The sequence below is a fragment of the Pedobacter aquatilis genome, assembly GCF_032678405.1.
Taxonomy (GTDB): domain Bacteria; phylum Bacteroidota; class Bacteroidia; order Sphingobacteriales; family Sphingobacteriaceae; genus Pedobacter; species Pedobacter aquatilis_A.
In genome coordinates this window covers 57,672-115,342 of record NZ_JAVTSJ010000002.1, presented here as the reverse complement: position 1 = coordinate 115,342, position 57,671 = coordinate 57,672, and the positions used below count along the sequence as shown (strand labels likewise).

The window sequence follows — 57,671 nt, the reverse complement described above, 5'->3', positions numbered from 1 at the left end:
ATTTTAGAAAGCGGAGCCGGTACTGCGGCAAATTTTTCGGATGCAGAATATGCCGAACAGGGCGCTAAAATCGCCTACGATAAGAAGGAAGTTTTCGACTCTGATATTCTGGTGAAAATTGCCCCGCCAATGCTCGAGGAAATTGCGATGATGCACAAAGGACAAACGCTCATTTCATCGTTACAAACCGGAACACTAAAACAGGAATATTTAAAAGCCTTAATGCATAAAAAGATTAATGCTTTATGCTTTGAACATTTACGCGATGAAGGAAATGTACTAAGCGTAGTGAGGGCGATGAGCGAAATCGTAGGTTCTACATCGATTTTAATTGCTGCAGAATACCTAAGTAACGTAACCGGAGGAAAAGGCTTAATGCTTGGCGGTTTTACGGGGGTTCCACCAACAGAAATTGTAATTTTAGGTGCAGGAACCGTAGGTGAGTACGCGGCAAGAACGGCATTGGCTTTAGGCGCAGAAGTAAAGGTTTTTGACAGTTCAATTTACCGTTTACGCCGGCTTCAGAATAATTTAGGTAACAGCCGTGTTTTTACTTCGGTTATGCAACCTATCGTTTTAAATAAGGCCATTGTAACCTGCGATGTGGTTATTGGTGCAATCAGGGCCAGCCATGGCCGAAGTCCTTGCATTGTTATGGAAGAAACCGTTGCCCGTATGAAACCCCATTCTGTTGTTATTGATGTAAGTATCGATCAAGGGGGCTGTTTCGAAACTTCGGAAGTTACCAATCATGCCAATCCGGTATTTAGAAAATATGATGTAATCCATTATTGTGTGCCGAATATTGCTTCAAGAGTGCCGAGAACGGCATCATATGCACTCACTAATATTTTTGCCCCAATATTGCTTGATATTGGCGAATTTGGTGGGCTAATGAACATGGTTTGGAATAACCCCGGAATCCGTGAAGCATTATATATTTACCAGGGAAATGTAACCAATAAGGATTTGGCAGATATGTTTAACCTGCCTTTTAAAAATTTGGAATTACTGGTGGTTTCTAACCAATAATCAGATGGCTTTTAGCAAAAATTCTATGAAATTAATCTTTCTATTTTTCCTGATTTCCTTTTCAGTATTTGCGCAAACGAAACCCGAAGCACCTAAAAAACTGTTTATTATAAATTCCTACCAGCAATATCTGGCTTCAGTAAAGGTAAATCCGAATAATCAGCTGGTTGAGATAAAAAAGGCTATCCCGAATATTAGTTTAGATATCAGGTACGCGACCAAAAATAACTTCATGAAACAGGTTATGTATGGACAGGCGAGAGCATTTGCCCGCAAGCCTGTTGTGGAGGCGTTGAAAAAAGTTCAGGCTGAACTGAATAAACAGGTTTTGGGATTAAAAATTTTTGATGGCTACAGACCTTATGCAATAACTGTGGCATTTTATAAGAAAGCAAGCGATAAAAACTTTGTTGCAAATCCGGCAAAAGGTTCGAAACACAATCGTGGTTGTGCAGTTGATTTAACGATTATTAATTTAAAATCGGGAAAAGAACTTGCCATGCCAACACCTTATGATAGCTTCTCAGCTGCTGCCGCTGCAAATTATCCGAAAGTTTCTCCAGAAGTTAAGAAGAACCGTGATTTTTTCATCGGTATAATGAAAAAGTATAAACTTAAGGTGCTCGAAAACGAATGGTGGCATTACGATTTTCAAGGCTGGGAAAGCTATGCGCTAATGGATATCCCTTTTGAAAAACTTTAATTGCTTAGGTTTTAATGCTAATAAAATTAAAGGTGATGCGGAACACCATATTGATCCATTTTTACTTTTGCCTTATCACCTTTAACCGTTAAACGGAAAATAAAATCGTAGTCGTCGTCAGTTAATTCTTCTCTCGGGCGTTTTGCGCCAAAAGCTTCAATAATTTCTAAAACGGTATTTGAGTGCCCGGCGATAATAACTTTTTTCCCAGGGTAATTTGTTTTAACACTATCAACCAAAGCCTTAATGTCAGTATAGTTGATAACTTTCGAAATCACCAGCGAATCTAATGTCTGGTGTGTTCTTTTGTAGGGTGTACTAAAAGCAACATCGATATTTTCCTTTCTCAGGTACTTTGCCAAATCTCCAGCTCTGTTTCTTCCTTCATCTGATAAATCTGGGTTTTTATCCTGAGGATCTGTTTTTTCTTTTTCAGCATGACGAACTACCCAGATTTCGGTTGTTTGTGCTTTTGCAGTTTGAAGAAGTAAGAATATAGTACAAAAGATAATGAGCAGTTTTTTCATCCGGAATCGTTTTAAGGTATAAATATTGAAAAAATTATTGGCAAGAAGAAATCGGTTTAAAAACGGGAAATCAGGTTTTCTAATCATCATATCCAATAGCTGAAACCAGTTGTTCAATATCTTTTTTGGTATGCCAGCTACTTAAAACTATTCGGTTAACTGGTCTGTCGGTAGTACCCGGATATGGAAAGGAGGAAATTAAGATTTTATGTTTTAATAATTTTTCAGCAAGTGTTGGGTCATTAATTTGAAATACAGGAAATCCGGGTTCAAATAATCCGGAAAAACTAAATTTCGAAGAAAACAGGTTAATATTTTCCTGCAATTTTTGCCAGCCTTGTTTATAGAGGTTTTCGCTATGCATAAATGCAAATAAGCCTGCCGCCGCTGGTGGTGAGGCGCCAATAAAAATATTTGATGCTTTTAGTTGCTGAATAATTGTCTTTGAGCCAAGCACGATTCCAGCATCTGTACCCAGTGCTTTAGCCATTGATGCGACAACTATAGGCCTTATGTTTTCTTTCTTTGGCAATCGGTCAAAACTGCCTAAACCCTGGTTATTCACACCAATTCCATGAGAATCATCAACGATAAGAATAATTTTTTTCTCCGGTTTTATCTGATCAAGAAAGTTGAAGTCGTAAATTTCAGGGAAAAGATTATTCATCGAGTTACTTATCAAAACCCAGTTTTGTTTGGCAGAATTGTTAATGATTTCAACTGTTTCTTCTTGCCAGCTTTCGAATGAGTCTGGATTCATCTTTTGATTTTCGAGCCAAAGTGCCGGATGCGTTGAAGGGGCATAGCGTAGCTCGCCGAAATCTGAAAATGCTTTTACAGTAAGCTGGGCTGCTAAATAGCCGCTCGATGTAATCAGCGCATCTTCAGCTTTAAACCTTTTTGCGGCAATTATTTCTGCTTCGTTATAAATACCAAGCTGAATATTGTTTGTACGGCTTGTTCCATTATTTAAACCAAACCTTTTAATGCCTTCGGTATATAAATTTATAAATTCCTCATTTTGCGGAATACCCAGATAAGCTGTTCCTCCAAAATACAGGTAATCGTTGCCATTAATGTTTATGGTATTTGAAAAGGGTTGCGATATCGATTTAAAATCAAGATGCATGCTATCTATTTGGAAACTTGCTTGCTAAAAAATTCAAACTGTTGCCTTATAGACTTTTTCCAATAAGCGGAATTGTGCGTACCAGGCTGCGAAATATAAGTTGCATTTATTTTAAGGCTATCGCATTTCTTTTTCATCGCATTGTTCGAGTCGTAGAAAAAGTCATCGGCACCACAGTCAAAAATAATTTCCTTTTTGCTGCCTGCAAGCTTATCTATATTTTGAATTACTGCGTATTTGAGCCAGATATCGCTGTCTTTGTCTGGGTTTCCTAAAAGCTCCGGAACACCAAATTTTCCTATCGCATCGCGAAGGTTTATGCCTCCACTGGTACTTCCTGCACTTTTAAATTCTTCAGGATGTTTCAAAAATAGCCATAACGCACCGTGACCCCCCATGCTTAAGCCTGTGATGAAAAGATTTGAAGTATCGATAGGGTAGTCTTTCTTGATTTTTGGGAGAAATTCATCAAAGAAGAAACTTTCAAATTGCCAATCGGTTTTCGCCGGGCTGTTTAAATACCAGGATTTAACCAAACCATCAGGACAAATAATAATGTAACCATATTCATCAGCATATTTCTGCGCATCCATAATGTTATTCCATTGCTTGTAGTTTCCGCCAAAACCATGGAGTAGAATTATCGCAGGAACTCTATCTGTTTTGGCGATTTTTTTAGGTGTAAAAATCCATGTGGTATCGGGTAAGGGCAGATTTTTTGATTTAAAAACCAATTGCTCCTGAGCCGAGGAAATAAAAAATGTTAATGTAAAAAGTGTTGCTAAAATAATTTTAATACGGGTCATAATAAAAGTTAAAAATTATCATGTATATAAGTTACAACCCTAACCATTTCATTTCTCACTGCTGCGGTTGGATTAACAAAGTTGTTGTTCATAAAAGAATAAATAAATGTTTTACCTTTTTTGGTTAAAATATAGCCACTCTGGTTATGAACACCGGTTAATGAGCCTGTTTTCCCGAACACAAAAGGCGAATCGGTTTTTGGATAGGCATTTTTTAATGTTCCCGTTTTGCCTCCGGCGGGCAGCATATCAAATAATTTTGAGGGATTATTCACCTCTTTATAAATCAGATTTAAAACGGTTACCATGTCGTTTGGAGAAAATAAATTCATGCGAGAAAGCCCTGATCCATCAACCCATCGGGGCTTTTGAGGTAACTGGGCTAAATAATTTTTCAAAACATACTGGATTGTTTTTTCTGTACTTAAAGTATCACTCAGTTTATCTCCGCTAACGAGTAATAGTTGCTCTGCAATAAAATTATCGCTTGGTAACATCATGGCTTTTAATACCGAATCGCGATTGGAGCCATATAAGGTTTTTGCATCAGCAGGCATTTTCAGGTTTATTAATTCAACCGGTTTATGCAATGTGTCGGCGAGCAATTCCAAGGTTGTCGCTGCACTTAATTTGAAAGGAATTTGTTGTGTGTAATTTGCTTTAGGCGTAACTGCATTATAGTCAAACTCATTGGCGTTGAATTTCCTTTTTACAAAAAAATCGCCTGTGGTTTTAGTATTGTCTTTTACAAAGCAGGCTGTAAAACTTTTAGGTGTTATCGAAAAGCTGCCATTCTGATTGCCGCTAACCCAAACCGTATTATCAAGCAAAGGCAAATCATTAATTTCTGCCTGGTAGTAGTCGTTGTAATCATCCCATGCCCAGCCTGAGCCGAAGAAATTTCCCGTATATCTACCCGGAGCAAAGAATAGCTTTTTATTGCTTGATGATAGAAAATTATAAGCTGATTTGTCTTTCAACTGCGATTGAAGAAAAGAAGGATCGCCTGTTCCCCAAAAAATTAACGAATCATTTCTTTCGATATACCTTAAGGCAGGCATTTTCTCCGGAATCATTTTTAAAGCCGTGTAAAAAGTGTAAAGTTTGGTATTTGATGCCGGCGTAAACTGTTTGTTTGCATCTTTCTCGAAAACCATTTTTTCTGCTTCCGGATTATATAAGGCAAAACCAACCATATACTGCTTTATGATAGTAGCGCTTTTAAATTCCCTTGAAACTTTCTTAGTCATTATTTTTTCTGAAGAACAGCCTGATAATAAGTAAATTGATGTAAAAGCGAATGAGGAAAGTAGTTTTGCTAAATGTCGGGAAATCATCTTTTAAAGTTATAGGAAATATTACAAACTAAATTATTAAATTTAATTAAATGTTAACCAAATATAAGTTTGCAATGTTTGCTATGTTTCGCAAATTGCTTATTTGCGTGGGCATTTTTTTGCATTTTTCTAATGCTGTGGTTGCACAGGATTTTCATTTTACTGATAAACAGACAAGACAATCATTACATTTTAATCAGATAAAAAATCTGATTATTATCCCGGTTTACATTAACGGAAAAGGTCCTTTCGATTTTGTTTTAGATACCGGCGTAGGCCCATTAATTATTACCGAACCCTCAATAATTGATTCGTTAAATTTTGCTAAAATGCGTAAAATAAAGGTTTCGGGTTTAGGCCTGGAGCCTGTTGAGGCTTTCGTTTCCCAAAATATTACCGCTACAATAGGAAAGGCTGAAGCAAATCATGTTCCGACGGCTATTTTGAAAGAAGATTTATTTAACCTCTCCGGGCATTTAGGCATAAAGATTTATGGATTGATTGGTTTTAACTTTTTCAACAGCTTGGTTGTTGATATCAGGTATGTAGAAAGCCGGATTATTTTTACTGATCCTGATGAGAAAATAAAATATAAAGGCAGCAAAATTCCTATCGTAATCGAAAATCTTAAGCCGTATATCTATGCCGATTTGGACGCACCCGATAGTGGCAAAATAAAAGCCAAGTTATTGATGGACACTGGAGCCAGCCATGCTCTATCGATGGAAATGTTTAATGGAGCGATGTTCCCTTTACCATATTCAAAAATAAAGGCCAATTTAGGCATGAGCATAAGCGGGCAGATTAAAGGCTACGTGGGGCGGATTAAAGAAATATCTATCGGTAATTTTGATTTTAAGGATGTAATCTCCGGTTTCCCGGATTACGAAGCGATTTCGCAGAAAATAGACCTGAAAACACGTAATGGAAATATTGGTGCCGACTTACTAAGGAAGTTTAACCTACAATTTAATTATCGAGATGGTTTTATGTATGTTAAGCCAAACAGTAATTTTAAAACGCCATTTGAACACGATATGATAGGTATGGTTGTTTATCTCGATCAAAAAGAATATAAACGGTTTTTAATAGGAGATGTGGATGAAAACTCTCCGGCAGAGAAATCGGGGCTTTGCCCTGACGATGAAATAATTGGTGTAAATTTCAGGCCTATGGAGGTATATTCCCTCAATGATCTTACTGAGCTTTTTAAATCCGGAGCAAATAAAAGTGTTATCCTCGAAATTTATCGAGATAAAAAAACCTTTTTTAAGGTTATCCATCTGGAACGGAGAATTTAAACCGTATCGCTACAGGTAATTTTTGGGTTACAAGTTGATAAACAATTTGATAGAACTTTAAATTCGTGTGCACTAAGGCTTATTCCAATGTTTAAGAAAACCATTACATTATTTCTGTTTTTATCAATTCCATTTCTTGGATTTGCACAACAAAAAGACTCTTTAACTTTTGTTAAAACCCGTTGGCAAAAAACCCGGATAGCAAAACAAGTCAGACTTTTTAATTACCACTTCGATCAGAAAAACCTCTTTGCTGCAAACGAGAACATATCCTTCCTTGAAATAAAAAACACAGGTAATAAGGCTGTTTTTAAATTTGCTGCGGAAGAAAAGGAACTGATTACTGCAAGTAGTTTTGGAAGCAGGGATACTGCCATAGCCGCTGTAAATGGTAATTTTTTTGATGTAAAAAACGGCGGATCAGTTGATTTTGTAAAGGTTGATGGAAAAGTAATTAACCAAAACCGGTTAGAAAAAAACAATGAACGGGCTTTTCATCAAAGGGCAGCAGTGTTAATAGATAATGGAAAAGTATCGGTTAAAAAATGGGATGGAAGTACTGATTGGGAAAAAAATCTGACAACGAAAAATATATTGCTCAACGGACCACTTTTGGCAATTGATGGTGTAAATGAAAAATTGGATACTGTTGCCTTTAATCGTTTGAGACACCCAAGAACCTGTTTAGGAATAAAACCAAATGGGCGTGTAATCCTGTTAACAGTTGATGGTAGAAACGATAACTCAGCCGGAATGAGTTTGTTTGAACTTACTAAAATTATGCGGTGGCTGGGCTGTACAACAGCTATTAATTTCGATGGAGGTGGTTCTACAACACTTTGGTTGAAAGATTACCCTGGCAATGGAGTTGTTAACTATCCAACTGATAATAAGAAATGGGATCATGAAGGGCAGCGAAAAGTGGCTAACGTAATTCTGGTTAAGAAAAAATAAATTATTTTAGTCGAAATTTTTGCCAGCTGCGTTATAATAAGTTATGATTAGAAATTTGTGCTTCCTGTTTTATATTATCGTTTTGTGCTCATCGTGCGATTTTGCTTCTGATCAAACTAATCCGCGATTAAGAGATTATTCATGGGAATCGGTTAAAGGCATACGCTATCAGGAAGTTCGCAGAAGATTTAAAGACGGGTTATCTTTTAACCAGGAAGGCTTTATGCAGAAACCATCGTGGATTATTGAAGTTGCAGCAGAAGATACAATGATGGCCTGGAGTCCTCAGAAAAAGATTATGCAAAAATTCTTTCTCCAGTATGACCATGGAAATATGTATAATTTTGCTGAAGAATGGTTTAAGGTTAAAAGCATGACTGCAGATAGCCTTGTTTTGCAACGTGTGCAGGTTAACGGAAAACTTGTAATAGCTGATTTCCGTTCGGATGTGAATATGACCTTTTATGCACAGCGTTACATTAAAAATAAGCTGAAAACAACAGCAGAAAAGCTGCAAAGACCGACCCGTTTGGATACCGCTTTTATCAATAAAAGAGCTGCACAGGTTAACTCAAATACCGATAGCGCGTTCGCCGCAACCGAACCGGTTCAATTTATCCCTAAAAGTAAAATCGTGAGTGTAGAAAAGCTGGTTACGGCAAATAAACTCGAAGGTCGTACGGTATCTTACGACTACATGTTTCCTCAATACAAAATTATTATTGACAGGGCTTATAAAGATTTTGCTTACCAGATTTCTGCCGTTGTTGATTTTCAGGGAGGCATACATGTTAAGGATGTTTACGGTGTACTGCCAGGAACTGTAGAGGCTAAGAAAAAAAACATGCAGGCGGTTTCCGACATCTATTTACGGAACCTTTTTAACGTACTTCCAGGCACAACATTAGGGATTCCGCATAACAGCCGGATTACAATCATGGTGGTAGGTAAGGCAATTAAAAAGCCTTAATAATCTGATGTTTACAGAATTTTAACGTTAAAAAAATGTTAAAATTTTATTTTGATTTTAAAAATTAAAACTTACCTTGCATTCTTAATTTTAATATTTAATACAATGCAAGAAGGCACAGTAAAATTCTTCAATGTAACTAAAGGTTTTGGCTTTATTATCCCTGCAAATGGCGATAGCGAAATTTTTGTTCATTCAACAGGTCTTATCGACGAAATCCGTGAAAACGACAAAGTTCAGTACGAAGTTGCTAACGGTAAAAAAGGCTTAAATGCCGTTAATGTGAAAGTAATTTAATTAACTATCATATTTACAAAGGAGCCTCGATTTTGTCGGGGCTTTTTTTATTCTAAAACCTGCAATACTAAATTAAACCTCCGCTATATGACTAATTATTTCATCGTGCCAGGCCTTGGAAATTCAGGGGCAGAACATTGGCAAACTTATTTCGAAAAATCGGGCACAAACTTTACGCGGATAGGACAGAATGACTGGGATACGCCCACCTGTGCAGACTGGGTTGAAAACATTAGCAAGGCCATTATCAACCATGAGCCTGGAAACATTGTATTAATTGGTCATAGTTTAGGCTGCATGGCCATTGCTAACTGGGCAAAAAGTGCTAAAATTACAATAAAAGGCGCTTTAATGGTTGCCCCGAGTGATGTCGAAGCCCCGAAATATAATTTCGAAACACTTGGATTTGAAAGTGTTCCATTAGATAAGATTAACTTTAAAACGATTATTGTTGCCAGTACAAATGATGAATGGATCAGCATAAACCGGGCGAGGTTTTTTGCCGATAGCTGGGGTAGCGAATTTATAAATATTGGCGAAGCAGGTCACATTAATGCTGCTTCGGGCTATGGAGAATGGAAAGAAGGTTTGGAGATTTTAGAGCGTTTTGGGTAAAAATTGCTACCGGTTCGTTAAAAAAATTAATCTTTATGCGCTAACTTTTTTCTTAAAATATAGTCGATAAATATTAGGCCTAAAACTAAATCTGCACCTAAAAATATATACAATGATGTAGGTGTTAACAACTCGTTGATATTTAATTTAACCGAAAAATATTTGCCAAAATCGGGCATACTGAAAGTAGTTTTGTATAGAATATAACCCAATATTGCGGTGATAGAGAGCACAAAAAAAGCAGTAATACTAAATACAATGCGGTTATCAACCTTTATTTTCAATGAAACAGGAACAGGTTGAAGCGCAATATTATCCATAACTTTTCGGGTGAACGACATAGAAGGTTCATCTAAACCCATTTCGGAGAAAACCAGGTTAACGCTTAGTAGTTCCTCGTACTGTAGCTTTACCGAAACATCGTTTTCAATTTTTTCTTCGATGCTTTTTCTCTGGGTTTCATCCAGGTTCCCATCAATATAATCCCAAAGTTGTTGTTCTATTGTGTTCATAATAACTCCTTTACTTCGTCCTTTAACAAATGTTGTAATTTCTCTTTAAGCCTTTGCCTGGCTCGGTGTAGCTTAACTTTTATGGTATTCGGCTCCATATTCAATGTTTCGCCAATTTCTTCCAAACTTTGCTCGCCTTTGTAAAATAGCGTAATTATTGCTGCATCATCAGGTAGCAATTCACCAATGGCCTCATTTAAAAAAGCATAACTGTTTTGTTTTTCGTAAGTATTTGCACTAAAAGCTGAGGTATGATTTTCGAGTTGTAAAAATGTTTCTTCGTCATTTATCGAAGCCATATCTAAACGTTTTTTGCGCAAAAACGTCATTGCGGTAGTATAGGTTATGGTGTACAGCCACGTACTGAATTTAGCAGAATGTTTAAAGGAACCCAGTGCTTTGTACGCTTTAATAAAACAGTCTTGGGCTATTTCTTCGGCATCTTCCCGGTTTTTTGCAAACCTTAAAGCAAGTGTAAAAACAAATCGCTGGTGACGTTTTACCAACAAGGCATATTGTCCGGTTTCGCCAGCCAATATTTCCTGAATCAGCGTTAAATCTGTAACCTCTTGCTTCATACTTGCTGGTATGACTACATGAAATAGCTTTAGGTTACAGCTAACTTAATTTGTTATTTAATATTTGAAAATTACCGGCTGGTTTTATTGGCGGCCTGCAGTCCTGCTTTTCATTTCAAGTCCGCTCCCGGAGAAAAACCGGGATTGCGGGCTTTCCATTACAATCAGGTTTATTAACAATTGGTTCTGCACCCTGTAAATCGCGTAAATTGAATGGCGAATATTGCATTTTAGCCTAATGTGCAGCAAAGAATTTTAATCCGGCAATCGACCCGATTAAGGTGCATATAAAAAATATCCGCCAGAAGGTTGCCGGCTCATTAAAATATACAATACCTATAATTACTGTTCCTACGGCACCAATGCCGGTCCAAACAGCATATGCGGTGCCCATTGGTAAAGTTTGCGAGGCTTTATTAAGCAGCAGAAAGCTTAGCGCTATACAAATAAAGAAACCAATGCTCCATTTTATATTGCTGAAATTGTTCGATAGTTTTAGGCAGGTGGTAAAGCCGACTTCGAACAGGCCGGCGATAATTAAAATAATCCAGTTCATGCGGCAAAGTTAGGTTTGTAATTTTATGCCACCTTTTACAAATGTTAAAAAATTACTTGTTAGCTGCCCTTATTCTGCTTAACGTAACCTGAGTTACACCAAGGTAAGACGCAATGTGTTTTAAAGCCACTTTCTTTAAAATATCGGGCGATTGTGTCGCGAAGTCCTGATAGCGTTCAGCGGCTGTTCTAAAGAGCCTGTCGATTAATCTTTTTTCAGTTTTTATTAATTCAGCTTCTGCAATTTTCCTTCCCCAATTGGCCAGCTCGGTATTATTCGAATATAAATTATGCAGGTCGGCTATTTTTATTCTGTAGAGCAAGGCATCCTCAAGTAGTTCGATGCTTTCGTATCCAGGCTTGTTATTGATGTAGCTATTGTAAGAGAACAAAATGTCGCCAGTTTGGCCGAACCAAAAAGTAATTTGCTGGTTTAGCCCTTCCGAATAAGCTCTGGCAATGCCTTTTTCAATAATATAAAAAAAAGGTTCTGTTTTTTCCGCTTCGATTAAAACAGTTCCTTTTAAATAATTTTGTGCGGTAAATCTTTCTTCCAGGAGCTTTAAAGCCTCATTGCTTAGTGAAGATAAAATGCTGATATGTTTTAGCGAGCTGTTCAAGTAATTATAAAACTATAAATTTTTTAGTTGGAAGGTGTAACCTGATTTAAAACCATGTTGTCATAAAACACAGAACACGGTTCAAATATTAGAAAACAAAATATTTATACACAATAAAAATTACAGTCATGGAAGGTATTTTAGTTCCAATTTCACTTTTTTTAGGCGCATTCGCAATGGTATTTGGAATACGCTATTTATCGAATAAAGAAAAAATGGCAATGATCGAACGCGGTATTGATCCGGGTATCGGTAAATCAATGCCTCGTCCGTACCTGAGCTTAAAATTTGGCTTGCTATTAGTTGGTTTAGGTGTTGGCTTATTGGTGGCCTTATTTACGGTTAGAGGGGTTTTCGGCCCGGATATGACACACTCGGAAGAAGGCCAGTCGGTAGCAATTTACTTCGGTTGCCTGGGCATTTTCGGAGGTTTAGGTTTAATTACCTCATTCTTAATTGAAAAGAAAGCAATTGATCAGTAAAAACTTTGAGCAACCAGTTTTGTATGTTGGCAAAACCGGTTGCTTTTTTATTGCGGTTTATTTATGATGGCAACCGTTAGGCGGCTAATGCAATTCATTTTACCACGCTCATCGTAAATTTTTATTTCCCAAACCTGGGTTTTAGCTCCAATATGAAGTGGTTTGCAAATCCCTTTAACCAAACCCATTTTTACCGGCCTGAGGTGATTGGCATTTACTTCCAAACCAACAGCAACGTACTTTTCAGGGTCGATGCACATGTAAGAGGCTATGCTGCCCAAAGTTTCGGCTAAAACTACCGATGCGCCACCGTGCAATATACCTGCGGGCTGGTGCGTACGCTCATCTACAGGCATGGTGCCGATAAGAAAATCATCACCAATTTCAGTGAATTTAATATCCAGTAATGCGCCCAAATGATTTTTTGGACGATTATTTAAATCATCGATTGTAAAATCTTTAAACCACATGGTAACGTTCTTTTAACACGCCAACATGATGAATAATGTGTCCGGCGGCGATAAACAAAATAGATTTTACACTTATTTCTCTGGTCGAAGCGACACCTTTCCGGTCTAATTCTTCTTCATTAAGGCTTTTAAAGAAATAAAGATTCGCTTTTCTCAAGGCAGCAAATTCCTCGATCATGTCTTCATAATTACGCTCGTAAAAACGGGCATTGGCTACATAATCATCTTCTTCAAAGCCTGGTAAATGTTGTTGCTCATTTCTGGCAAAACAAGTCATACGGTAAACAAAAATACGTTCGCAATCTATTATATGCCCAAGCATTTCCTTAAGCGTCCATTTTCCTTCCGCATAAGCATAGTTTTCTTTTTCCTTGTTCGATTCGAATAGAGCAGGAATACTGAAAACCTGTTCTTCGAGGGTTTCAATAATATCTCCGCTAACCTTGCTGATGTAGGTTTCGCCCCAAGCAGGATATTCGTTAGGCTGTGGTCGGTTCATATTTTAAGCTGCTTTTTAATATTATTCTAAAAGTTGTTCCTTTGCCAATTTCAGAGTCTTTAACAAAAATTTCTCCGCTATGGTAGTTTTCAACAATACGCTTGGTTAACGATAAGCCCAATCCCCAGCCACGTTTTCTTGTGGTGTAACCAGGTTGAAAAACAGCATCGAATTTTGATCTCGGAATGCCTTTACCAGTGTCGGTTATATCAATAAAAACCTGCTCCTTTGCTAAATTTTCAATAATATTAACGGAAATCGAGCCTTCATTTTCAATGGCATTGGCTGCGTTTTTAAGTAGGTTTTCGATTACCCAGTCGAATAAAGGAACATTTAGCATTGCCCTAACCTGCTCATCGCCGGTAAGGGTAAACTTAACCTTGTCAGATGTTCGTACCTTAAAATAATCGATAAAATTATTAATCACCAGATAAACCACGTGATCTTCAAGAATAGGTTTCGAACCAATTTTAGAAAACCGGTCGGTAATAATTTCGAGCCGCCTGATATCATTTTCCATTTCAGCAATAAGCGGGTCTTCCTCGGCATCAAACTTCGATTTCATGAGCTCGACCCAAGCCATTAATGATGAAATTGGCGTTCCCAGCTGGTGAGCCGTTTCCTTAGCTAAACCCACCCAAACATGATCCTGTTCATCTCGTCTTGCCGAACTAAATGCGGCATAAGCTGTTAAAAGAAAAAGAAAGATAACCCCCATCTGGATATAAGGAAAATATCGGAGCTGGGTTAGAATAAATGAATCCCGGTAATAAGCCTTAAACTCATCACCAAAAACATTCATGGTTGCAGGTTTGTGCTGCATTTTCATGGTGGCTAGTTGGTTTACGAAATACAAGCTATCGTACACAAGCTTCTCGTTATCAGGATACCATGTCTTGGTGCTGTCAAGACCGGTTGATGAAATAATCAATCCTTCCTTATTGGTAAGGATAACGGGCATTTTGGTGTTCTGCCGAACGGTTTCTACCAAACCAACAAGCAGGTCGTTATCCATTAAAAGCATGGAACGTTCTTGCACTTTTACCCAAAGCTGAAACTGGTTCGCTTCTTCACGCTCCATTTTCTTAACGAAAGAGTCGGTGTAAAATACTGAAGCAATGCCAATTAGGATTGCAAAAATGAGAAGGAAAAATTTCCAGCGGCGTTTCTTTTCGTATGGATTCATGCTTTGGATAGCCAAATTACAATAACAAAACGAAAAAAACATAAAACCATTATCCTTTTTCAAAAAGGACAAAACATCAATATAAAAGCATTATTGCTTCATTAATGGCATAACGGATGAAAAACATATCTTTGCATCGAGCATAGTACAAGGTAAAGTGAGCATGGATTGCACCATGGCACTAAGCCAATAACTCTCTGCTCTTTGCTTAATCATGGATAAAAAAGTTAGAGTACGATTTGCGCCAAGTCCAACCGGAGGCTTGCATTTAGGAGGTGTCCGCACAGCCTTGTTTAATTATTTATTTGCAAAAAAACACAATGGAACTTTTGTTTTACGTGTAGAAGATACCGATCAAAACCGCTTTGTTGAAGGTGCTGAGGAATACATTGTTAACTGTTTAGACTGGTGCGGCATTACACCTGATGAAAGCCCAAGCAAGCCTGGTGCTTACGGGCCGTATCGCCAGAGTGAGCGCAAACCGAGTTATGGAAAATTTGCTGAGCAATTAATTAGCGATGGTTATGCTTATTATGCTTTTGATACCCCCGAGGAATTAGACGCAAAAAGAAAGGAAATCCCGAACTTTCAATACGGGCAGGCAACACGTATGCAAATGCGTAACTCTTTAACCTTAACCGTTAGCGAAGTTGAAGAATTATTAGCTTCAAAATCGCCATATGTTGTCCGGATTAAAGTTCCTGAAAACGAAGTTGTACATTTTAATGATTTAATAAGGGGCGATGTTAGTTTCGATACTTCGATTGTTGATGATAAGGTGTTATTAAAAGCTGATGGCATGCCAACTTATCATTTGGCGGTTGTTGTGGATGACAAGGCTATGGAAATTTCACACGCTTTCCGTGGAGAAGAGTGGCTACCGTCTGCACCCATCCATATCTTACTTTGGAAATACTTAGGCTGGGAAGCCGATATGCCGCAGTGGGCGCACTTGCCTTTAATTTTAAAGCCTGATGGACACGGAAAACTCAGCAAACGCGATGGCGATCGTTTAGGTTTTCCGGTGTATGCCATGAACTGGACCGATCCAAAAACAGGCGATATTACAAAAGGATTTAAAGAAATGGGCTTCGTTCCTGAAGCTTTCATTAATATGCTTGCACTTTTGGGCTGGAACGACGGAACGGAACAGGAAGTTTTTTCGCTTGCCGAATTGGAAGAAAAATTCGTGGTTGAAAGAATAAGCAAGGCGGGAGCAAAATTCGATTTTGAGAAAGCTAAATGGTATAACCACGAATGGATTAAGCAGTTTCCGGTTGCCAGTTTACAGTTGGCTGTTAAAGCGGAATTGCAAAAAGCAGGAATAGAAGTTAATGATGATGTGTTTTTAAATACGGTAATTGATTTGATAAAAGATAGGTGTACATTATTACCTGATTTTGCTACACAAAGCAGTTACTTCTTTGCAACTCCAAAAGAATATGATGTTGCCTCAGTTAAACCAAAATGGACGGCAGAAAAGGCTGCATTTTTTAACACTTTTGCAGAAAGTTTAGAATTAAAAGATGCTATTTCAGCCGAAGCGGCTTTTAAAGCATTGGCAGAAGATAAAGGATTTAAGCCGGGAGAATTAATGTTGCCATTCAGAATTATGTTAGTTGGCGGAAAGTTTGGCCCAGGCGTTTTCGATATCGCTATTTTACTAGGGGCAGAGGAAACAAAATCGAGGGTTTTAAAAGCGATAACCATTTTCAATAATTAAATAATCCGAAAAAGTATAGCTAAAAAGCCTGAAATCCATTATTTCGGGCTTTTTTGGTTAAAAATTAAAACCATTAGAGCATAAATTAATCAGCAAAAAAATTTATACTTTAGTACAACTATTTTAATTAACGGCGGTTAAAACAATAAAGAAAAATTAAAGCTATGCAATGGTTTGGTAAAGGAAGCGATAACATTGAAGATCAAAGGGGTAGTGGTGGCGGAGGAAGAACTGCTCTTGGAGGCGGTATCGGTATTATAATTGTTGTTTTAGGTTTAATTTTCGGTAAGGATTTAACCGGCCTGGTAAACCAGCTGCCTCAAGGAGCGCCAACCGAAGTTAAGGAAGGTGTACCTGCGAATGATGCACAGGGGAAGTTTGTTTCCGGTGTTTTAGAATCGACTGAGCAGGTTTGGGATAAGGAGTTTGAGGCTATGGGTAGAACTTATGAGCATCCTAAGATGGTTCTTTTTAGTAATGGTGTTCAAACCGCTTGTGGAAGTGCAAGTTCGGCTGTTGGCCCTTTTTATTGCCCAGGTGATCACAAAGTATATATCGATTTAACGTTTTATGATGAGCTTAAAAACCGTTTCGGTGCTGCCGGCGATTTTGCCCAGGCTTACGTTATAGCTCACGAGGTTGGACACCATGTCCAAAACCTTTTAGGTATTTCCGATAAATTACAGGAAGCCCGTGGTCGTGTTAGCGAAAAGGAATACAATCGCTTATCAGTTAAGCTGGAACTTCAGGCCGACTTTTTTGCTGGTTTATGGGCGCACAACGCACAAAACCTAAAAGATTTTAAGCTTGATGAGGGTGATATTGAGGAAGCTTTAACTGCGGCAAATGCCATTGGCGACGATAAGCTGCAAAAAAAGGCAACCGGTGAGGTAACTCCCGATTCTTTTACTCATGGTACTTCGCAGCAACGGATGTATTGGTTTAAAAAAGGATTCGAAACTGGGGATATTAAAAAAGGTGATACCTTTAATTCGACCGAATTATAAAAAATAAAAGTTTTTAAAACATTTTTAAAACAACGCTGTTTGTTTACAGTTACAGGAATTTTTCACCTAAAATAAACCAAACACTTGAATCAGGCATCCCTAATGTTTTATAAAAGATGATCCTTATTGTTGACGACAGGCCTGAAAACCTAGTATCTTTACAGAAAGTATTGCAGGCGCACAATTTTGAGGTTGATACTGCACCTTCAGGAGAGGAAGCGTTAAAAAAGGTTTTAAAAAATAACTACGTCCTGATTATTCTCGACGTTCAAATGCCCGAAATGGACGGCTTTGAAGTTGCTGAGGCTATTTCCGGGTTTAGTAAGGCAAAAGATACAGCAATTATTTTTCTATCGGCTGTAAATACCGAATTACGTTTTATAACCAAAGGTTACGAAAGCGGCGGTTTAGATTATATAACCAAACCGGTTGATATTAATATTCTGTTGCTTAAAATAAAAACTTTTTATCGCATTTATGAGCAAAACCGTAAGCTTACCGAAATGCAGGAAAAGCTTTTGGAAGAAATTGAATTCAGGAAACAGGCCGAACACAAAAAAGATGAGTTTATCAGTATTGCGAGCCACGAGCTAAAAACACCGTTAACGAGTGTTAAAGGTTATATGCAGTTGTTGCAGCGGAGCCTTAACAAGGAAGATAAGGCAATGGCTCAAAATCACCTGGAAAAGGCTAGTGTTCAGCTCGAAAAGCTCAATGAGTTAATTGTTGATTTGCTGGATATTTCAAAAATTGAAAGCGGAAAGCTTAAGTTTAACATGAAGTCTTTCTGTGCAGATAACATGGTTAATAATGCCATAGAAATGATGCAGCAATCTAATCCTGATTTTAAGATCACTAAACTCGGGCAAACCAACGAAATGATTTTTGGCGATGAAATGCGTTTAGAGCAGGTGCTCATCAATTTTATGAGCAACGCTATTAAATATGCTCCCGGTACAAATCAGGTTAATGTTACCATTAATATTAAAGATGGAAAGCTTTATCTGGCGGTGAAAGATTTTGGCATTGGAATACCTGCAGATCAGCAACATAAGATATTCGATAAATTCTATCGCGTAGAAGAAAACAGCAACCGTTTTAATGGTTTGGGTATTGGTTTGTACATTTGCTCGGAAATTATTAAACGACATGGCGGCACGGTTGGGGTAAATAGTGTTCCTGAGGAAGGATCGGAATTTTACTTTATCATTCCGATTGATGAAGACGTGGTGTTGAAATCGCAGGATGAAATACCCGAAACCATTAACTAAGCCAGAATACAACACATAAAACCAACAAACAACTATAATATTTTAATGAAAACAACTCTTAAAAATAATTTACGGTTAGGCCTCGGCTTATCGCTTATTATTCTTTTTATCAGTTCACTTGCTTCGTACGTAAGTATTAGCAACCTGATTAAAAGTGCCGAACTAGTTAAACATAGCGACGAAGTAATTTTAAATGTTGAAGGCGTTATTTCAACTTTAAAAGATGCCGAAACAGGCCAGAGAGGTTATCTTCTAACCGGAAATAAAGTTTTTTTAGATCCTTATAACGGCGCTGCCGACACTGCACTGGCCACACTGAATAAAATTGCGGCGAACACAAAAGATAATCCCGCACAGCAAAAAAGTGTAGCTGAATTAAAAGATATTTTGCTTCGCAGGTTAGATATCATCAAATCTACTATCGAAATAAAATCATTGGGTGGAAAAGTAGATCCAACAGTTTTATTTCAAGGTAAAGTTTACATGGATCAGGCCCGGGCAACGGTTGGTAAAATGATAAAAGAAGAAAAGCGTTTGCTCGAAAATAGAACTGCTGATCTTAATAAGCTTACTTCTTACACACCAATACTGATTTTGATTGCGGCATTACTGGCTGTTTTAATAACATTGTTCTTTTACCGAAAAGTATCCATTGATTTTGATGAACGTGTTAAACTGCAGAAGGAAATTGAGGATAAAAAATATGAGATGGAAAAACGCATTGCTGCCATTAAAGAAATCGCCCATCAGATTTCTATCGGTAACTATGGCGTTAAGCTCGATAGCCAAACCCAGGATGATATCGGCGAACTATCTGATTCATTAAATACCATGTCCGGCTCGTTAAAAAAATCTTTTGATACATTAGCCGAAAACGAGTGGTTGCAAACTGGTGTTGCAAATTTAAATGTGAAAATGGTTGGCGAGAAAGACGTTTTCCATTTAGCTGATGATATTATAGAATTTTTGGCCACATATACAAAAAGCCAGGTTGGAGCAATTTATCTTTTTAAGGATGACGGTTATTTACATTTAAAGGGACAGTTTGCTTTAAAGGGACACGATTTAGCACCAATACTCGAAATCGGGCAAGGGTTAATCGGTCAGGCCGTAAAATCCGGAAAATCAATTTTATTGGATGAAGTTCCTCAAGGAGAACTAACCGTTTCTTACGCAACCGGCAATATTAAACCAGCACAATTATTGGTTTTACCAATTATCAGGAATGGAATTACAACCGGCGGTTTAGAGCTTGGTACAATAAATGCTTTTAGCGATTTAGAATTACACTTCCTTAATCTTGTGCTTTCTGATGTTGGTACGGCGCTTCTGGGTGCCCAAAACCGCCAGAAACTGCAGTTGCTTTTGGAAGAAACACAGGCGCAATCTGAAGAATTACAGGTTCAGCATAATGAACTCGAAGGCATGAATGCTGAGTTGGAAGCACAGGCACAAAAACTTCAGGCTTCTGAAGAGGAACTTCGCGTACAGCAGGAAGAATTATTACAAAGTAACCAGGAGCTGGAAGAACGAAGCAGCCTCCTTGAAGAGAAAAATGAGCTCATTGAAGAACGGAATATCGAAATTCAACAAAAGGCTGAGGCTTTAGAGTTGAGTACAAGATATAAGTCGGAATTCCTGGCAAACATGTCGCATGAGTTGCGTACGCCATTAAACTCTATTTTATTGTTATCGAGATTGATGGCCGAAAACGAGGAGATGGACCGCGAGCATCAGGAATATGCAGAGGTTATTCAGAGCTCCGGACAAGGTCTTTTGAGTTTGATCGATGAGATTCTCGACTTATCAAAAATTGAAGCAGGTAAGATGGAGTTGGATAGGGCAAATATCAAAATTGATGATATTGTGCTGAACATGCGTTCGCTGTTTAATCCTTTAGCTAACGAGAAAGATTTAAAACTGGCCGTTAATAAATCGGCCGATGTGCCAGAGTTTTTTCATACCGATAAAATGCGACTGGAGCAGATTTTAAAAAATCTTTTATCCAACGCGATTAAATTTACCACAGAAGGTTCTGTTACGCTGGATATCAAAAAGGACGAAAAACAAAACGCCCTGGTTTTTAAAGTTACAGATACCGGTGTTGGTATTGCTCCTGAGAAACAAGGGATGGTGTTCGAAGCTTTCCAGCAGGCTGATGGTTCTACAAGACGTAAATTCGGAGGAACTGGATTGGGCCTCTCAATCAGTCGCGAACTGGCAAAACTTTTAGGTGGTTATATCGATTTAAAAAGTAAGGAAAATGAAGGAAGTATCTTTACATTAACCTTGCCTGTCGACAAAAACAAAGGCCTTGAAGATGTTAAAGAATCTTTTGAAAAACCTGTTGTCATTTCAGAGCCTGCGGCGAAAATAAGCCATTTAACCGTTGACAATATTCCGCAGGAAATAGAAGATGACCGCGATAATATTCAGCCGGATGATAAGGTAATTCTTATCGTTGAAGATGATACGCCTTTTGCGAAAACATTACTCGATTTTACCCGTAAAAGAGATTACAAAGGATTGGTTGCCGTTCGTGGTGATGTCGGAATTGAAATGGCTAAAGCTTACAAGCCGTTGGCCATTCTCTTGGATATTCAGCTACCGGTTAAAGATGGTTGGCAAGTTATGGAGGAATTGAAATCTGATCCAGGTACACGTCCGATTCCGGTTCACATCATGTCTTCGTTGCAGGTTAAAAAGGAAAGTTTATTAAAAGGAGCGGTTGACTTTATCAATAAACCTTTTGCTTTTGAGCACATGCAGGAAATTTTCCAAAAGTTGGAACATGCCTTAAGTCGTCACCCTAAAAAAGTATTAATTGTAGAGGAGAATGAGCAGCACGCCAAAGCGTTAAGTTATTTTTTAAGCAACTTCAATATCCAGACCGAAATTGTAAACCAGGTTGGGCAAAGTGTTTCTGCTTTACACAAACCGGAAATAAATTGCGTAATCCTGGATATGGGAATTCCGGATAAACATGCTTACGAAACCCTTGAAGTAGTGAAGAAAACACCAGGACTGGAAAACCTTCCGATTATTATTTTTACAGGAAAAAACCTGTCGAAGGGTGAGGAGAACAGGATTAAGCAATATGCTGATTCTATCGTTGTGAAAACGGCACATTCTTACCAGCGTATTTTGGATGAGGCGGGGTTATTCCTTCATTTGGTTGAAGAAAAAAATAAAGGAAAGAACAAGTCGGCTCAAAAGTTTTCAGAGTTACAGGATGTTTTAAAAGGTAAAACCGTTCTGGTTGCTGATGATGATGTTCGAAATATCTTCTCATTAACTAAAATGCTGGAGCAGCATCAAATGAAAGTGCTTGCGGCAACTGATGGTAAAGAAGCTTTAAAACTATTGAATGAAAACCCTTCGGTTGATGTGGTTTTAATGGATATGATGATGCCTGAGCTTGATGGGTATGAAACCACAACGGCAATCAGGCAGGATATTAAATACCGGAACCTGCCGATTCTGGCTGTTACGGCAAAAGCCATGATGGGTGACCGTGAAAAGTGTATTTCTGCAGGTGCATCCGATTACATCAGTAAGCCTGTAGATATGGATCAGCTGGTTTCGCTGTTAAGGGTTTGGTTATACGAAAATCATCATAAATCTTAATTTTTATTAACGAATATGTCTCAAAAATTAATACTCATTATTGACGATGATAATCGAAACATTTTTGCCCTTAAAGCTGTTCTAAGAGCCAAAGGATATGGAACACTATCAGCACCAAGCGCTCAGGAAGGATTTGATATTATTGCTGAAAACGATAAAATAGCTGTTGTTTTAATGGACATGATGATGCCGGATATGGACGGTTATCAAGCAATTGCAGCAATGAAAAAATCGGAAAGAATGCGTGATATTCCTGTGCTGGCAGTAACGGCGCAAGCCATGGTGGGCGATAGGGAGCGTTGCTTAAGGGCCGGTGCTTCGGGTTATGTTTCTAAGCCAATAAATGTTGATGAATTGATTATACAAATACAGGAAGTTACAAAATAAAGGGTGATTAGCGAAGCGATAGATAATGAGCAAATAGAAATGTTGCTTAATGATGTTTTGGAAACTCACGGCTACGATTTTCTGGAGTATTCTCATGCATCAATTAAAAGGAGAATTATTCGTTTATATGCGCTCGATAATTTTGTGAGCTTTGCCGAGTTCAGGTATACGGTAAAAACTGATAAACAATATTTTAAAAGATTTCTTGAAGAAATTACCGTAAATGTTACGGAAATGTTCCGCGATCCGGGCTTTTATAAAGCCTTGCGAAATGATGTTTTACCCAATCTGGGTACTTATCCTTTTATCCGGATTTGGGTGGCTGGTTGTTCAACCGGTGAAGAGGCTTACTCATTGGCTATTGTATTAAAGGAATTGAATTTGCTTCATAAATCGCTCATTTATGCCACCGATATTAATCCTTCGGTTTTGGATAAGGCCAAAAAAGGCATGTTCCCGTTAAATTATTTGAAAAGCTATTCAGAAAATTATGTCCAGTCGGGTGGGGTAAAGGATTTTTCATCATACTACACGGCAAATTATTCGCTGGCCAAGTTCGATGATACCTTAAGCAGTAAAATGATCTTTTCTACTCATAACCTGGTTTCCGACCATTCTTTCAATGAATTTCAGCTTATTTTATGTAGAAATGTATTGATTTATTTCGATAAGGATTTACAACATAAAGTTTTTCAGTTGTTTGATAATAGTCTTGAAAAATTGGGTTATCTGGCATTGGGAAGCAAAGAAAGCCTTGATTTCTGGACAAGAGCGAGAGAGTATAAACGCATTAGAACTGAAAAAATATGGCGGAAGCTTTAAGCTCAGCGAAATGCAAAGCGCTGATTATTGGAGGTTCGGCGGGAAGCCTGGATGTTTTACTCGAAATATTTCCATTATTAAGTGATGCCATTAACTTTCCTATAATTCTGGTTACGCACCGTAAATCGGGAAATGATGCCCTGCTGAGTGATTTGCTCAAAAGCCGTACTAACCTTATGGTACAGGAAGCTGAAGAGAAGGAAAAGATAATGCCAGGTAATGTTTATATCGCTCCGGCCGATTACCATTTACTGATTGAAGAAGATGAAACTTTATCCTTAGATTATTCAGAGAAGGTAAACTATTCAAGGCCTTCTATTGATGTAACCTTTCAATCTGCATCGGATGTTTTTAAAGATAAACTGGTTTGTATTTTACTTTCAGGCTCTAATGCCGATGGGGTGGAAGGATTAAAAACCGTAAACAATTATGGCGGTTTGGTGGTTATACAGAATCCAAATACAGCAATAATGCCATATATGCCTCAACAAGCGGTAAATGAGCTTAAGAAAAGCATTATTCTGGATGCAGGAGATATGGCAGGATTTATTAATGAATTAATTAACTAATATTAAGTTACCCTCGAAAGATAAAATTTATGGCAGATACAAAGAAAATTTTTGTTTTTGATGATAACAGAGATATTTTAGATTTATGTACCTTCATTTTAGAAGATGCCGGTTATGAAATAAAAACCTCCGAAACGGCGAATGATATTCAAACCCAGGTGGCCGCTTATATGCCCGATATTATTTTTATGGATAACTGGTTGCCTGATCTGGGAGGAATACAAGCTACAAGAGCCATTAAAAGCCACCCCGATTTAAAACATATTCCGGTGATTTATTTTTCAGCAAACAACGATATTTCTGCGCTGGCTGACGAAGCCGGGGCCGATAGCTACTTATCAAAACCATTTGATATTGCTGCACTTGAAGAAATTGTGAGAAAACATTTAAGTTAATTTTTTCCCCAGATTCTGGTATTTAAATCCAGCTCCCGCACAATATCATACATGAAATTGATAACAGCAATATCCTGGTTAAGTAAATCAGGATTAAGCAGTGTTTTGAAAACCGGTGCCTCAAAATAATTTCTGCTTAGCGGAAAAGCGATATACATTTTACTGCTTATAAAGGATAAGGAAACTGTGCTGCTCGTGTTCCTGTTTAGGGTTAAAATCCGCTCCATCATCGCCGGAGTAAGAATATACCTTGCCTCAACCTGGTCGGTAGAATGGGTGATAAAGGTTTTGCTAAATTCGCTGTTTTCCAACGTTACAACATCTTTATTGCCAAAAGAAAATACATTTTTCGAAAACCATGCCGTCATCGTACTGAATAAATTTTTGGGTTTTAATATGGTTACACCATTAAAGTTTTTGTTAAAATCTGCTGCAAAAATTATCCCTTTAAAGATATCATGCCATTCTGTGCGGGTTCCGTTTTTGGTTTGAACCTGTGTTTTATATTCGGCATGTACTTCAGCAAAATAAAAACCTGTTTTGCCTGCATTTCCAATTACCAAATCTTCGGTTTTATAACGATCGGGTCTTTCTGAGAAAATCTGTGTCCCCTCAAACTCATAGGCCATAATGCCTTTGTAAGGCTCAATTACAAGACTTTGGTCGAGCGATTTTAACGCCGTACCAATTACATCGATTTTAAATGCTTCTTTATAAGCCTTTAATTCATCAGAAATTTTATACAAGATAACACCGCCATATATTAACGAGGCGAGTCCGGCTATAGCCCCCGGCACAGGGAGCCCGAGCGTAAATCCGGCTATGGCTAAAATAATACCCAAGGCAATAAAAAAATAGCCTTTCTTTTGCGTTGAGGCTATTTTTTGCCGCTCAATTTCCAATGTGGCAAGTACATTTTGTAAGGCCACATTTCCATCAACGTTAATCATTAACTATTGAAAAGTTCTTTAGCGCTGATGTTTTTGCGTTCTTCTTCTGCCGTGGCTAAAACAGCCATCGGTTGAAAGTTTAAGATGCCGGCCAACATACTTCCCGGAAACATCATAATCGCATTATTGTAATCTGTAACTGCTGCGTTGTAGGTTCTTCTTGCTGCGGCAATTTGCTCTTCGCTTTCAGTCCAGGTATTTTGCAGGTTGTTAAAGTTCGAATTCGCCTTTAAATCCGGATAGTTTTCGATATTAACCATCAGGCCTTTAACACTGCTGCTTAGTTGCGCATCTATTGAGGCTTTTTCGGCATCGCTGATGTTTCCGGAAACGGCTTTCGAACGAAGTTCAACAATTTTTGTAAGCGTTCCCTGTTCGTAATTTGTATATTGTTTTACAACTTCTACGAGGTTTGGAATTAAATCGAAACGTTTTTTAAGCATTACATCAATGGCAGAAAAAGCATTTGTAACCTGGTTTTTTTTGCCAATAAGTGAGTTGTAAAAGAAAATTCCGATTAAGAGCAGTACGCCAACGATAATAAGTGCTATCATAATTTTAGATTTTTAATTTAGAGCATAAATATATTAAAAGGTTACAAGGTTTGGGTTAACGGCCTTCGTTTTTCAGTTCAAGCTCTCTTTGCCTGCGCCGCTCTAATCTTTTTTGTTTCCGTAAATTATGGCTTTCACGCATGGCTTTGAATTTGGCAATATGTTCTTTTATTTCATTTTGCTTTTCTTCGGTAATACCAACGCTATATTTAACACCAATGAAAAGCGTTTTCCAAATCATATTAAAAAATGATGTGTTCTCTGGCCTAACGTAATTTACTTTTACGGGAATTAGCTTGCCATCAGGGCCGGGATTTTCAGATTTTATGATTAAGGCATTGGCGAGGAATGAAATCAGGCCTCGCTTTACTAAATGGTCTTTAGTAGGGTCGTTTTTCATTAAGGCGACCGATAAATCGAAGTAAGAAAAACCAACAGTTCCTTTTGAGCCAAAGTCATCAGCCTTAAAATCGAATCTCAGCTTATCTACGTTTCCGCGGTTAATTCTAACCAGCCCGAGTGGTTTGGTAATCTGGTTTAAAACCCTGGCATTAAAATTCTGTAAAACCCCATTGTAAGAAAAATCGCCGGTATTTGCAGCAAGGTTAAATTTAAAGTCGACATCTAATTTGCCTTGTCCCATTAAATAAGAGTTTAAACTCGCCTGCATTATGGGCTTTACGGCCTTCACCTTGTCGATATTTGTTACATTACTGATTGTTCCGGAAGTATGCTCAAAAGAAATCCTCCCTCTTTGTTCACTTTCCTTGTTGTAAACAGCATAGCTGATATCAACATCTTTCAACTGTATTTTATCAACCCGAACAGGTGCACCTATTTTCTGCAAAAGCTGATGTGGATACTTGCCGATTCTACTCTCGCTTTGCTGTTTTGGTAAGTTATTGTTGTTAAATACGGCAACAAAACCGTTGGCAATTGCCATTTCTTTTGCCCGTAATTCCTGTTTGGAAATATATAACGGCAGGTTAATCCCACTTAGTGAAATATCATTCATCGAGATGTTAAAACGGTCTTTAGCATAACCGGCAACCTGACCGAATTTCATTTCGTCATAACGTGGCTCTAAACCAAACTTGTTTATATTTAATAATCCCGTTGATGCCTTAAAATCGAGCTGATCGAGCTTAATTTTGTACATGCTGTCGGGCGTTTTATATTCATAGTTTTTCAGGTTTAATAAAACATCCTTTAATAAATATAAGCGGGTTGAATCTTCAAAAGAGGTCGAATCAACGAGTAAATCCACTAAAGTAATGTTCAAATCATCGATAGAAAATACATCGAACTGGTTTACATTTTTATTTACGTAGTTAAAAGTGGCGTCTCTAAAAAAAATCTTTTCAATACTAAACTCTTTTAAACTTTTAGCGATAAATGCGTAAGGTGATTTGATAGGTTTTGGTGCCCGGTTTTCATTAAAGCTTAGCTGACGATTAACCATAAAAACCTCCGGTTTATCAAATAAAACTTCCTCAATCTGAAGCTTTTTTTCGCGATAAAGTGTTAGTGGGTGAAAATGCTGAACAGCAAGCTTCTTTAAAGTAATAGTATAAAGGTTGTTAGGCGCTCTTTTCAATGCCACCAATTCCTTATAACGGTTGGTATCGGGCGAGATTTTTACATTTTGTAATGCAGCGCTTCCCGTAAAAATGTTTGTGCTTACTTTGCTGAAACTGATGGTATAGAGGCTATCGGTTGATTTGTAGAGCAATGTTTTTATTTGCTCGGTTAACAACGGACGAGACTTAACATTTAAAAACCATGCAATACCAGAAAGCAAGAAAAAGGGAAGGAGTAAAACACCCGTAATCCATTTAAAAATTTTGTATCGTCGTTTTTTCGTTTCTGGCATTTAACAGACAGGGCTGGTTTTATCAGCAATATACATTTAAAAGAGATTTGTTGAAAGCCTCAGTCAGTTTTTCTCCTTTTTTGCTTTCCTGGCCTCACGGCGGTCGGCCCGTTTTTGTTCCCTTATCTTTTTGGTGATGACTTTTTGCTGTTTTACTGGGTTCTTCTCCGGAACAATACCTACACCAACAATATCTTTTATGCCCACGAAAACGGTTTTCCACATCAGGTTAAAAAATGAAGCGGAATTAATCCTGCTGTTATTCATGGTGGCAGTTCTGGGCGCTTCGCCCTTTTTAGGGTTTTCATCCTTAACCAGTATTGTGTTTGCCAAAAAGGAGAGAAATCCCTTTTTCCTGGTGCCTTCACCGTCGATATTATCAGAAAGCAATTTCACTTTCAGGTTGTTGTAAAGCATATTCATTGAGCCCGAAGCGGAGCGTAAATTTCCATTTGCTTTAAAATCGATGTGTTGTACATTCCCGCTTTCAATCTCAATTAAGCCGAGATTTTTAGAAAGCGCATTCAGGTTTTTAAAATCAAACTTGCCCAGGCTTCCACTGTAAGCAAAAGCACCATTTTTATCAGTCAGGTTGAAATCAATTTTAACATTAAGCTTTCCTGAGCCCATTAGCAATGTATATAAATCGGCTACAGCGTGATTGTTTTTTGCCAGTTGCAGGCTATCGTTGGTTACATTCAGGATATTTCCATGTAAGGATTTAAACTCAACGGCGCCAATTTTCTTGCTAGCCGGATTATATTCTGAATATTTTAAATCAACATTTTTTAACTGAACGGTATCAATAATGGCAGGTATATTCAATCGTTTTAGCGCCATGTGCGGATAGTTTCGGCCTTTATCAAATCCCGGCGGCGGAGGAGATTCCCTGCTCATAAAAACTTCTACGTTTGCAGGGCCAATCTTCAACGATTTTGCGTAAAGTTTCTGCTCGGTATTTAAGCCAATAAAATCTACCCCATTAAATTCTATTTTATTGAAAGTAAAATTATAACGGTCTTTCTGAACTTTGTACTTTCTTGCAAAGGTTAATTCAGGGTAAAGCGGGGTAAGCTTAAAGCCTTTAACGGTAATTTTTTTTGATGCTGCCGAACCCGTAATGGTGTCAACTTTCATCGAATACATTTTGTCTTTCGTAATTGATTTATAACCCGCCAGCTGGAACGAAATATCTTTAGTGTAGTAAAATCGTGAGGTGTCACTGCCAGATAACGAATCCAGTAGAAAATCTTTAACGGTAATATCGAGATGCTTAATGGAATTTTTCGTTTTTTTAGAACCACTTTTGTTGATGTAATCAAAGTCTGCATCAACGATTTTTACCGAATGAACCCGAATCGATTTAAAGGTTTTCGAAATTTGTTCGTAAAGCGATTTTTCTGTTTTTGCCGTGTCGGCTTTTTTAGGCACTTTATTAAAAATCATATTAATGGATGGTTTATCCAATCTGATTTCATTTACATCGACACGTTTTTTGAAGTAAGCGGTTAAGATTCCAACCCGCGTGATCTGGAGTTTTTTTAACTTCAACTCGAAAGTATGGGCAGGTGCAAGTTTTAATGCCTTTAAGCTGTCAAATACGCTCGTATCAGGCGTGAGGGTAACATCGCGAAGTGCAAGGCTTCCGGTAATTACATTTAAATTGATGCTTTTAAAATCAATTTTATATAAGTGATGAGAGCCATTATAAACGCCAGATTTGATTTTTTCGGTAAGGATAGGTTTCCAGCGGGCGCTGATAAACATCGCACCAAAGGCAAGAATTAAAATTAATCCGCCTAAAATACTGGCAATCCATATCCATAACTTATTTCTGTTTTGAGCTATCATTTTCGAGGTTTATGGATATTTAACAGATAGACAGGAGAAAGGTTTGCTGCTATAAAATCCGTTGACTGATGTCGACGGCAATGGATATGTTGGCGATTTAAATAATCCCTTTGTAAACATTTAAACTAAATATGTCAATTTGTCACTTTTAATTTTATTTATGTATTTTTGCAATCCCCAAAAGTTTTTAAAGAATGATTGATTTACAAGTACAGGATAAGACGCATGATGAAGCAAGGCAAGGCGAAGCTTTAATTTTAGATACGCCGGTTAAAGCCGATGCCCGTAAATTATACATCGAGAGTTATGGTTGTGCTATGAATTTTGCTGATAGTGAAATCGTTGCTTCTATACTTTCGGAAACTGGATTTGAAACTACCGGCGATTATCATCAGGCTGATGTGATTTTCATTAATACTTGTTCAATCCGCGAAAATGCAGAAACAAGGGTTAGAAATCGCCTTTCGCAATTTGGGGTAGAAAAACGCCGCAATCCGAAGTTAATCGTTGGGGTTTTAGGCTGTATGGCCGAGCGTTTAAAATCTAAGTTTTTAGAAGAAGAACGCCTGGTTGATGTAGTGGTTGGCCCTGATGCATACCGTGATTTACCGAATTTAATTGAGCAGGTAGAGAGCGGACATAAAGCGGTAAACGTATTATTATCCCGCGAAGAGACTTATGCCGATATCAGCCCTGTTCGTTTAAACAGCAATGGTATTACAGCGTTTATTTCGATTACCCGCGGCTGTAATAACATGTGCTCGTTCTGTGTTGTACCATTTACACGTGGCCGCGAACGGAGCCGTGATGCACATTCAATTATCGAAGAAGCTAAAGCATTATTTGATGCCGGCTATAAAGAGGTTACTCTTTTAGGACAGAATGTAGACTCTTACACCTGGACCTCGGAAGATGGCTCGGAAAGTGTAAACTTTGCCCAGCTTTTGGAAAAAACGGCTTTGGTAAGCCCTGATTTGAGGGTTCGTTTTTCTACTTCGCACCCTAAAGATATTACCGACGAGGTTTTACATACCATTGCTAAATACGACAACATTTGTAACTACATACACTTGCCGGTACAATCGGGAAATACACGAGTGTTGGAGTTAATGAACCGCACTTATACCCGTGAATGGTATATTAACCGTATTGATGCCATCAGAAATATTATTCCCGGCTGTGCAATTTCTACTGATATTATTGCGGGTTTCTGTACCGAAACCGAAGAAGAGCACCAGGAAACTTTGAGTATGATGGATTATGTGCAATATGATTTTGCCTATAACTTCACTTATTCAGAAAGACCAGGAACTTTAGCTGCCCGTAAACTGGAAGATGATATCCCGGAAGAGGTTAAAAAGCGCCGTTTAGCGGAGATTTTGGCTAAACAGCAGGCACACTCTTTAATGCGTTTGCAAGAGTGGGTTGGCAAAACCGTTCGCGTGTTGATTGAAGGAACATCAAAAAAATCGGATAAAGATTATTGTGGAAGAGGTGATAGCGGCGCAATGGCAATTTTTCCGGCTGTTGATGGCGTTAAACCAGGCGATTATGCTAATGTATACATCGAAAGGTGTACTTCAGCTACGCTGATTGGAAAGATAGTTTAAAGCTGAATGCTTAAAGCGGAAAGTCTGACTAACTAAAGCCCAATTTTAATACTTGATACTAAAGAATGGATACACAAAATATTAAACAACGATTCGGTATTATTGGAAACTCTCCGCTGCTTAATCGTGCCATCGATATTGCGAGCCAGGTTGCACCAACAGACATGTCGGTATTAATTACTGGCGAAAGTGGAAGTGGTAAAGAAGTTTTCTCGCAAATTATCCATCAAATGAGTGCCCGGAAACATGGTGCTTTCATTGCCGTAAACTGTGGCGCTATACCCGAAGGAACTATTGATTCTGAATTATTCGGTCACGAAAAAGGCTCTTTCACTGGCGCACACGAGGCCCGTAAAGGTTATTTTGAAGTGGCCAATGGCGGTACTATTTTTTTAGATGAAGTGGCCGAACTCCCATTGGGAACACAAGCCCGTTTATTAAGGATTTTAGAAAGCGGCGAATATTTACGCGTAGGTTCATCTAAAGTTCAGAAAACGGATGTTCGCATTATTGCCGCAACAAACGTAGATGTTTACAACCGGGTTAAAAACGGAAAATTCCGCGAAGATTTATATTACAGATTAAACACTGTTCCGTTACGTATTCCTGCCTTGCAAGAGCGTAAAGAAGATATTTATTTATTGTTCAGAAAGTTTGCAGCCGATTTCAGCGACAAGTACCGTAGCCCGGGATTACAGCTTGAGCCTGATGCCATCCAGATTTTAACCAACTACAGCTGGCCGGGCAATGTTCGTCAGCTTAAAAATATTGCCGAGCAGATTTGCGTTTTAGAGAAAGACCGGAATGTTACTGGCCAGGCCATATTAAACTATATCCCGAACGAAGCTGGCAGTAATTTGCCAATGGCGATTAATCCACAATCGAAAGAGGACTTTACGGAAAGAGATATTTTGTACAAGGTGCTTTTTGATATGAAAAAGGATATGGTGGAGTTGAAAAAACTTGTTGCGGAGATTATTCAGCATGGAGGTAACACCGCTACGGTTCTTGCCGATAATCCACAATATATTAATCAGTTATACCGCGATGTGGAATTGCCAGCAGGTCAGGAACACGGCTTTACCATACAACAACCAGCCTCGAACAACAATAATAACAGCAACGCCGATTACAACTATGCCCACGATGCTGAAGAGGTAGAAGAATCGTTATCATTGATAGATAAAGAATCTGATTTAATAAAAAAAGCGCTTAAAAAACACAAGGGCAAGCGTAAGTTCGCTGCTCAGGAACTAGGCATATCCGAACGTACGCTCTACAGAAAGATTAAAGAATTAAGTCTATAAATCAGTTTATGAAGATTAAGATCCTTGCGCTCCTTTTTATTGCAACCTTAAGCGCCTGCGCTTACACTTTTAGTGGTGCATCAACCGAAGGTTTAAAAACGGTAACTGTACGTTTTTTTGAGAACAATGCGCAACTGGTAGTACCTACCTTAAGCCAGCAATTTACAGAGGCGCTGAAATCGCGTATCCGTAGTCAAACTAAATTAAGTATTACGCCAAACGAAGGCGATGCTATTTTTGAGGGTAATATTACGGGATACGAAATTAAGCCTGTGGCTTTAACATCAAGTGCTACGCCAACAGCTTCGAACAACAGGTTAACCATTACGGTTAAGGTAAAGTACATCAATAATATTAAAGACCACGAAAAGGAAAGTTTTGAAGAGAGTTTTAGCCGCTATTTCGATTTTCCGGTAGGTGGTTCAATTCAAAGCCTTCAGGCGCAAGCCATTGAGCAGATAAACAAACAACTTACCGAAGATATTTTTAACAGGGCTTTTGCCCAATGGTAGTTTAAAGTTTTAAAAACCGCCTGCATTATTTATCTTAGCAACAAACCTCAGTAATGGATAACAAACAGCTACTTGCAAATTTATTGGCACAACCCGGAAAAGTTGGGCAAGAGCATATCCCTATGCTGAAAGAAATGTTGGAGCAATATCCTTACGCACAGCCAGTACGTTTGCTTTTGGCCAGAGCTGATGCCGCTTATGTTCCGGGAGCATCTTTGTATAGTAACGGAAAGGTGTTATACAATTTATTGCAACTGGAAACGATTGAGGAAGAAGACATAATAGAAGTACCTGAAATTTCGCAAGCTGAACCTGTAGATACTATTTTAGAAAGCACAGCCGTTGAACCGGAGGTTTTTGATGAGATAACAGAACAGCTAAATCCACTTACAGCACAAGCACCTGCCATAGAAACAGCAGATAACCTGCCAGGTATAGACAATGATTTAACGGATAACACCATTACTGAAGAGCGTTATATAGAGAGTGTGGTATCTTCAGATTTTTTTGCTTTCGAACAAAAAGAATCGAATACGCTTGTAGCTGCAGCACCTGAAATTGAAACGGTAGTTCCCGACGAACCTGAGCACAGCTTTGTATCGAGGTATGATGATGATAAGCTGCCTTATACATTTTTATGGTGGCTGGCAAAAACACGCAAAGAGCATGAGCAGATTTTCCAGCCTTATGCGCAGCCCAGACCAGAAGTTACCCGGCAGCCGCAAACGGCAAACCAGCCGCAGGCAGAATTTCAGCAGCAGTATGTAGAGCATATTTTTCATATTCAAACGCCTTTTGAGGTGGCCGATCATTTGGCAGAATACCCGGCAACGGAAGTTAAAGATGCTAAAAGTGCCGAGATTATAGAGCGGTTTTTAAAAGAAGACCCTACTATAAAGCCACCAAAGCCCGAACAAATTGATAATGAGAACAAGGCGAAGAAAAGCGCAGAAGACCATTACGACCTTGTTTCGGAAACTTTAGCTAAAATTTACATCGAGCAAATGCTTTACCACAAAGCCATAGATACTTATAAAAAATTAAGTTTGAAATATCCAGAAAAAAGTGGTTACTTTGCCGACCTTATCCAATCTATAGAAAAGAAATTTTAAAAATATATATTATCATGGTAACCCTTTTAATCATTTTATTAATTATTGCCTGTGTTGCTTTAGGCTTATTTGTTTTAGTACAAAACCCTAAAGGTGGTGGTTTGGCAACTGGTGGCGGCACCAGCAATATGTTTGGTGTACAACGTACAGGCGATGTTTTAGAAAAAGGATCGTGGGTATTATTGGCTGTTATTGTTGTTTTAACTTTATCAATTACTACAATTGCTAAAACAAACGGTGGTGCTGCTGCATCGGGTAATACTGAAATTCAGGACCGTTTAAACAAATTGCCTTCACCTTCTCCACTTGGTGGCGGTGCAACAAATAACACTGCTCCTGCAAAACCTGCAACAGCAGATACAACGAAGAAATAATTAGTATTAACAAAACATTTTAAAAAAGCTTTCCTCAAAAGGGAAAGCTTTTTTGCGTTTATAATAGTTAGTTACCATTGTTAAACTTTGTTAAAAGAACTGCATTCCACGGCTCACAAAGAAAATATTATTTAACAAGTTTCTATATTTAGGAAGCTAATTATCAGGCGTCTAAAAATGAAAACAATCCTCCCAATCATCATACTTTTAACCTTTTCATATTCTTCTTTTGCAAAACAAGAGATTCCTGAAACTAAAAAAATTGAAACATTTATTAAAATCTGGGGATTTTTAAAGTACCATCATTCTATTATTGCGAAAGGTAAAATAGATTGGGATAGAGAATTTACAACACGAATTAAAGATTTGAATAAGCTCAATTCCAAGCAGGCAATTAATCAATATTATTTAAATTGGATTAAGGGAATCGGGAAACCTGTTGAGTGCAAAAAATGTTTAATAGATCAGGCGGTAACTTTAAAAGTAAACGACGATTTTAAATTGCTTACAGATTCTACAATTTTAGATAAAACCGTAATTGCAGAATTAGACAATATAAAGAAAAATAGAAATCAGCAATCGAACTACTACATAAGCCAAGTTAATGGCATTGGAAATGCAAATTTTGATAACGAAAAAGAATATCCGGACTCTATTTATCCTTCTTCGGAGATGAGGCTTTTAACATTATCTCGATACTGGAATATTATTAACTATTTTTTTCCCTACAAATATAAAACTGACCAGCCTTGGAATAATGTTCTGGGAGAAATGATTCCAAAATTTAAGGATGCGGGAGATACAACCACTTATCATTTAGCAATACTCGAATTAACAGCCAAAATTGACGACAGTCATGGAAAATTTTCAACAATCTTTACAAATAAATATTTTGGTTTAAAATGGGTTCCTTTCAGTTTTAAGATAATTGATAATAAAGCGGTTGTAATTGGATTTTATAATGAAGAACTGTGTAAAAATGATGATATAAGGGTTGGAGATGTTTTCGTTAAAATTGGCGGATCGACTATAGAAGAGATTGTTAAACGAAATTCGAAATTTATAGGTGCATCAAATGAAGTAGTGAAGTTAAGAGATACCTACAATATTTTGTTTAATGGTCAAACCAGTAAAGTGGAAACCGAATTTCAAAGGACTGGCATTATAGAGAAGAAAACGCTGAGGCGATATAGCTTCAATGAGATAAATTATAAGTATAATGCAACTAATGTTACTGATACCAGTAAAATTTTGAACGGCAATATTGGCTATATAAACATGGGAAACCTGGAACAAAAACAGGTTGATGTAGTGTTAAATAATTTAAAAAACACTAAAGCAATTATTTTTGATATAAGAAATTACCCGAAAGGCACTATGAGAAAAATAGCAGATTTTTTAAATGATAAACCAAAACCTTTCGTTTTGTTTACTATTCCCGATGTGAATAATCCAAGTATTTACAATTATAAAGAGCCTTCTTATTGTGGAAAAGTGAATCCCAATTATTATAAAGGAAAAGTGATTTTGCTTTGTAATGAGAAAACGCAAAGTCATGCTGAATATACATTGATGGCACTTAAAACTGCACCTAACGCTATTGTGGTTGGAAGCCAAACATCTGGAGCAGATGGTAATGCTTCTTATATTGTTTTACCTGGAGGTTTAAAAACTATGTTTACCAGTTTAGGGACATATTATCCTGATAAAACAGAAACTCAGCGAATTGGAATTGTTCCAGATGTTATGATAAAACCAACAATTGAAGGAATAAAAGCTGGAAAGGATGAAGTTTTAGAAAAGGCTTTGGCAATTGCGAACAATTAGCTGAATATTCTTTTAAAATGATAAATCCTAATAGTATAACTCAAAACTTTACCCACCTAAACCCGATTGTAACGTAAAGCCCGGAACCCGATTTTTCATCGGGGGAGGAATTGAAGTGAAAAGCGGGGCCAACCCTAAGCGATTAACCACTTACGTACTTTTTCTAATAATAAATGGCGTGATAATTTTAGACATCCTGCCAAGCTGACATCCAATTTTTGACGATATTCTCTAATTGTTTAGGAATTTGACAGTACAGGTGTAAATTTGTCCCTGAAAAACTATTGGCATAAAAAGTGTTAATTGTATGCTTAGTTAAAAAACTTAAATCAAAATAAAATAAAAAATAATAAAAGTTATGGCGTTAAACCTAAAACCAATTGCTGGCAGTTCGAACAGAGTTATTGTTGAACCGGCTGCGGCAGAAGAAAAAACTGCATCGGGTTTGTATATCCCTGATACTGCTAAAGAAAAACCATCTAAAGGAACTGTTGTTTCTGTTTCTGAAGAAGATTCTGAAGGTAAAAAAGCTAGTGTAAAAGTTGGCGATGTTGTAATTTATGGTAAATACGGTGGTACCGAATTCCCTTACGAAGGTAAAGACTACCTGATTATGCGTGAAACTGATATTTACGCTGTTGTAGGATAAATATTGAAACGTTGTAACACTAAATGTTGCAATGTTATATAAAGCGGATGGTTGAAATGTTTCAGCTTTCCAACATTAAAACTTTAAAACAACCTTTAAAATGTCAAAACAAGTAAAATATAACGTGGAAGCACGTGACGCCCTGAAAAGAGGTGTTGATATCTTAGCGAATGCAGTAAAAGTAACTTTAGGCCCGAAAGGACGTAACGTAATTATCGATAAAAAATTTGGTTCTCCGGCGATCACTAAAGATGGTGTTTCGGTTGCTAAAGAAATCGAATTAAAAGATGCTGTTGAGAACATGGGTGCGCAGATGGTTAAAGAAGTGGCTTCAAAAACAGCAGATATTGCTGGTGATGGTACTACTACTGCTACTGTTTTAGCGCAGGCAATTGTTACAGCAGGTATTAAAAACGTTGCTGCGGGTGCAAATCCAATGGATTTGAAACGTGGTATCGACAAAGCGGTTGCTGCAGTTGTTGAAAACTTAAAAACACAATCGCAAACGGTTGGTGAAGACAACAATAAAATTAAACAAGTTGCTTCAATCTCGGCAAATAACGATGAAGTAATCGGATCGCTTATTGCTGAGGCAATGGGTAAAGTTGGTAAAGATGGTGTTATTACTGTTGAAGAGGCAAAAGGTACTGAAACTGAAGTTAAAACAGTTGAAGGTATGCAGTTCGACAGAGGTTATTTATCTCCATACTTTGTAACCAATGCTGATAAAATGGAAGCTGAATTAGATAATCCTTTCATTTTAATCTACGATAAAAAAATCAGCAACATGAAAGAATTGTTGCCGGTTTTAGAGAAAACTGTTCAAACAGGTAAACCATTGGTAATCATTTCTGAGGATTTAGATGGCGAAGCTTTAGCTACTTTGGTAGTGAACAAAATCCGTGGGTCGTTAAAAGTTGCTGCTGTTAAAGCACCAGGTTTTGGCGACAGAAGAAAAGCAATGTTAGAAGACATCGCTATTTTAACTGGCGGTACAGTAATTTCAGAAGAAAGAGGTTATAAATTAGAGAATGCTGATTTATCTTATTTAGGTTCGGCAGAGAAAGTTGTTGTTGATAAAGACAATACAACTGTAATTAACGGTGCTGGTAATGCTGAAGATATTAAAGCACGTGTTAACCAGATTAAAGCTCAAATTGAAACAACTACATCTGATTACGATAAGGAAAAATTACAGGAGCGTTTAGCTAAATTAGCTGGTGGTGTTGCTGTTCTTTACGTTGGCGCTGCATCTGAAGTTGAGATGAAAGAGAAAAAAGACCGTGTTGATGATGCTTTACACGCTACACGTGCAGCTGTAGAAGAAGGTATTGTTGCTGGTGGTGGTGTTGCTTTCATCCGTGCGGTTGCATCTTTAGCTGATTTAAAAGGTACTAACGAAGATGAAAATACTGGTATCCAGATCATCCGTCGTGCAATTGAAGAGCCTTTACGTCAGATTTGCGAAAACGCAGGTATTGAAGGTTCTATCGTGGTTCAGAAAGTAAAAGAAGGAACAGCAGATTACGGTTACAATGCCCGTACTGGTGTATATGAAAACCTAATTGGCGCTGGTGTTATCGACCCAACTAAAGTTTCTCGTGTAGCACTTGAAAACGCGGCTTCAATCGCAGCGATGTTATTAACTACCGAAGTTGTATTAGCAGATGAGCCTGAAGAGGCTGGTGCTTCTGCACACCCACCAATGGGTGGCGGTGGTATGGGTGGCATGATGTAATCAATCGCCCGTATAAACTTACGTGTAAAATTAAATCCCTCAAAACTAAGGTTTTGGGGGGGTTTTTGTTGTCAGAAGCTTTAGAAATAGGCATTTATGTAAAAAACAAGATACAAAGCCCCTGGGTGTTCGTGTAAAATTTTTAACAGCGTTATATCGTTTTCATACATTCGCAACTGAACAATTTTGAAGAAACCTCTATCGATTAAATATTTACCTAACAATTAACGTTTTTATTGTCCCTTCCCGACTTTGTCATGGCAGGCAGGTTGTATTTCTTTGCTGAATTTCTTCTATAAAACAATTCCCTATTGTTGAAGATTTATGAAAACCTGGTGTAGGCTGATTTCGCGTATCGTTATTGTTTTTTCTGCCTTTTTTTTAATGGGTAGTTACGCGTATTCGCAGGCCTTAACGATTGGCCCTGTTGATCCTGGTCCATATACACCCGGGAGTACAATTGCAGCACCTTTTACCATTGCGCCTAACTCTTGTATAACCCAGGGAAATGTTTTTCAGCTTTATCTTTCTGATGCAAGCGGAAGTTTCGCCACCGAACGGTTGATTGGAACATATACAGGTTTCTACAGTACCTACGTTAACGGAATTATACCGGCAGGTACACCGGCAGGAACCAATTACATGGTGCGGGTAAAATCGACGACACCGGCTTTTATCAGTACCGTTTCAGCACCTTTTGAAATTAAAGCTGGTGCAGCAGTAACCGCAGGTGTTGTTTCTACCTACCTTAACACTACAAATAGGGAAACATTTGGTACCTGTACAACACGCGATAATTTTGAACTTGCCTTATCTAACAGTTCTACCGCAACAGCTACTGTTTCGGCAAATATCACAAACGAGCTAACAAAAGCCACAACTAACCTAAACCTTGATGCGCCTAAAACATTTACTGCCCAGCTGGCGCATTATACCATTTTTGCAAAGGCAACTATGCCAGATGGAACAGTTGGTACAAAGGCATATCTGATTATAAATAATCAGGCTGTAACGGCTTTTGCAACACTTAACAACAATCCTGTTTGCTTACCACTGGCCAATTATCAGTTTGCTGTTGATTTAACTCAAAGTGGTATTTTGAATAATTTTCCTGGCGACAGGTATGTGATTAACTGGGGTGATGGAACAACAACGACTTATACCTTTTGCGAAATCCAGCAAGCCGGAGGTAGGGTTAGCCATGATTATACAAGATCTTCTTGCGGTCGTTCGTCAACTACAAGCAGCGGTACGGTATTTAATGCTTTTGATGTTACCATTAGGGTTGCCAATGATTTTTGTGGCAATTTAGGTTCGCCCTTACTGGCTTACGCTAAGGTTGTGGTAAAACCTGAAAACCGGTTTACTTTTAGTACGCCAGCCTGTATTAATACCGATATTACTTTTGTAAATACATCATTGCTGGGCGAAAATCCAAATACAACATCAGCAAGTTGTACGCCGAATACCGTAACTTATAACTGGTATGTGGATGGTGTTTTAATTGAGGCAAACAAACCCCGGTCATTCAATTTTGTATATAAGTTTTTAACGAAGGGTCGTCATGTAATTCGGTTAACATCGGTAAGCTCCGGTTCTTGCGATGCTGACCCGGTTGAGCAGGAAATCTGTATTCAAGATCCACCAAAGCCAATTTTTACACTGCCAGCAACTACAGTTTGTGCGCCAAATACCCTGGCTCCTGTAAATATCTCGGAAATCGATAATACTTGTAACGCTACGGCAACTTATTTGTGGACAATAACACCTGCGGTACCATTTGTTGGTGGTACATCGGCAACCAGTAAAGACCCGATATTTAATTTTACAACAGCAGGCACTTATAGCGTAACATTAAGTGTTACCTCGGGAACCTGCGGTCCCGTTCTTTCTGCACCTCAAACGGTTACCGTACAGGGAGCAGATGCAGGTCAGGATCAGTTGGGTATTTGTAGCGGTAATCAAACTACACTCGCCGGAAACAACAATCTTTCAGGCATATGGTCACAGGTTTCGGGGCCAGCGGTAACCATTGATGCCCCTTCACAATATAACACTACCGTAACAGGGATTTCTGCAGGTAATTCATATACTTTCAGATGGACAATAACCGGCGGAACTTGTCCGGGAAGTTGGGATGATGTTATTGTCAGTTATCCGGCAGCAATTACAAATAATATCAGTACCTCAAACCTAACGATATGCTCAGGTCAAACCATAACCATTACCGGCGATGTGCCTACAGGTGGAAACGGGATATTCGCATTTCAATGGCAAAGCAGTACTGACGGAAATACCTGGGTAAATTTAACAGGTGCAACGTCAAAAGATTTAACTGTAACACCGGGCGGCACAATTTATTATCGACGCCAGGTAACCAGTGGTTGTGTTTCTAATAGCAATCCTTTACAAATAAATGTTTTACCTCCAATAGCAAACAATACCATTTCAGCAAACCAATCAATTTGTAGCGGAAACACTGTTGCTCCATTAACAGGGACGGTGCCAACGGGAGGTGATGGTACAACATTTACTTACCAGTGGCAATCGAGTTTAAATGGAACTACCTGGACAGATGTTAGTGGCGCAACGGCAATAGATTATACGCCGCCTCAACCAACGGCAACAATTCTATATCGTAGACTGGTAACGAGCGGAGCTTGTGCAGGAGCTCCTCAAAACGTGAGTAACACCGTAACGATAACCGTTAACCAGGCGGCGAAAGCCGAAATTAATTTCGTAAACGACAAAGGCTGTGCGCCATTTGCACTAACCGCATCAAATGTTACGGCAGGTCTTTATCCGGGAAGAAACAGTACGTTTACCTGGTTTGCTGACAACGTTCAGATCGGTACAGGTGCAACTTTTCCGGGTTATACCATCGCCTCTGACAACTCGAGTGTGGTTATAAAATTAGTGGTTACAAGTGGAGCAAATTGCGGTTCGGACGAAATAAGTCATACTTTTTCTACTTATCAAACCGTAACGCCAAACTTTACACAAAATGTAACTGAGGGCTGTGGGCCGCTTAGCCTTACCGTTGTTAATACATCAAGTTCGCAAACGGCAGGAACATTTAGGTGGGATTTTGGCAACGGGACAACCTCAAACCTGGCCACACCTCCAACAGTTATATACCAGCCTGATCCATTGGGAAGAGACATCACCTACACCATAAAGCTGGATGTTACTACTGCATGCGGAACAGTTTCAAAAACATCAACAGTACTGGTTAAGGCAGCGCCAATTTCAGTTTTCTCTCCGGATAAAACAGCAGGTTGCTCACCTTTTACGGCAACTTTCAGCAATACCTCACCAGGAAACTATACAAGCTTTATCTACGATTTTGGAGATGGAACAACATTAACAACAACAGATAAAAATAGCGTAACGCACACTTATACAACTATTGCCGTTAAGGATTACATTGTTAAAATGACTGCCATAAATGATTGTGGTGTTAATCAATCGCAATATACCATCAGGGTGTCGCCAAATAATATTACTCCTGAACTTGTTGTTAATGCTAATGAACTAAGAGGATGTGCACCATTAAAGGTTAGCTTTTTTAATAACAGCAAGGGGGCAAGCACTTTTTATTACGATTTTGGTGATGGAAGCTCGGCGCTTACCAGCACAGCACCTGAAATGATTGAGCATACCTTTACAAAGCCTGGCTCGTACCTTGTTACTTTATATGCTTCCAATGATTGTTCCAACGCCTACACTACCGAAACAATTGTTGTCCTTGATCAGCCAACCGTGGCTTTCACTTCTGATATAACTACTGGCTGTACTGGTACCGTAATTAAGTTTAAGAATAATAGCAAAAATGCTGTAAGCTACCTGTGGGATTTTGGTGATGGAACAACCTCTACTGAATTTGAACCTCAGCATACCTATACCGGTGCGGCCATGAATTATACCGTGAGCCTTACTGCAAGAAACCTTCAGGGCTGCAGCAATACATCAGTTATTCCAAACTATATTAACCTGGTAACACCACCGCAACCTATTTTTACGGTGCTACCAGGCAATGAGCTATCCATTCCGAATTTCACATTTAGCTTTAGGGATGCAAGCTTAAATGGAGCAGGAAGCTGGGAATGGAGTTTTGGAGATGGAACAACATCGAGATTGCAAAATCCGACACATACGTATGCCAATGTTGGCGATTACCTGGTAACCCTTAAGATTTTTAATAAAGAAGGCTGTTCGGCAACAACTGTTCAAACGGTTCGCATACTTGACGTTCCAGGATTTTTATACGTTCCGAATTCTTTTATGCCTGGCAGTCAAAAAAGCGAACTTCAAACATTTAAAGCCAAAGGTCGTGGAATTGATAACTGGACAATGACTGTTTTTAATAAATGGGGACAGGTATTGTGGGAAACAACTAAACTAAACGATGGAGCACCTTTAGAAGGTTGGGATGGAAGGTATAATGGACAGGAGCAGCCTCAAGGCGTATATTTTTGGAAAATTGAAGTGAAATTTATCAATGGTGGCGAATGGAAAGGGATGACTTATGATTCATCTCCTCCAAAAAAGACCGGTAACATATATTTAATAAGATGATGATGGGCAGATGGATTAATTTATTTATGTTGATGGTGATACTGCCTTTGTTGTCATTAGGCCAGGACCATATTTATTCGCAGTTTTACAATGCACCCATTTACCTGAACCCGGCGCTAACAGGGCAGTTTGAAGGTGATATCAGGTTAAATGCTTTATACAGAAATCAATGGACTGGACTGTCAGGCGATTTTTCTTACATGAGTGCTTCTGCTGATTTAAATTTACAAAAGCTAAATAGCGGGGTTGGATTAATTTTTAACAGAAGTAGCGAAGGAACAGCTTACCTGCAAAAAAATAACCTGGCATTAAGCTATTCTTACATTATCAGCGGAGATGATTTTACACTTTCTTTTGGTTTGCAGGGGGGGATAACCAATCAGAAATTAAACTGGGATAAGCTGGTTTTTGGCGATCAGATCGATGTAACAGCAGGTATTATTCCGGGGATAATATCGGGAGCCGAAAGGCCGAATGTAGATAGTCGTTTTTATTTTGATGCTGCCGCCGGAAGTAACCTTGTTTACAAAAACTTTATGATTGGTTTAGGTTTACATCATTTAAACCGACCTGATGAATCACTGGCTGGCTTTCAGGCCAAACTTCCAATGAGGATTTCTGGTAATTTGAGTTATAAACTTGCCTTAATTCCCGACCAGTACGATAGAGACGGAACTTATTTAATCCCATCAATCGTAGCCTATAAACAACAAAATGTTATGTCGTTCAGCTTTGGAACGCAGTTTAAATATGCAGGTATAAATGCCGGAATCTGGTACCGTAATGATGGAAATTCCAATGGAAACGATGCGATAGTTTTCTCTGTGATTTTTGATATTTTCAACAGGAGGACAAATGGCGAAAAGTTCAGGATTGGAATTAGCCACGATGCTACCACTTCAAAAATAAATTATACCAACACTGGCGGAACGTCAGAAATTGGCTTGGGTTATGAAAAATACTGGCCAAACAGTACAAATTATGGCCGTGCCAATGGTCTAAGATGTTACGATTTTTATTAATTTGCCTTGGTTAAACCCAGTGGCCATGAACGAGCTTTTAGATAATAGTCATTTTATAACACAGAGTGAGGTAAATAAATTTCTACTGGCCACCTTACTTTGTGGTTTAATCGGTGCCGAACGCGAATACAGGAGTAAATCTGCGGGTTTAAAAACCATGATGATGATTGGTTTGGGGGCAACTCTTTTTACCATACTATCAATTAAAATCGGCGCAACCAGTCAGGATAGAATTGCATCGAATATTGTTACCGGAATCGGCTTTTTAGGTGCAGGCGTAATTTTTAAAGAAGAAAACCGCGTTAAGGGCCTTACTACCGCCTGCATTATCTGGATTGTGGCAGCAATTGGAATGGCTGTTGGATCGGGTTTTTATGAACAGGCCATTGGTGTAACCGGCGTAGTGTTGTTAGCATTAATTATTTTCCCTTTTGTAGAAGAAATTGGCGATCGTAGATTTACAAAACGGGTTTACCGGATAGTTAAAAAACAACATGCTCATGGTGATTTAGAAAGCTACGAAGAGGTTTTCAGAGAGAATAAACTTAAACCACAGCGGGGAAAGCACCAACTAGTTAATAACATTATTACAGGTAACTGGATTGCAACTGGTACACCTAAAAACCACAAAAAATTTGTAGAACAAATGCTAAAAGATGATGATATTATTGAGTTCGATTTTTAATAATCCGTATTGTTCCTAACCGAATTAAATAAGTCAGCTTTCTTTGCTTGCAATGCCAGTTTCTTTTCCTCTATTACCATAGAGTCAGATAACCTGTCGTGCCACGGATTACATGGCGTTCCAAATGCGCTGAGTGCATTGAAAGGAATCGACCGGATAATGTTTCTCCTAAATGCTTGTGCAAAATTAAGGTCACTACCGTCCAGGTTTACGGCTTTTGTTTTCGTAATGAGTTTACCGATAGATTTACCATTAGACATCCCTTCAGTAAATGACATTACGATACCGTAAAAAAGTAAACTGAGTAAACGGCCAGAAATTCCATTATCAAAGAGTTGGAGTAGATCCGGTTTAAGCAGTCCAATCACTATTCCAAGGCAAAACATCAGGAAGTAAAAGAAAATAATATCGATGATATAGTTAATAAATCTTAAACTAGTGCCAGCACGGCAATATTCAAGATCTTGTTCTTCATAGTTAGTGTTAAAATCCATTTTTGAGCGTTATTATATTTGTTGTAAGATAAAATATTTCATCAGTTTCCAGAAATTAATTTAGCTGAAATCCTGAAAACAAATCATAGCTTTGTATAACTAACTTTCTTCATGATTAAAGAACAAATTTCAGTTTTCGATATTTTTAAAATTGGTATTGGTCCTTCAAGTTCACATACACTTGGGCCGTGGCGTGCTGCGCAGCAATTTACGGCTTCCTTAGGAGAGAATAACCTTTTAAGTGATGTGGAGATGGTAAAAATATTACTTTATGGCTCGCTTGCTAAAACAGGTAAAGGCCACGGAACTGATGTGGCTATTTTATTGGGTTTAACGGGTGCCGATCCGGTAACCTTTGATGTTGATGCGGTAACGCCAACTTTCGAGGCCATTCAGCAGGATAAAAAACTTAATCTGGCTGGAAGTTTAGTTATCGATTTCGATTACAACAGTGATTTACTTTTTCTTTTTGCTGAAAGTTTGCCTTTCCACCCCAATGCGGTTACTTTTCAGGCGCTTTTGTCAAATGGTAAAGCCTTTTCTGAGACTTACTATTCAATAGGTGGTGGGTTTGTTGTAAAAGAAGGGGAAGATAATAGTCTAAAGCCTCAGGTAGATTTACCTTTTCCAATTGATAAGGCGAAAGAGCTACTGCACTGGTGCTTATCAACAGGTTTAAAAGTGAGCGAAATTGTAATGGAGAATGAACTGGCCTGGCGACCGGAAGCAGGAACCAAAGCCGGTATTCTGCAACATTTTGCCGTAATGAGAGATTGTATTTACAGGGGCTGCCATACTACTGGTTTTTTACCGGGCGGATTAGATGTTGCCCGAAGAGCTTTCCCGTTAAATAAAAGATTAATAGGTAAGAGCGAATACAATGATTATTCATCGTGGGTTGAGGCCATTAGAAGAGGTGGAAACGGATTTAATTATATTCTGGATTGGGTGAGTTGCTTTGCCCTGGCTGTAAATGAAGAAAATGCTTCTTTTGGCCGTGTGGTTACTGCCCCTACCAATGGCGCTGCAGGTGTAATCCCAGCGGTGCTGCAATATTTTATTACGTTTTGCGACGGTTACCATGAAGATAAAATTACCCAGTTTATTGCCTGTGCATCAGAAATAGGAAGTATTTTTAAAAAAGGAGCAACAATTTCGGCAGCCATGGGTGGTTGCCAGGCAGAAATCGGCGTTTCTTCAGCAATGGCTGCGGCAGCTTTAACCGAGTGCCTTGGCGGCTCTCAGCGGCAGGTATTAATGGCTGCAGAAATTGCAATGGAGCATCACCTGGGTTTAACCTGCGATCCAATCGGTGGACTTGTGCAAATTCCATGTATTGAAAGAAATACCATGGGCGCCATCAAAGCAATTACAGCAAGTCAGCTAGCATTGCAAAGCAACCCGGATAAAGCCAAAGTAAGTTTAGACGCAGTTGTTAACACCATGTGGGAAACCGCTTTGGATATGAATGCTAAATACAAGGAAACATCGGATGGTGGTTTGGCTACAAATATTCCGATAAGTCTGCCTGAGTGTTAGTTTGGTTTTCACTACCTAAGAAACCTTAGCTCATCCAAGAAAACTTTATCTATTAAAGCTGATAATTTGGGTATTTTATGATAGGTTTTTTTATCTAATTGGGAAGCCTTTGTGTTCTTTGCAGAAAACTTTGCGCCTTTGCGGTTACAACTAAACCAACCCTGAATAGTTCAATATGAACCACCAAAAGCCCGTTGTAATAAAAGAAAGTAAAATCCCGATTCCAACCACGAGATTTGAGACTTTAGGATTTAAATTATACTGGTCGGCAACAACTCCCGCCGTAAGTAAGGTTGGCATTGCCATTTCGAAAATCGTTATTTGCGTAATTGTACCGCTTAGGCCCAAAAGCAGCGCAATCAGCAGAATGGCTGCGGGTGCTAAAATCAATTTATAAAGTAATGCAAAACTGATGTGCTTTATTTCGTTAAACCATCCGCCAAACCTTAATTGTAAGCCAATTGAAAATAAGGCCAAAGGCCCAACAGTCCCGGCAAGTTTATCAAATAAGTTAGCCAGTGGAGATAAGTTGAGGTATTTAGGCAGAACAAGTGCTAAAACACAACCTATCAGTGGCGGGAAGGTAAGCACCTTTTTAAAAACCAGCTTTGCACTCAGTTTTTGCTGTTGCGATGAACGAATGGCCACAATTATTCCAATGGTGGATAATAATGTGAATGTTATCTGATCGCATATTATTGCAATACCAAGTTCCTTTTCGCTGAAATAAGCGATGATTAAAGGAAAGCCTATAAATGATGTATTGCTGAGCGAGCTTACCAGCTTTAAACCGCCCGAAGTCGCCCGGCTAATTTTGTTAAATTTTGAATAAGCGGTAACAAAAAGCCAACCGAGCAACCACACAGCAACCGGGGCAACAGCAGGAAAAAGTAAGTCTTTTGTCCAGGTAATGTGAGGGAGGTATTTAAACGATACTGCCGGCAAAGCAATGTAGATAATCCAGGCATTGATTCCTTTATGAGCATCTTTAGGTAAGGTTTTACTTTTTCTAAACAGGATTCCTGCAAGGATACATAAACCGATTAAAATGAAATTTGCCATGGAGATTTACAAAGATAATGATAAAAGAAAAACGCCAATGAAGGATATTATTGGCGTTTGATATCTTTTAACCTGGATTTGTGGGTTTCGGTTTTTTCTTATGCCAAACCTTTTTCTTGCGGTTGTTGCCATTATGGTGAGGCCTCTTTTCTTCAATAGCTGTAATTTCCATTGTGGCAATATGTTCAGGCAAAGCTATCCGGGGTACTTCTTTTTCAATAAGTTTCTCGATATTCTCGAATTTCCTTTTGTCTCGCCCGTTAACCAATGTTATGGCTGTTCCTTTAGTTGCTGCTCTTGCGGTCCTGCCAATGCGGTGTACATAATCAGCCGGGTCGCCCGGAACATCGTAGTTAATAACCAAATCAACGCCTTCAACATCAATTCCCCGCGATAAAACATCAGTTCCAATTATGATGGGCAGCCTTTTGTTTTTAAATGCAAGTAAAATATCTTCCCGTTCCTTCTGTCCTAAATCCGAATGAAAAGCTTCAGATTTAATACCCAGGCTTCTGAATGTTTTGTACAAGGCCTTAACTTTCTCTTTTGTCGAAGCAAAAATGATTGCACTTTTGTAAGTCCCTGCTTTAAAAATATCACTTAATAGCGCCTGTTTTTGCTGATCGTGAATATTATAGGCTTGTTGGTCAATGCCTTCGGCTGGTTTAGCAATAGCTATGGTAATTTGCTGCGGATGATTCAAAATAGCGCCCGCCATTTTTCTAATCTTGGGGGCCATTGTTGCCGAAAACAGGAGGGTCTGTCTTTTCTTTGGCAAATAACTTACAATGCGCATAATGTCATCATAAAAACCCATATCCAGCATTCTGTCGGCTTCATCTAAAATAAGGTGCTGCAGATGTTCAAGTTTTAACACACCTGATGATAAATGGGCCATTAAACGGCCTGGCGTTGCAATTATAATATCAACGCCTTCACGCATCGATCGTTTTTGTTGTTCGTAGGCAATACCATCGCCGCCACCATAAACTGCCAGCGAACTTATGTTTGTGAAATAAGCGAGTGCTTCAACTTGTAAATCAATTTGTTGGGCAAGCTCTCTTGTGGGAGCTAAAATTAAGGTATTATTATGCCTGTCGGTTGCCTTGCTAATCTTTTCCATTACTGGTAAAAGATAACTTGCTGTTTTTCCGGTTCCGGTTTGAGCGCAGGCAATAAGGTCGTGGTTATCTAAAATTACAGGAATAGCTTGTTGTTGTATCGGAGTAGCGCTTTTATACCCCATGGCCATTAAGCCTTCGTGTAAGTCGGGGTTAAAATTAAAGTCGTTAAAATTCAATCTGTTATGTTTATGTCTTTTAGCAAAAGTACCTCAAAATACAACGAATAGCAAACAGGAATTTGAATATGGTAATAGTAAAAACAAAAAAGCCCCTAATTGCAAGCAATTAGGGGCAGCTGAAATTATAATATACAAAACTTAGTTTACTGCAATATCTTTTGCAGGTATATTCGTTTCGGGATTTTTTGGTAAAGTAATTTTCAGAATCCCATCAGCATATTTAGCTGAAATGTTTTCACTTAACACTTTTCCATTTAAGGCAAAGGCTCTTTCAAAAGCACCATTGCTATATTCTCTTCTGCTAAATTTTTCAGCGGTTTCCGTTTCTTCTTTCGGGCTGTAAGAAATCGTTAAAACATCATCTTTGGTTACTACTTTTAAGTGCTCTTTAATCAATGCCGGAGCAAATAAGTGGATGATGTAATTTTCATCTGTTTCTTCAATGTTCGCAGGTACGCGTCTAAAACCGCGACCGAATAGTTCTTCAGCATGGCGTGCAAATTTTCCATGTTGATAACCAAATCCTCTACCTCTTTCTCTCCATGCGTGGTGCATTTTGCCTGAATGACATCTATTTTCGTTGTACATTTTCTTAATTTTAATTGTTATTAAATTTGTTTTCTATTGGCTCTAGCCAATTTTATTTAGCTTGAAATTCCATATTCTTTTTTCGGAATCCCAAGCATTTGGGTAATGATATTAGCGTAGGGATAAGCAGGCGAAAAAACGGCATAATCGAATTTTAAACCTTTTATCTGTTCTACGATATCATCAATAAACTTTATTGGTTCCAGCAAAGCGGTAATTAGGCCCGATTTTGGTTTGTCGCTTACTTTTCTGTTAAACACATCCAAATCTGTATTATAGGCTTTAAAGTCGGCACCAATCGTTTCGATGGGTTGCTTAAACTCATCAGAGCTGAAAAAAGTTACCTTCTCTCCACGTGTAATTAATTCGCCGGCTAAGTTTAAAATAGGGCTAACCTCGTTTTGCGACGGAGTGCTTAAAAATAAAACCTGTGACATAAGATTACTTAATATTTGTGCTGTCGATAGGTGATGTTGAAGTATCGGCTACTTTTCTGCCATGATGACTAAAACTGTGGTTTCTTTCCTTTTCACGGTTACAATCTTGCTCATGGTAATGCCTGTTTTTGAAATCCAGCCTGTCGGGATAACCATTTTGAACCGCCAGTACATTAAGGCTGTAAAAAGTAGCAACCGCCACTGCAAGTGCTAATAATATTCTAAATGCTTTCATGGCTTTAATAATTTACGTTAATGTTTTGAACCGGGCCATTTCCTTGAACATTGGGTTTATACCATTGATTGTCGATTGGAACTATTGGCGAATATTGTTGGCTAAACTCCTGAAACCGATGTGCAAAGCGACGGTGTCTTCTACCTCTGAAAAGAACCCTGAATATTAAGCCAATCATTACAATGGCAAAAATAAATTTGAATATAAATGGTATAAAGAAGGCGGCTGCACCAAGTGCGATCCCGAATCCTATTGTTTTTATGAGTTGTTTCATTTTGTAATTTCTTATTGGTTAATAGGGTAGACGGAGAAGATTTATTTTTACTTTAAATAATTTGAAAAAATATTTTAACCACCTCAGAACCTTAGAAATCTAATAGGATATTACCTGGATAACCTTAACAAGTAATGTATTTATAGGAGTATAAGGACTAAGCATTAAACGTGATTTTAGCTTAGTGAATTAGTACTTGAAGCATATAGCGTTATCCGTTAAAATAAAAAAAGCCAGTTAAAAACTGGCTCTAAATTATTCTTTACGATGGCCCCAGCCACCGCATCTGCGTCGGTATTCTTCCTTAAACTTTGCACGTTCTTCATCGTTCATGCTATCCCATTTAGACCGCATTGCCCTCGCTTTTTCACGGAAACGGTTGTTCCCTCCGCCACCTTTATTAAAGTTACCAAAAAGCAAACGGCATAAAACAAGCAGCCCTAAAGCCTGCCAGAAATTTAACCGGCCTGTATGTGCAACTTCCGGTAAAATCCAGTTCCATAAATACATTACTACGTATCCCAATGCCGTAGCAATAAGCGCCACAACGGGTAAAAAGAAAATGAACTTTTTGCCTTTACTGAACTTTCTGTTTCTCATTTCCTGCAAAATTAATAGTTTATAAATTCCTGATATAAATTTTGTAAACGGCTACGCAAATGTTTAACTGCGTAACCCTTTCTTGATATTAAAGTTTTAATGTTTTCGCCAGTTTCATCGGCCAGTTCCTGAAAAGTTCGGTCTTCTAATTCGTTTTGTACAAAAACATAACGCTGGTTTTCGGGTAACTCTTCAAGAGCTAAAAATAACTGGTCCCAAAATAGTTTTTTTAAACTTTCCTGTTCAGGCGAGTAGGATTCGGCGAGTAAAATCTCCCTGAAATTGAGTTCTCCCTCCTCATCTTCATAGCTTAAATCTTCTATGAGTACATCTTTTTGCTTACGGTAACGGTCGGTGATTTTGTTTCTGGCTACACGGTAAAGCCAGCCGCCTATTTGCTCAATTGCTCCGGCTTCGGGCTGGTTGCTTAACTGGTACCAAACATCCTGTAAAATATCTTCCGCATCCTCATCCGTATTCACCCTTCCCCGGATGAAACTGAATAAGCGTTTGCCATAATCGGCAACTGTTGAAATGATATTTTGAGATTCGTTTGTTGGCACTAAATTTTGTTTATAAACCAGTAAACGTGCGAAAATCAATATTACTTTAAATTTTCTTCATTTTTTTAAACAAAAGTAAAAACCTTCCATACACCGATACGAACAACTTTTAATTGATCTCCAACTTGCAATGTCTTGAAGGGTTAAAAATTTATTCAAAATACATTAAAGATTTAGCTTATTTCAAAGCACCGGTAGGGTTGGTGCCCCTGTCAACGATGGTTTTAATACTGCCATTTAAATCAGCAACATAAATTTTACTGTCGGTAAAGGGTTTTTCGGCACCACTGTAGAAAATCCTGTCATCTGCTGTTACGAATACATAAGGGACATTCATGCCTTCAGGCGAAATCCTGTTGATTTTTTTACTTGTCAGATCTAAAATATATACAGCCTCTGCCGGTCCGGTTAATCCTTCCAAAACATCACTATTGCCTGCATTAAAAATAAGTTTTTGGCCATCTTTTGAATAGAAAAAGTGATTATTGCTTGCTATGCTGAATGCTTTACCAATCAGAGTTGCAATGTTTTTTGTATCAGTTAATTTGCCTGAACGATTAAAGGTGTAAAGATTGGTTAAATCATGACCGATAAGTTCGTTTTCATTTTTCCAGGTTGGAGCATAAACGTTAATTTTTGATGCACTATCCAGCATCACATAGTCGGTATTGTCAGTTTTGATAATACCGATTTTCCAGAGATTTTTACTGTTAAACTGATTAAAAGCAACTGATTTCCCACCTGGTGACCACATCGCCTGATAATAATTTCCGCTGTTAACCTGCAACTGTAACTGGCTTTTACTTTCCATGTCGGCAATCCAGATACCACGATGACCAGCAGAATCAGTAACCGTGTAAGCCAGTTTGTTTCCGTCTGGAGAAATTGCAGGATCAGTTGCCCCTCCGAAAGATATCTGCTTCATGGTATCGATACTGGTAGCTACAATTTTACTTCCATCCTGATAAGCAAGAGCGAAGTTTTTATTGCTGAGCGAAACAGTATCTAAAATGGCTTTAGTATTTTCTTCAGTTGTTTTATTGTTATTGCAAGCTACAATTATCGCTACGCAAGGAAATAAAACAGAAATTAATTTATTGCTGATTTTAGTCATGTACAATTTTACAAATAGTTTTTAAACAAAAAAGATTCAGGTACTTTCGAAACTTGAATCTTTCATTTTTATGATTTTACAAAGACTTAACTCTTTTTCTTATCGGCGTAGCCAAACACTTTTTGCAGTAAGGTAGTGCTTCTTGAGCTTAAGTTATCTCTTATTTTTAGTTCCTCTTTCGCTACCTCAATAAATAAACCATCAATCGCCTTTTGGGTTACATATTCCGTCAGGTTTGTATTTACCGGTTTTACTAAGGGTAAACGGTTATATTGTGTGGTTAAATCACTATAATATTTAGTGGCATTTACTTTATTTAAGCTCGTTGTTACTATCGGGCTAAATTTCTGGGTTAGCTCTGCTGTTGTTACCCGTTTAAAATATTCTGTAGCGGCATCCTTATTACCTAAAAGGATATTGGTTGCATCAGTTAATGTCATTTGCTTTATTGCTGAAATAAAAATTGGTTTTGCTTCTTTCGCAGCATCTTCAGCAGCCCGGTTTAAGCTAGTTATTACATTATCACATAGTGAATTTAAACCAATACCACGTAGGGTTTTTTCGACCTTTTGTGCTTCAGGTGGCATTAATATTTTTACTGCTAAGTTACCCAGAAAACCATCTTTAACCGAAAGCCTGTCGGCACCAGCCGAAACGCCAATCTGTAAAGCTTCTTTAATACCCTGACCGATTTCGAGGGTTGAAGGGGTGCCGGTTGTGCCAGTAGTTGTGGTTTTTTCTGTTACTTTCTTGAAAATATCACCCAGTTTTATCTGGGCATTTACGTTCATGTGTGTAAATAATATTAATGCCAGGGATGCAGATAGAATATTAATTTTTTTCATTCATTATGAGTTTATCTTTTATGCTTAGCAAATCTTTGGCCATTAATTTGGTCGATTTTACCAGACTTAAAAATTCTGAGCGGTAACCTTCTTTATCCTTGCCTTTTGCATTTTCGGCGAGTGTAATTACCTGCTCAAAGGTAGCATTTTGTTTGAAAGCAGATTTCTTTAAAAGCATACCAAATTCAGCAACTGCTGCGGCAAACCTGAAGTTATCACTTGTTGCACTAAGGTTAAAACTATTGTCGGATATACCTTTGGTCAGCAATTTGCTTTTACTTCCGTTAGGGTCTTTATAACGAAGCTTTACGGTAAGCATTTCATTCGATTCAATTAAATTGTTTTTATCTGGTTGCTGATATTTTAAGTCATCCACATTTGCGGTAAATTCATCTTTTACACCAACAGGAATAATTTCATAAAGTGCAGTAACTGTATGGCCCGAACCAATTTCGCCTGCATCTTTCTTGTCATCATTAAAATCTTCTTTGTTAAGCAAACGGTTTTCGTAACCAATTAAACGGTACGATTGTACTTTGGATGGATTAAATTCAATTTGAAGTTTAACATCCTTGGCAACTGTAAATAATGTGCCACCGAATTCGTTTACCAGCACTTTTCTCGCTTCGTTTAAATTATCAATGTAGGCGTAATTTCCATTTCCTTTATCGGCAAGGATTTCCATTTTGCTGTCTTTATAATTGCCCATTCCATAACCCAGCACAGTTAAAAATATACCACTCTTTCTTTTATTCTCAATAAGCTTTTCCATATCACCATCGCTGCTTGCGCCAACATTAAAATCCCCATCAGTAGCAAGAATTACACGGTTATTACCACCTTTAACAAAGTTTTCGGCGGCTATCTTATAGGCGAGCTCTATTCCTTCTCCTCCAGCTGTAGAGCCTCCGGCACTTAACTTATCAAGTGCGTCTTTAATTTTTGTTTTCTCATCGCCATTGGTTGCCGGTAAAACAACGCCTGAATTACCTGCGTAAACAACAATGGCAACTTTATCTTTTTCTCTTAACTGATCTGTTAAAAGCTTAAAAGATGAGACAAGTAAGGGAAGTTTGTTCGGCGCTTCCATTGAGCCGGAAACATCAATTAAAAAGACCAGGTTTGAAGCCGGAAGGTTCTGTGAGGAAATTGTTTTAGCCTGCAGGCCAATTTGCACAAGTTTATGTTTGGCATTCCAGGGAGCAGCTGCGATTTCAGTTACAATATTTACAGGATCATTACCTGTTGGTTGCTGGTAATCGTAATCAAAATAATTAATCATTTCTTCGATACGAACGGCATCAGCAGGCGTTAAATTCCCATTGTTAATGAACCTGCGCAAGTTACTGTACGAAGCTGCGTCTACATCAATAGAAAAAGTAGAAAGCGGATCGCTTTTAGCCTTATGAAATCCATTTTCACTAATTGAAGCATAGCTTTCATTGTTATCTGCCTGGATTTTTCTATAACGTTTTGCTTTATCAATTGATAGTCCGGAAACACGTCCTTGTAACGGAACTGGAGCGTAAACATTGGCCATAGATGCACTCACCGATGTCTTCATTTGTGCGCTGTAACCTGTAACAACAACTTCATTCAAAGATTTTATATCAGGAATTAATTTAATAGTTAAATTGTTTTGTTTGCCAATTTTTACCGTTTGCGAAACATAACCCAAATAGGAAATCTGAAGCTCGGTATCTTTTTCGGTCACTGCAATACTGAACTTTCCGGTCGCATCTGAAGTAGTCAGTTGCTTACTGAAATTGGTACTTATGTAGGCACCCTGAACCGGAGCAGTACCATCAGTAATTATTCCGGTAATTTTTCTGCTATCACCTGGTCTGAAACCAAGTAATGCAATAACAGCAATAAGAAATAATGTTAGCTTTTTCATCGTGATATTTTTAATAGTGAAAAGTCTTAAGTTTTAAGGATGATGTAGTTCTTAGTGCTTTTCCATATCGATACTGAAAAATATTTTTTATACTTGAAACATAATTTGTCCTATCTACCCATTTTTTGAAGTTTATAAAGAATACAGCTGGAAATAACCAGAAAGAAGATGCAGAACTAATTGCCGATTATAAAAATATCGGCAATTTAGATGCTTTGGGTACGCTTTATAATAAGTACATGCATTTGGTTTTTGGGGTTTGCCTTAACTATTTAAAAGATGAGGAGCAAAGCAAAGATGCCGTAATGCAGATTTTTGAGGAACTGGTTACCAAGCTTAAAGTATATGAAGTGCAAAACTTCAAAAGTTGGTTGCATGTTTTAACGCGGAACAATTGTTTAATGGCACTGCGTAAATCTTCCAGACAAAATAACGTTTCAATGGATGATACTTTTGTGGAAAACAGTGAGCTTGTGCATCTTGATATTGACAATACAAAGGAAACGCAACTTACCATTATGGAAAAGTGCATGGAAACTTTATCAGAAGAACAGCGAAAAAGTGTAGATTTATTTTATCTGCAGGAAAAATGCTATAAAGAAGTGTCCGATATTACGGGTTATGATATACTTAAAGTGAAAAGCTATATCCAAAACGGTAAAAGGAATTTAAAGATTTGTATAGAGAAGAATAGTGAATAACGACTGGTTAGATATTGATGTGCTTGAAGATTACCTCGATGGTAAGCTTGATGCTAAAGGTATGCACTTTGTTGAGCGCCAGGCTTTAGACGATCCGTTTGTTGCCGAAGCACTCGAGGGGCTGCGCCAATCGCCGAAACGTAAACAAACCCTTTCTATTCTGCAAAAACAACTTTACGACAGGGTTTCCGAGCAACCTATTAAACGTAAAATGTGGGGCATCACTACTCAGCGTTTAAGTATTGCGGCTACGGCTACGGTTGCTTTTATTGCAGTAAGTATCTTGTTTTTTATGCGTGAAACAAGCCGCAAAAATGCAGAAATCGCAGCAAGAAAGTCGAACGGTGTTATTGTTCATTTAGGTACGAATACTGCAATAGCTCAGCGTAATGCAAAGGCTGATAATCTGGTTGCTGAAACAAATAAAGATTCGAAAACAGCATTGATTGATAAAGCAATTTCAGAAGCAAAAAGCGGCGATTTGGCAAAAAACTTAAAGCAAAACGCGATTATCAAAAATGCAGATGGAAGATCATCGGCAGAAGAAATAAAAGAAAGTAAGCGTAGTGTTTTTCTGTTGAAAAAGACGGATAATGGCGCTGATTTAAAGGATGCTACTGTTGCTGCGGCACCAGCTGTTTCTGGAAATAGTTTGGTTTATTCGGGAAATGTAGTTGCTCAAAACGGGCACCCGGTGCAAGGTGCTGTAGTTAAATTAGAGAATTCAAAATCAGTAACGGCGACAAATGCGAATGGTTATTTTGCACTACCGGTTGATAGCGTAGATAAGGATAAGGAAATTTTAATAAAGGCTCAAGGCTATAATGATAAGATTGTGGCAACAAGTCCAGATGCGATTAGGATGGCCCTAAGTGGTGATAAATCTTTAAACGAGATTGCCGTTATTACTGGCTCCAACGGCAGGAAAAAAGAAGCAATTACGCCAAAGAAAATTGTACTAAATGCTGTTGAGGATCTGGATAAAGCCAAGGGCGAGATTACT

General features: G+C 38.2%; 57 protein-coding genes (2 of these 57 cut by a window edge). 30 read left to right on the top strand and 27 right to left on the bottom strand.

What is annotated here, in order from left to right; all coding sequences use genetic code 11:
* Both R2R71_RS05880 and R2R71_RS05875 read left to right on the top strand, forming a co-directional pair.
* A protein-coding gene (locus tag R2R71_RS05880) for an alanine dehydrogenase (RefSeq protein ID WP_316830325.1) crosses the window boundary here: on the top strand, positions 1–1,032 show its 3' portion. The gene continues 198 nt to the left of window position 1, outside the view; the window shows 1,032 of its 1,230 coding nt (coding positions 199–1,230); its start codon lies beyond the left edge, outside the window; the stop codon is at positions 1,030–1,032.
* Between the two features lie 25 nt (positions 1,033–1,057).
* Complete coding sequence (locus R2R71_RS05875; protein ID WP_316830324.1) at positions 1,058–1,735, top strand: M15 family metallopeptidase; 678 nt, start codon at positions 1,058–1,060, stop codon at positions 1,733–1,735.
* Between the two features lie 26 nt (positions 1,736–1,761).
* On the opposite strand, the gene R2R71_RS05870 is transcribed toward R2R71_RS05875, so the two are convergent.
* From R2R71_RS05870 to R2R71_RS05855, 4 genes are all read right to left on the bottom strand, one after another.
* Positions 1,762–2,262: a phosphoglycerate mutase family protein gene (locus R2R71_RS05870; protein WP_316830323.1), complete on the bottom strand. Its 501-nt coding sequence runs from the start codon at positions 2,260–2,262 to the stop codon at positions 1,762–1,764.
* A 79-nt stretch (positions 2,263–2,341) separates the two neighbouring features.
* On the bottom strand, positions 2,342–3,391 hold the full coding sequence (locus R2R71_RS05865; RefSeq protein ID WP_316830322.1) for an aminotransferase class I/II-fold pyridoxal phosphate-dependent enzyme: 1,050 nt from the start codon (positions 3,389–3,391) through the stop codon (positions 2,342–2,344).
* Between the two features lie 5 nt (positions 3,392–3,396).
* Positions 3,397–4,197: an alpha/beta hydrolase family protein gene (locus tag R2R71_RS05860; RefSeq protein WP_316830321.1), complete on the bottom strand. Its 801-nt coding sequence runs from the start codon at positions 4,195–4,197 to the stop codon at positions 3,397–3,399.
* An 8-nt stretch (positions 4,198–4,205) separates the two neighbouring features.
* The gene (locus R2R71_RS05855) at positions 4,206–5,447 is read right to left on the bottom strand and encodes a D-alanyl-D-alanine carboxypeptidase (protein WP_316830320.1); all 1,242 of its coding nucleotides are present in this window, start codon (positions 5,445–5,447) and stop codon (positions 4,206–4,208) included.
* Positions 5,448–5,584: 137 nt separating this feature from the next.
* Between R2R71_RS05855 and R2R71_RS05850 the strand changes: the two genes are divergently transcribed.
* From R2R71_RS05850 to R2R71_RS05830, 5 genes are all read left to right on the top strand, one after another.
* On the top strand, positions 5,585–6,835 hold the full coding sequence (locus R2R71_RS05850) for an aspartyl protease family protein (RefSeq protein WP_316830319.1): 1,251 nt from the start codon (positions 5,585–5,587) through the stop codon (positions 6,833–6,835).
* A gap of 87 nt (positions 6,836–6,922) precedes the next feature.
* The gene (locus tag R2R71_RS05845; RefSeq protein WP_316830318.1) at positions 6,923–7,789 is read left to right on the top strand and encodes a phosphodiester glycosidase family protein; all 867 of its coding nucleotides are present in this window, start codon (positions 6,923–6,925) and stop codon (positions 7,787–7,789) included.
* A gap of 43 nt (positions 7,790–7,832) precedes the next feature.
* Positions 7,833–8,759 (top strand): hypothetical protein, encoded by a 927-nt coding sequence (locus tag R2R71_RS05840; RefSeq protein ID WP_316830317.1) that lies wholly within the window; start codon positions 7,833–7,835, stop codon positions 8,757–8,759.
* 105 nt (positions 8,760–8,864) lie between these two features.
* Positions 8,865–9,056: a cold-shock protein gene (locus R2R71_RS05835; protein ID WP_010599196.1), complete on the top strand. Its 192-nt coding sequence runs from the start codon at positions 8,865–8,867 to the stop codon at positions 9,054–9,056.
* 87 nt (positions 9,057–9,143) lie between these two features.
* Positions 9,144–9,671: an alpha/beta hydrolase gene (locus tag R2R71_RS05830; protein ID WP_316830316.1), complete on the top strand. Its 528-nt coding sequence runs from the start codon at positions 9,144–9,146 to the stop codon at positions 9,669–9,671.
* Positions 9,672–9,697: 26 nt separating this feature from the next.
* Here R2R71_RS05830 and R2R71_RS05825 read toward each other — a convergent pair whose 3' ends face one another.
* From R2R71_RS05825 to R2R71_RS05810, 4 genes are all read right to left on the bottom strand, one after another.
* The gene (locus tag R2R71_RS05825) at positions 9,698–10,183 is read right to left on the bottom strand and encodes a hypothetical protein (protein WP_316830315.1); all 486 of its coding nucleotides are present in this window, start codon (positions 10,181–10,183) and stop codon (positions 9,698–9,700) included.
* Positions 10,180–10,761, bottom strand: a complete 582-nt coding sequence (locus R2R71_RS05820; protein ID WP_316830314.1) for an RNA polymerase sigma factor — start codon at positions 10,759–10,761, stop codon at positions 10,180–10,182. Before R2R71_RS05820 ends, R2R71_RS05825 begins: the two co-directional genes overlap by 4 nt.
* 235 nt (positions 10,762–10,996) lie before the next feature.
* Positions 10,997–11,317 (bottom strand): multidrug efflux SMR transporter, encoded by a 321-nt coding sequence (locus R2R71_RS05815; RefSeq protein WP_316830313.1) that lies wholly within the window; start codon positions 11,315–11,317, stop codon positions 10,997–10,999.
* 52 nt (positions 11,318–11,369) lie between these two features.
* Complete coding sequence (locus R2R71_RS05810) at positions 11,370–11,936, bottom strand: Crp/Fnr family transcriptional regulator (protein ID WP_316830312.1); 567 nt, start codon at positions 11,934–11,936, stop codon at positions 11,370–11,372.
* 128 nt (positions 11,937–12,064) lie between these two features.
* Here R2R71_RS05810 and R2R71_RS05805 point away from each other — a divergent pair, with 128 nt between their 5' ends.
* The gene (locus tag R2R71_RS05805) at positions 12,065–12,418 is read left to right on the top strand and encodes a DUF6249 domain-containing protein (protein ID WP_316830311.1); all 354 of its coding nucleotides are present in this window, start codon (positions 12,065–12,067) and stop codon (positions 12,416–12,418) included.
* Positions 12,419–12,465: 47 nt separating this feature from the next.
* Here R2R71_RS05805 and R2R71_RS05800 read toward each other — a convergent pair whose 3' ends face one another.
* The 3 genes from R2R71_RS05800 to R2R71_RS05790 are packed head-to-tail and all read right to left on the bottom strand — an operon-like array spanning position 12,466 to position 14,573.
* Positions 12,466–12,888, bottom strand: a complete 423-nt coding sequence (locus R2R71_RS05800) for a hotdog fold thioesterase (protein ID WP_316830310.1) — start codon at positions 12,886–12,888, stop codon at positions 12,466–12,468.
* Positions 12,878–13,387 (bottom strand): DinB family protein, encoded by a 510-nt coding sequence (locus R2R71_RS05795; RefSeq protein WP_316830309.1) that lies wholly within the window; start codon positions 13,385–13,387, stop codon positions 12,878–12,880. Before R2R71_RS05795 ends, R2R71_RS05800 begins: the two co-directional genes overlap by 11 nt.
* Complete coding sequence (locus tag R2R71_RS05790) at positions 13,368–14,573, bottom strand: HAMP domain-containing sensor histidine kinase (protein WP_316830308.1); 1,206 nt, start codon at positions 14,571–14,573, stop codon at positions 13,368–13,370. Before R2R71_RS05790 ends, R2R71_RS05795 begins: the two co-directional genes overlap by 20 nt.
* Before the next feature lie 214 nt (positions 14,574–14,787).
* On the opposite strand from R2R71_RS05790, the gene gltX reads away from it, so the two are divergent.
* The 8 genes from gltX (at position 14,788) to R2R71_RS05750 (ending at position 24,374) form a co-directional block, all read left to right on the top strand.
* Positions 14,788–16,296 (top strand): glutamate--tRNA ligase, encoded by a 1,509-nt coding sequence (gltX, locus tag R2R71_RS05785; protein ID WP_316830307.1) that lies wholly within the window; start codon positions 14,788–14,790, stop codon positions 16,294–16,296.
* Between the two features lie 164 nt (positions 16,297–16,460).
* Entirely contained in the window at positions 16,461–17,303 is an 843-nt protein-coding gene (locus R2R71_RS05780; RefSeq protein WP_316830306.1) for a neutral zinc metallopeptidase, read from the top strand.
* A 116-nt stretch (positions 17,304–17,419) separates the two neighbouring features.
* Positions 17,420–18,574, top strand: a complete 1,155-nt coding sequence (locus tag R2R71_RS05775; protein WP_316830305.1) for a sensor histidine kinase — start codon at positions 17,420–17,422, stop codon at positions 18,572–18,574.
* A gap of 45 nt (positions 18,575–18,619) precedes the next feature.
* Positions 18,620–22,201, top strand: coding sequence for a response regulator (locus R2R71_RS05770; protein WP_316830304.1), 3,582 nt, complete (start codon positions 18,620–18,622; stop codon positions 22,199–22,201).
* Between the two features lie 15 nt (positions 22,202–22,216).
* Positions 22,217–22,588: a response regulator gene (locus R2R71_RS05765; RefSeq protein ID WP_316830303.1), complete on the top strand. Its 372-nt coding sequence runs from the start codon at positions 22,217–22,219 to the stop codon at positions 22,586–22,588.
* Between the two features lie 39 nt (positions 22,589–22,627).
* Positions 22,628–23,410: a protein-glutamate O-methyltransferase CheR gene (locus tag R2R71_RS05760; protein ID WP_316830996.1), complete on the top strand. Its 783-nt coding sequence runs from the start codon at positions 22,628–22,630 to the stop codon at positions 23,408–23,410.
* Complete coding sequence (locus R2R71_RS05755; protein WP_316830302.1) at positions 23,395–23,979, top strand: chemotaxis protein CheB; 585 nt, start codon at positions 23,395–23,397, stop codon at positions 23,977–23,979. Before R2R71_RS05760 ends, R2R71_RS05755 begins: the two co-directional genes overlap by 16 nt.
* Positions 23,980–24,008: 29 nt before the next feature.
* Positions 24,009–24,374, top strand: a complete 366-nt coding sequence (locus R2R71_RS05750) for a response regulator (protein WP_316830301.1) — start codon at positions 24,009–24,011, stop codon at positions 24,372–24,374.
* On the opposite strand, the gene R2R71_RS05745 is transcribed toward R2R71_RS05750, so the two are convergent.
* The 4 genes from R2R71_RS05745 to R2R71_RS05730 all read right to left on the bottom strand — a co-directional run bounded on the left by R2R71_RS05745 (position 24,371) and on the right by R2R71_RS05730 (position 29,602).
* Entirely contained in the window at positions 24,371–25,324 is a 954-nt protein-coding gene (locus tag R2R71_RS05745; protein WP_316830300.1) for a DUF3137 domain-containing protein, read from the bottom strand. The genes R2R71_RS05750 and R2R71_RS05745 overlap by 4 nt on opposite strands.
* On the bottom strand, positions 25,324–25,878 hold the full coding sequence (locus R2R71_RS05740) for a LemA family protein (RefSeq protein WP_316830299.1): 555 nt from the start codon (positions 25,876–25,878) through the stop codon (positions 25,324–25,326). Before R2R71_RS05740 ends, R2R71_RS05745 begins: the two co-directional genes overlap by 1 nt.
* Positions 25,879–25,933: 55 nt before the next feature.
* The gene (locus tag R2R71_RS05735; RefSeq protein WP_316830298.1) at positions 25,934–27,751 is read right to left on the bottom strand and encodes a hypothetical protein; all 1,818 of its coding nucleotides are present in this window, start codon (positions 27,749–27,751) and stop codon (positions 25,934–25,936) included.
* Between the two features lie 63 nt (positions 27,752–27,814).
* Positions 27,815–29,602, bottom strand: coding sequence for a hypothetical protein (locus tag R2R71_RS05730; RefSeq protein WP_316830297.1), 1,788 nt, complete (start codon positions 29,600–29,602; stop codon positions 27,815–27,817).
* Positions 29,603–29,796: 194 nt separating this feature from the next.
* Here R2R71_RS05730 and miaB point away from each other — a divergent pair, with 194 nt between their 5' ends.
* The 11 genes from miaB (at position 29,797) to R2R71_RS05675 (ending at position 45,016) form a co-directional block, all read left to right on the top strand.
* Positions 29,797–31,212 carry a tRNA (N6-isopentenyl adenosine(37)-C2)-methylthiotransferase MiaB gene (gene miaB / locus R2R71_RS05725; protein WP_316830296.1) on the top strand — a complete coding sequence of 472 codons (1,416 nt, stop codon included), beginning with the start codon at positions 29,797–29,799 and terminating at the stop codon, positions 31,210–31,212.
* Between the two features lie 65 nt (positions 31,213–31,277).
* On the top strand, positions 31,278–32,519 hold the full coding sequence (locus tag R2R71_RS05720) for a sigma 54-interacting transcriptional regulator (protein ID WP_316830295.1): 1,242 nt from the start codon (positions 31,278–31,280) through the stop codon (positions 32,517–32,519).
* An 8-nt stretch (positions 32,520–32,527) separates the two neighbouring features.
* Positions 32,528–33,031 carry an LptE family protein gene (locus R2R71_RS05715; RefSeq protein ID WP_316830294.1) on the top strand — a complete coding sequence of 168 codons (504 nt, stop codon included), beginning with the start codon at positions 32,528–32,530 and terminating at the stop codon, positions 33,029–33,031.
* A 53-nt stretch (positions 33,032–33,084) separates the two neighbouring features.
* Positions 33,085–34,143: a hypothetical protein gene (locus R2R71_RS05710; protein WP_316830293.1), complete on the top strand. Its 1,059-nt coding sequence runs from the start codon at positions 33,085–33,087 to the stop codon at positions 34,141–34,143.
* A gap of 14 nt (positions 34,144–34,157) precedes the next feature.
* A complete protein-coding gene (secG, locus tag R2R71_RS05705) occupies positions 34,158–34,517 on the top strand; it encodes a preprotein translocase subunit SecG (protein ID WP_316830292.1) in 360 nt (119 codons plus the stop codon).
* 177 nt (positions 34,518–34,694) lie between these two features.
* Positions 34,695–36,344 (top strand): S41 family peptidase, encoded by a 1,650-nt coding sequence (locus tag R2R71_RS05700; RefSeq protein WP_316830291.1) that lies wholly within the window; start codon positions 34,695–34,697, stop codon positions 36,342–36,344.
* Positions 36,345–36,702: 358 nt separating this feature from the next.
* Positions 36,703–36,993: a co-chaperone GroES gene (gene groES / locus R2R71_RS05695; protein ID WP_025141798.1), complete on the top strand. Its 291-nt coding sequence runs from the start codon at positions 36,703–36,705 to the stop codon at positions 36,991–36,993.
* Between the two features lie 100 nt (positions 36,994–37,093).
* On the top strand, positions 37,094–38,731 hold the full coding sequence (gene groL / locus R2R71_RS05690) for a chaperonin GroEL (RefSeq protein ID WP_316830290.1): 1,638 nt from the start codon (positions 37,094–37,096) through the stop codon (positions 38,729–38,731).
* A gap of 324 nt (positions 38,732–39,055) precedes the next feature.
* Positions 39,056–43,309: a PKD domain-containing protein gene (locus R2R71_RS05685; protein WP_316830289.1), complete on the top strand. Its 4,254-nt coding sequence runs from the start codon at positions 39,056–39,058 to the stop codon at positions 43,307–43,309.
* Positions 43,306–44,331 carry a PorP/SprF family type IX secretion system membrane protein gene (locus R2R71_RS05680; protein WP_316830288.1) on the top strand — a complete coding sequence of 342 codons (1,026 nt, stop codon included), beginning with the start codon at positions 43,306–43,308 and terminating at the stop codon, positions 44,329–44,331. Before R2R71_RS05685 ends, R2R71_RS05680 begins: the two co-directional genes overlap by 4 nt.
* Before the next feature lie 25 nt (positions 44,332–44,356).
* On the top strand, positions 44,357–45,016 hold the full coding sequence (locus tag R2R71_RS05675) for an MgtC/SapB family protein (RefSeq protein ID WP_316830287.1): 660 nt from the start codon (positions 44,357–44,359) through the stop codon (positions 45,014–45,016).
* Here the strand turns inward: R2R71_RS05675 and R2R71_RS05670 are convergent.
* Positions 45,013–45,510: an RDD family protein gene (locus R2R71_RS05670; RefSeq protein WP_316830286.1), complete on the bottom strand. Its 498-nt coding sequence runs from the start codon at positions 45,508–45,510 to the stop codon at positions 45,013–45,015. The genes R2R71_RS05675 and R2R71_RS05670 overlap by 4 nt on opposite strands.
* A 111-nt stretch (positions 45,511–45,621) precedes the next feature.
* On the opposite strand from R2R71_RS05670, the gene R2R71_RS05665 reads away from it, so the two are divergent.
* Positions 45,622–47,049, top strand: a complete 1,428-nt coding sequence (locus R2R71_RS05665; protein WP_316830285.1) for an L-serine ammonia-lyase — start codon at positions 45,622–45,624, stop codon at positions 47,047–47,049.
* A 150-nt stretch (positions 47,050–47,199) separates the two neighbouring features.
* Here the strand turns inward: R2R71_RS05665 and R2R71_RS05660 are convergent, their stop codons facing one another.
* The 11 genes from R2R71_RS05660 to R2R71_RS05610 all read right to left on the bottom strand — a co-directional run bounded on the left by R2R71_RS05660 (position 47,200) and on the right by R2R71_RS05610 (position 55,967).
* Positions 47,200–48,111: an AEC family transporter gene (locus R2R71_RS05660; RefSeq protein WP_316830284.1), complete on the bottom strand. Its 912-nt coding sequence runs from the start codon at positions 48,109–48,111 to the stop codon at positions 47,200–47,202.
* Between the two features lie 67 nt (positions 48,112–48,178).
* Entirely contained in the window at positions 48,179–49,411 is a 1,233-nt protein-coding gene (locus tag R2R71_RS05655; RefSeq protein ID WP_316830283.1) for a DEAD/DEAH box helicase, read from the bottom strand.
* Between the two features lie 141 nt (positions 49,412–49,552).
* Positions 49,553–50,002, bottom strand: a complete 450-nt coding sequence (locus R2R71_RS05650; RefSeq protein ID WP_316830282.1) for an Hsp20/alpha crystallin family protein — start codon at positions 50,000–50,002, stop codon at positions 49,553–49,555.
* A 56-nt stretch (positions 50,003–50,058) separates the two neighbouring features.
* A complete protein-coding gene (locus R2R71_RS05645) occupies positions 50,059–50,439 on the bottom strand; it encodes a hypothetical protein (protein ID WP_316830281.1) in 381 nt (126 codons plus the stop codon).
* Positions 50,440–50,443: 4 nt separating this feature from the next.
* Positions 50,444–50,674: a hypothetical protein gene (locus R2R71_RS05640; RefSeq protein WP_316830280.1), complete on the bottom strand. Its 231-nt coding sequence runs from the start codon at positions 50,672–50,674 to the stop codon at positions 50,444–50,446.
* Between the two features lie 4 nt (positions 50,675–50,678).
* Positions 50,679–50,948, bottom strand: coding sequence for a hypothetical protein (locus R2R71_RS05635; RefSeq protein WP_316830279.1), 270 nt, complete (start codon positions 50,946–50,948; stop codon positions 50,679–50,681).
* 255 nt (positions 50,949–51,203) lie between these two features.
* The gene (locus R2R71_RS05630) at positions 51,204–51,548 is read right to left on the bottom strand and encodes a hypothetical protein (protein WP_316830278.1); all 345 of its coding nucleotides are present in this window, start codon (positions 51,546–51,548) and stop codon (positions 51,204–51,206) included.
* 11 nt (positions 51,549–51,559) lie between these two features.
* Positions 51,560–52,111, bottom strand: a complete 552-nt coding sequence (locus R2R71_RS05625) for an RNA polymerase sigma factor (RefSeq protein WP_316830277.1) — start codon at positions 52,109–52,111, stop codon at positions 51,560–51,562.
* A gap of 178 nt (positions 52,112–52,289) precedes the next feature.
* Positions 52,290–53,225, bottom strand: coding sequence for a hypothetical protein (locus R2R71_RS05620; protein ID WP_316830276.1), 936 nt, complete (start codon positions 53,223–53,225; stop codon positions 52,290–52,292).
* An 86-nt stretch (positions 53,226–53,311) separates the two neighbouring features.
* Positions 53,312–54,070 carry a DUF4197 domain-containing protein gene (locus tag R2R71_RS05615; RefSeq protein ID WP_316830275.1) on the bottom strand — a complete coding sequence of 253 codons (759 nt, stop codon included), beginning with the start codon at positions 54,068–54,070 and terminating at the stop codon, positions 53,312–53,314.
* Entirely contained in the window at positions 54,057–55,967 is a 1,911-nt protein-coding gene (locus R2R71_RS05610; protein WP_316830274.1) for a vWA domain-containing protein, read from the bottom strand. Before R2R71_RS05610 ends, R2R71_RS05615 begins: the two co-directional genes overlap by 14 nt.
* A 125-nt stretch (positions 55,968–56,092) precedes the next feature.
* Between R2R71_RS05610 and R2R71_RS05605 the strand changes: the two genes are divergently transcribed.
* Together R2R71_RS05605 and R2R71_RS05600 are read left to right on the top strand one after the other, a co-directional pair.
* Positions 56,093–56,668 carry a sigma-70 family RNA polymerase sigma factor gene (locus tag R2R71_RS05605; protein ID WP_316830273.1) on the top strand — a complete coding sequence of 192 codons (576 nt, stop codon included), beginning with the start codon at positions 56,093–56,095 and terminating at the stop codon, positions 56,666–56,668.
* Positions 56,661–57,671: the 5' portion of a hypothetical protein gene (locus R2R71_RS05600; protein WP_316830272.1), read on the top strand. The gene runs 258 nt beyond the window's last position; only the first 1,011 of its 1,269 coding nucleotides appear in the window; it begins with the start codon at positions 56,661–56,663; its stop codon lies off the right edge, out of view. Before R2R71_RS05605 ends, R2R71_RS05600 begins: the two co-directional genes overlap by 8 nt.

Coding starts and splice junctions, on each gene's coding strand:
- R2R71_RS05665 (WP_316830285.1), top strand. CDS start 45,622: ATGATTAAAGAACAAATTTCAGTTTTCGATATTTTTAAAATTGGTATT.
- R2R71_RS05615 (WP_316830275.1), bottom strand. CDS start 54,070: ATGAAAAAAATTAATATTCTATCTGCATCCCTGGCATTAATATTATTT.
- R2R71_RS05720 (WP_316830295.1), top strand. CDS start 31,278: ATGGATACACAAAATATTAAACAACGATTCGGTATTATTGGAAACTCT.
- R2R71_RS05710 (WP_316830293.1), top strand. CDS start 33,085: ATGGATAACAAACAGCTACTTGCAAATTTATTGGCACAACCCGGAAAA.
- R2R71_RS05760 (WP_316830996.1), top strand. CDS start 22,628: ATGTTGCTTAATGATGTTTTGGAAACTCACGGCTACGATTTTCTGGAG.
- groL (WP_316830290.1), top strand. CDS start 37,094: ATGTCAAAACAAGTAAAATATAACGTGGAAGCACGTGACGCCCTGAAA.
- R2R71_RS05650 (WP_316830282.1), bottom strand. CDS start 50,002: ATGTACAACGAAAATAGATGTCATTCAGGCAAAATGCACCACGCATGG.
- R2R71_RS05635 (WP_316830279.1), bottom strand. CDS start 50,948: ATGAAACAACTCATAAAAACAATAGGATTCGGGATCGCACTTGGTGCA.
- R2R71_RS05825 (WP_316830315.1), bottom strand. CDS start 10,183: ATGAACACAATAGAACAACAACTTTGGGATTATATTGATGGGAACCTG.
- R2R71_RS05805 (WP_316830311.1), top strand. CDS start 12,065: ATGGAAGGTATTTTAGTTCCAATTTCACTTTTTTTAGGCGCATTCGCA.
- R2R71_RS05630 (WP_316830278.1), bottom strand. CDS start 51,548: ATGAGAAACAGAAAGTTCAGTAAAGGCAAAAAGTTCATTTTCTTTTTA.
- R2R71_RS05750 (WP_316830301.1), top strand. CDS start 24,009: ATGGCAGATACAAAGAAAATTTTTGTTTTTGATGATAACAGAGATATT.
- R2R71_RS05850 (WP_316830319.1), top strand. CDS start 5,585: ATGTTAACCAAATATAAGTTTGCAATGTTTGCTATGTTTCGCAAATTG.
- R2R71_RS05700 (WP_316830291.1), top strand. CDS start 34,695: ATGAAAACAATCCTCCCAATCATCATACTTTTAACCTTTTCATATTCT.
- R2R71_RS05770 (WP_316830304.1), top strand. CDS start 18,620: ATGAAAACAACTCTTAAAAATAATTTACGGTTAGGCCTCGGCTTATCG.
- R2R71_RS05795 (WP_316830309.1), bottom strand. CDS start 13,387: ATGAACCGACCACAGCCTAACGAATATCCTGCTTGGGGCGAAACCTAC.
- gltX (WP_316830307.1), top strand. CDS start 14,788: ATGGATAAAAAAGTTAGAGTACGATTTGCGCCAAGTCCAACCGGAGGC.
- R2R71_RS05745 (WP_316830300.1), bottom strand. CDS start 25,324: ATGATTAACGTTGATGGAAATGTGGCCTTACAAAATGTACTTGCCACA.
- R2R71_RS05660 (WP_316830284.1), bottom strand. CDS start 48,111: ATGGCAAATTTCATTTTAATCGGTTTATGTATCCTTGCAGGAATCCTG.
- miaB (WP_316830296.1), top strand. CDS start 29,797: ATGATTGATTTACAAGTACAGGATAAGACGCATGATGAAGCAAGGCAA.
- R2R71_RS05860 (WP_316830321.1), bottom strand. CDS start 4,197: ATGACCCGTATTAAAATTATTTTAGCAACACTTTTTACATTAACATTT.
- R2R71_RS05620 (WP_316830276.1), bottom strand. CDS start 53,225: ATGACTAAAATCAGCAATAAATTAATTTCTGTTTTATTTCCTTGCGTA.
- R2R71_RS05820 (WP_316830314.1), bottom strand. CDS start 10,761: ATGAAGCAAGAGGTTACAGATTTAACGCTGATTCAGGAAATATTGGCT.
- R2R71_RS05830 (WP_316830316.1), top strand. CDS start 9,144: ATGACTAATTATTTCATCGTGCCAGGCCTTGGAAATTCAGGGGCAGAA.
- R2R71_RS05740 (WP_316830299.1), bottom strand. CDS start 25,878: ATGATAGCACTTATTATCGTTGGCGTACTGCTCTTAATCGGAATTTTC.
- R2R71_RS05610 (WP_316830274.1), bottom strand. CDS start 55,967: ATGAAAAAGCTAACATTATTTCTTATTGCTGTTATTGCATTACTTGGT.
- R2R71_RS05845 (WP_316830318.1), top strand. CDS start 6,923: ATGTTTAAGAAAACCATTACATTATTTCTGTTTTTATCAATTCCATTT.
- R2R71_RS05670 (WP_316830286.1), bottom strand. CDS start 45,510: ATGGATTTTAACACTAACTATGAAGAACAAGATCTTGAATATTGCCGT.
- R2R71_RS05840 (WP_316830317.1), top strand. CDS start 7,833: ATGATTAGAAATTTGTGCTTCCTGTTTTATATTATCGTTTTGTGCTCA.
- secG (WP_316830292.1), top strand. CDS start 34,158: ATGGTAACCCTTTTAATCATTTTATTAATTATTGCCTGTGTTGCTTTA.
- R2R71_RS05765 (WP_316830303.1), top strand. CDS start 22,217: ATGTCTCAAAAATTAATACTCATTATTGACGATGATAATCGAAACATT.
- R2R71_RS05775 (WP_316830305.1), top strand. CDS start 17,420: ATGATCCTTATTGTTGACGACAGGCCTGAAAACCTAGTATCTTTACAG.
- R2R71_RS05755 (WP_316830302.1), top strand. CDS start 23,395: ATGGCGGAAGCTTTAAGCTCAGCGAAATGCAAAGCGCTGATTATTGGA.
- R2R71_RS05715 (WP_316830294.1), top strand. CDS start 32,528: ATGAAGATTAAGATCCTTGCGCTCCTTTTTATTGCAACCTTAAGCGCC.
- R2R71_RS05875 (WP_316830324.1), top strand. CDS start 1,058: ATGAAATTAATCTTTCTATTTTTCCTGATTTCCTTTTCAGTATTTGCG.
- R2R71_RS05675 (WP_316830287.1), top strand. CDS start 44,357: ATGAACGAGCTTTTAGATAATAGTCATTTTATAACACAGAGTGAGGTA.
- R2R71_RS05640 (WP_316830280.1), bottom strand. CDS start 50,674: ATGAAAGCATTTAGAATATTATTAGCACTTGCAGTGGCGGTTGCTACT.
- groES (WP_025141798.1), top strand. CDS start 36,703: ATGGCGTTAAACCTAAAACCAATTGCTGGCAGTTCGAACAGAGTTATT.
- R2R71_RS05800 (WP_316830310.1), bottom strand. CDS start 12,888: ATGTGGTTTAAAGATTTTACAATCGATGATTTAAATAATCGTCCAAAA.
- R2R71_RS05730 (WP_316830297.1), bottom strand. CDS start 29,602: ATGATAGCTCAAAACAGAAATAAGTTATGGATATGGATTGCCAGTATT.
- R2R71_RS05645 (WP_316830281.1), bottom strand. CDS start 50,439: ATGTCACAGGTTTTATTTTTAAGCACTCCGTCGCAAAACGAGGTTAGC.
- R2R71_RS05815 (WP_316830313.1), bottom strand. CDS start 11,317: ATGAACTGGATTATTTTAATTATCGCCGGCCTGTTCGAAGTCGGCTTT.
- R2R71_RS05680 (WP_316830288.1), top strand. CDS start 43,306: ATGATGATGGGCAGATGGATTAATTTATTTATGTTGATGGTGATACTG.
- R2R71_RS05855 (WP_316830320.1), bottom strand. CDS start 5,447: ATGACTAAGAAAGTTTCAAGGGAATTTAAAAGCGCTACTATCATAAAG.
- R2R71_RS05870 (WP_316830323.1), bottom strand. CDS start 2,262: ATGAAAAAACTGCTCATTATCTTTTGTACTATATTCTTACTTCTTCAA.
- R2R71_RS05780 (WP_316830306.1), top strand. CDS start 16,461: ATGCAATGGTTTGGTAAAGGAAGCGATAACATTGAAGATCAAAGGGGT.
- R2R71_RS05685 (WP_316830289.1), top strand. CDS start 39,056: ATGAAAACCTGGTGTAGGCTGATTTCGCGTATCGTTATTGTTTTTTCT.
- R2R71_RS05790 (WP_316830308.1), bottom strand. CDS start 14,573: ATGAATCCATACGAAAAGAAACGCCGCTGGAAATTTTTCCTTCTCATT.
- R2R71_RS05735 (WP_316830298.1), bottom strand. CDS start 27,751: ATGCCAGAAACGAAAAAACGACGATACAAAATTTTTAAATGGATTACG.
- R2R71_RS05865 (WP_316830322.1), bottom strand. CDS start 3,391: ATGCATCTTGATTTTAAATCGATATCGCAACCCTTTTCAAATACCATA.
- R2R71_RS05835 (WP_010599196.1), top strand. CDS start 8,865: ATGCAAGAAGGCACAGTAAAATTCTTCAATGTAACTAAAGGTTTTGGC.